The organism is Nocardia sp. NPDC005998 (assembly GCF_040614395.1).
In the GTDB taxonomy this organism is placed as follows: domain Bacteria; phylum Actinomycetota; class Actinomycetes; order Mycobacteriales; family Mycobacteriaceae; genus Nocardia.
The window spans coordinates 149,861-205,745 of the sequence record NZ_JBEXUI010000010.1; the positions used below are offsets into that span (position 1 = coordinate 149,861).

Here is a 55,885-nt window from a genome sequence, read left to right on the forward strand (position 1 = left end):
CCCCCCGATCCGCCGGTGCCGCCCACACCCCCAATGCCGACCGAGAAACCCGCCGCCGAGCCGCCCGCCCAACCTCACCCGAGGCCCGCGCGGTGGTCACAGTGCTCGGCTCCGCCATCCGCCCAGTCTCACCCCGCACTCGACTCGCGGCAACTACCCGGCCATCGCGGGAGTGTCATCGTCGCCGTCCGGGGCATGCAGGCGAGGTCAGGAGAAGGTCTTGTGCGGGACGCCCACGGTGAGGCCGCCATCGATGACGAATTCGGCGCCGGTCGAATATGAGGATTCGTCGCTGGCCAGGTAGGTCACCAGGGCGGAGACCTCGGCAGGGTCGGCGGCGCGGCCGAGTGGGATCTGCAGGAAATCTGCCGGGATGCCCTCGGTCATCGGGGTGCGGATCAGGCCGGGATGGATCGAGTTGACGCGAATTCCGTACTGCGCCAGCTCGAGTGCGGTGGATTTGGTCAGGCCGCGGACGGCGAATTTGGTGGCGGTGTAGCCGTGCAGACCCGGACTGCCGCGCATGCCCTCGACCGAGGAGATATTGATGACCGAACCGCCGCCCGCCTCGATCATCGCGGGCGTCGCGGCCTGCATGCCGAGGAAGGTGCCGGTGAGATTGATGTCGATGATCTTCTGCCACTCCGCCAATTCGAAGTCGACGAGCAGATTGCCATTGACGATGCCCGCATTGTTCACCAAGACGTTGAGCGAACCGAACCGTTGCACCGCCTCGGCGACCGCATCCTGCCACTGCTGCTTTTCGCGCACATCGAGGTGTACGTAGGCGGCGCTGTCGCCGATTTCCTTGGCGAGTGCGGCGCCCTCGTCATCGAGGATGTCGCCGAGCACCACCCGCGCGTCCTCGGCCACCAGCGCCCGCGCGTGCGCGGCGCCCATTCCGCGCGCCCCGCCACTGATCAACGCCACCTTGCCGGTCAACCGCCCCATCGCGGCCTCCTCTCGAATCCGTCGCACTACTGAAACACGTTACAGAGGATTCGCTGATCCGTTTCCGCATCGGTATCGGCCAGTGGGACACGGCACCAGCCTGAACAAGGTTCGCTTCCCGTCGCCGGTGCCCGCTGGTTCCCGCAGCCGCGGCCGGGCCGACATCGTGAGCATCGCGGAGGTTCCCGGCGGCCTGCACCAGGCAGACCGTCGAAGGCGACGGCGGCGATCAGGCCTGCCTGCATCGCCGAGTGCATCGTCCGGGCCTTGGTCTGAGTCCTGCCGGGTCCTGTGGCATCATCGATGTAGAACGCGTTCTAGTACTATCGCGGACTGCGCCGAGGAGGTCGACGATGACGAATCCGGATCCGGACGCGGTGGTGGCGATGCGACGGTTCTCCCGGCGTTCGGGAGTGCCCGACATTGCGCAGGTGCCCGGCGGACGGCTCATCGACCTGCCGGGCCGTGGCCGCACCTATGTCGTCGATATACCGGGACCCGAGGGCGCGCCGACCCTGATCCTGCTGCACGCCACCGCCTGCACGGGCTACCTCACCTGGTTCCCCGCGCTCGACGCGCTGGCCGAGCGCTACCGGGTGATCGTCTTCGACCAGCGTTGGCATGGCCGCGGCATCCGGTCGGCGCGGTTCTCGGTGCTGGACTGCGCGGACGATGTCGTCGCCATTGCCGATGCACTCGGCGTGAAGCGGGCCATATTGGCCGGATATTCCCTTGGCGGTGTCGTCGCATTGCTTGCCGCGCACCGGCATCCGGATCGGATGAGCGGTCTGGTGTTGTGCGCGACACCGTATCGATTCCAGGAAAAGCTGCGCGAGCGTGCCTTTCATCTGACATTCGGCGCATTGGCCGCAGCCATCGGTCCCTATTCGTACCGACGCGCCGAGGAGCATGCCGGACAACTGTCCGATATGCCGGAACACACCTGGGCACCGGGACAGCTGAATCGCTGGGCGCTCAATGAATTTCGCAGCAACAGCGGCTGGGCGATGACGCAGGTCATTGCCGAGGTCGGCCGATTCGATTCGACCGCTTGGCTTTCCACGCTGACCATGCCGACCGCCGTCGTGATCACGACGCGGGACCGGGCGATTCCGGTTTATCGGCAGTTGGAGATGGCGACCATGATTCCCGGGGCGAGCATTCATCTGGTCAAGGCCGGTCACGCATCCTGCGTGCTCGAGGCCGACCGCTTCGTGCCGGTACTGCTGGAGGCTTGCGCCGCTGTCGCCACAAGGCGGGCGAAGACTTCGAATGCGGCCCTGTTCGGCGGCGATGGCGAACAGGGCAGCGGTGTGGGTTAACCCAGATCGCGTGCCGCGGTCAGCAATTCATTGACGACGCCGGGGACCGCATCGGCGATCGTCTGCAGATCTGGCACCAGTTCCCTACAGGCGATGAAGCCGAAGTCCAGATCACCGTTATTGGACAGGACGGTGACCGTCAGTCCAGCGCCGTGGAAAACCGGCCCGAACGGATACATCGCCTCGACCTGGTGGCCGAGAAAGTACAGCGGCATCGGCGGGCCGGGAACATTCGACACCACCAGGTTGTGCACCACCGGGTGGCGCTCGGCCAGTTTCAACGACGAATACACCCGTGCGGCCAGCTGAAAAGTATTCGGCGGGGCGTACTGCGACCAGTCCATCAGGAAGTCCGCGCCGACCAGGGCGTGTTCCTCCTTGGCGTCGCGGTTGGCCTCGGCCACCTGCCGCAGCCGCTGCACCGGATCGGCGATATCGGTGCCGAGGTGCGAGAACAGTGAGGAGACCTTATTGATGCCCGCGGTGTGCCGGGAGGTGTCGTGCACCGAAACCGGCACCGAGGCGATCAGGGATTTGTCGGGCAGCTCATCGTGCTTCTCCAAGTAGGAGCGCAGTACGCCCGCGACGATGGTCAGCACCACATCGTTGACCTTCACCTCGAAGGCGGCCTTGATCTCCTTGATCGCGCCGAGATCGGCCTCGGTGAAGGCTACCGCGCGGTCCGGGCTGATCGCACCGTTGAAGGGGGTGCGCGGTGCGGTCAGCGGTAATGCCATGCCCGCCTGGTTGTTTCGCCGCCGCTGCGCGAAATTAGCAACCAGGCCAAGGGTTTTCGGCACCATGCCGACCAGACCGAGCTTGTTCGGCAGATTGGCCACCGCCTGGGCCGCCAACAGCACATCGCTCGGTTGGGGTTCGGGCCGCCATTCCTCGGCCGGTTCGGACTTGCTCAGGCCGGGTTCCAGATCGCACAGGTGCATCATCATGTTGGTGCCGGTGATGCCGTCGACGGCGGCGTGGTGGTACTTGCAGATGACCGCGACCTTGCCGTCTTCGAGCCCCTCCAGCACGTGCATCTGCCACAGCGGGCGACTGCGATCCATCGGCACACTCGCGATCTCGCTGACCAGGTCCGCAAGTTCCTGGCGTCCGACCGGGCGTGGCGTTTCGATGCGTCGAATGTGGTAGTCCAGATCGAAGTTCGGGTCTTCCACCCAGACCGGATGATCGAGATTGAACGGCACCTCATGAATCCGCCGCCGCATTTGCGGTATCAGCGGCAGTCGGCGGCCGAGTTCTGCTTTGAATGTTTCGAAGGTGTAGTGCGTGCCCCCTGCGGTGGGATCCAGGATCAGCAGCGCACACACGTGCAGGTGCTGGGTCCCGGTCTCGAGGTACAGGAAGCTGGCATCCAATCCGGTTAGTCGCTCCATAGCAAGAGACTACTAGAACGTGTTCTAGCCTACCTGGCGAACGAAGGGATATCGGTCACAGTGGAGTGCTCTATTGTCAAGTGGGGTACTGGCGTTGAACTCATTCGAGGTGCCATCGCTGTGTCAGTGCGTATCCGGGCAATGTGTGCGCCGACACAATTATCGGCTGCACATTTTGCAATCTACCCGCCATGACGATCCGTCCGGACTCGACCCACCGTACGACCCCCGTCGCCATTCCCGGCGGCACGCATGCCGCGCACAACCTCCCCTTGGGCGAGTGATCGCCATGCGTCCGTGCAGGCAAACGTCGAGAGTGCCTCTGCGCCAGCGCATTCTCGGCTGAATGTTGGAGTGGGATGCGGGGCGGGGGTGGAGGTGTGCTGGTGGGGTGGTGTGTGGACTGCTTCGCCTTGGTGGGTTGCGGGGGCTCGTGCTGATGGGGGAGTGGTGCCGTTTTGGGGGCGATCGGGTGGCGGTGGGGGCGGTGGCAGTTCGATCGGGGGGTCTTGGGGTGAAGAAGCCGCTCGGCTTATCGGCGGTCGGCTGTTGAAGGTGGGGCGGTCATGTGTGACGTGGGTCTGGTCGGATGAAGTGGAGACTGCTTTTACGTAGCTTGAACGGTGTTCAAGTTGGTTGCTATGGTGCGGTTATGGTGATCGAGATCGGGGCGCGGCGTCTGCTGGGCATATGTGTGTTACCAGAGGTTTCATATATGTGTATGATCATTGCTACGGCCATGCAGGAAGGTAGGCAACGTCGCGGTTTCGGCTCGTTGCGGGCCGTGGCGCGGCCGGTGAGATCGAGGAGTATCGATGAAGCTACTTCGTAGGGGACAGCAGCGGGCGGACGTCGATCCCGGCGAGGTTGCCCTCAATGCGCGCAATGTGCGATTCGACTGGGCGGATACTCCTTTGCATTGGATGCCCGCGGAACCCATTGCGTCGCATCTGATCAACGCGCTGAACCTGTTGCTGCCGGAGGGCGAGCGCATGTTCTGCGCCGCGTACTCCGAGGCGCTGCCGTATGTGAAGGACGAGAAGCTGCGTGCGGCCATGCTCGGCTTCATCGGCCAGGAGTCCATGCACGCCGAGACGCACGACAAGGTGCTGCACGAGGTGCTCGCTGCCAACGGTATCGATCCGGAACCGTATGTGCGGCAGGCGGAATACCTGTTCCGCAAGTCGCTCGGGCCCAAGGATGTCGACGGGGTGGCGCAGCGGCAGGTGATGGTGGAGCGGCTGGCGTTCATCGCCTGTCTGGAACACTTCTTCGCCTATCTCGGGGACTGGGTGCTCAATGCCGATCTGGAGAAGTTCGGCGCCGACCCCCGGGTGGCGGATCTGTTCCGCTGGCACGGTGCCGAGGAGGTCGAGCACCGGCACGTCGCGCACGATGTGGCCGTCTACTTCGGCGCGGGCTATATCCGCCGCGCGGCGATCATGACGATCGTCTTTCCGATCTTCATCACGCTCGTGGTTCGCGGCACCAAATTCATGGTGCATCGGGATCCCGCACTGCCCGACCTCGGCTATCCGCGATTGATCGCTCAGGTCTTCGGCTCGATGTGGCGCGGTGCGCTGCCCGGCGTGCCCTCGCTGCTGTGGAGCGCGCTGACGACATTCCAGCCCGGCTACAACCCGGAATCGGTCGGATCGACGGCACAGGCGGTGGCATACCTGGCCAAATCCCCTGCGGCACAGGCGGTTGCGTCTTGAATTGGCGGCCGATGCCGGAGCAGTTGCCCGCCGATCTGTTCGGTAGGCGTGATCAGGATCGGGCGGTCCGGGTGCTCGACGCGGTCGCCTCGGCGCGGCTGCGCTGGACCACCATCATCAACCGCCGCGATCTGTCGCCGCGGGCCGATGATCACCGGCTGCCGCTGGTGGTGACCGGACGCCGGATCGAGGCACATGATCAGGATGTGGTGAGTCTGCGGCTGGAATCGCCTGACGCGCAGGAACTTCCGCTGTGGCATCCCGGCGCGCACCTCGATCTGGAGCTGCCGTCGGGTCGATTGCGGCAGTATTCGCTGTGCGGCGATCCGGCCGATAGCCGTGCCTATCGTATTGCGGTGCGCCGCATCCCGGACGGTGGCGGTGGTTCGGTCGAGGTGCACGATGAGCTGCCGGTCGGTTCGCGGATCATGGTGCGCGGTCCGCGCAATGCCTTTCCGTTCGCCGTGCCCGGTCACGGATCACCCGCCACCCGTTTGCATTTCATTGCGGGGGGAATCGGGATCACCCCGATTCTGCCGATGGCGCGGCTGGCGATGCGACTCGGTATCGAGTGGTCGATGGTGTACACGGGGCGCAGCCGCGACACGATTCCGTTTCTCGACGAGATCGCGAGATTCGGGGAGCGGGCCACCGTGCGCACCGATGACGAATTCGGATTTCCCGATGCCGCGACCTTGCTCGCCGGTGTCACCGGCGATACCGCGGTGTACTGCTGCGGCCCGGTGCCGATGAATGCCGCCGTCGCCGCCGCGGTGCGCGAAATGCCCGGTGTGGAACTGCATTCCGAGCGCTTCTCGCCGCCACCGATCGTGGACGGTGTCCGTTTCGAGATCGAATTCGCCTCCACCGGTGCGGTTGTCGAGGTGCCCGCGGACAAGTCGGCGCTGGAAACCATTCTGGAGAGCCGCCCGGATCGGCCGTATTCCTGCCGCCAGGGCTTCTGCCGTACCTGCAAGGTGCGGGTGCTGTCCGGCGAACCCGAGCATCGCGAGACCGTCCTCACCGCCGCCGAGCACGAGGCGGGGGAGATGCTGGTCTGCGTATCACGGTCGCGGGGTGGGCGATTGGTGCTCGATCTGTGACCGAGCGTCAGCGAGTGAACCATCAGCACAGTGCGCCTTCGCGCACGACGGAGCCGAGCGTCAGCTGCGCGACACTGCCCGGCCGCAGCCGATAGTTGTACCGCACCACCTCCCCATAGTCGACAACCTATCCGACACCACCGACAAGAACCCTCGAAAGGAGGACGGCGCTTGCTCACCCTCGTGGACGAGGGAGTCACCGCGCCAAACGTCTGATGACGACTACCGATCTGGCTTCGGCCGAGACGCGGCGAACGGTGCGCAGCGGCGAATTCGATATCGCCGTCTTCGAATACGGGGATCAGAGCGCGGAAACCATTGTGTTGGTGCATGGCTGGCCCGACACCCATCACCTCTGGGATGCGGTGGTGCCGCTGCTGGCCGGACGCTTTCACGTCGTCACCTATGACACCCGAGGCCATGGGGAGTCCACCCGCACCCGGCGCGCCAAGGACTTCCGCCTGGAAGAGTTGGCCAGCGACTTCTTCGCCGTCGCCGACGCGGTCAGTCCGGATCGGCCGGTGCACGTACTCGCGCACGACTGGGGTTCGGTGCAGGTGTGGGAGGCGGTATGCGAACCGCAGGCCGCCGCGCGAGTTGCCTCGTTCACCTCGGTCTCCGGGCCGAATCTCGACCACCTCGCGAAGTGGTTGCGTGCCAGGCTGTCCCGGCCGACCCCGCGCAATCTGTGGCAGCCGCTCACGCAAGCGCTGTCGTCGGGGTACACGGTCTTCTCCATGACGCCCGGACTCGATCAGGTGTTCCGGGTGGTGGCGCACGAGAAGCGCTGGCAGCGCATCGTGTCGATCATGAACGACACCGCGCCGTCGAATATCGTTCTCGGCCCGACCTTCCGCCGCGACGCGGTCGAGGGTCTGCTCATCTACCGGGCCAATATCCTGCCGCGGCTGCTCGCTCCGCGCGAGCGCCACACCGAGGTACCGGTGCAGTTGATCGTCGCCGGGCGCGATGTCGCGGTGCGGCCCGCAGGCTATGACGACCAGCACAAATGGGTTTCGCGGCTGTGGCGGCGTGATGTGCCCGCCGGGCACTGGATGCCCTTCTCCCATCCAGAACTGCTGGCCACCGCGACCACCGAACTCATCGACGCCGTCAATGGCCGCGTGACGCCGCGTGCGCTGCGCCGCGCCGAAATCGGGCGCAGCCGACGGCCGTTCGAGGATCAGCTCATGGTGATCACCGGCGGCGGCAGCGGCATCGGTCGGGAAACGGCATTGGCGTTCGCCCGGCTCGGCGCGGAAATCGTGCTGTCGGATATCAATCTGGACGCGGCCAAGGAGACGGCCGAGCTGATCGGCGCGGAAAGCGGTGTGGCGCACGCCTATCAGCTCGATGTCGCGAATGCGGACGAGATGAACGCGCATGCGGCGGAGGTGCTCGCCGTGCACGGCGTGCCCGACATCCTGATCAACAATGCCGGAATCGGGCAGGCCGGTGGATTCTTCGATACGCCGTCGGCGGAGTTCGACCGGGTCATGCGGATCAATCTCGGCGGTGTGGTGAACGGCTGCCGGGCCTTCGGGTCCGCGATGGCCGAACGCGGACTCGGCGGGCATATCGTCAACCTGTCCAGCATGGCCGCCTACAGTCCGCAGCAGGGGTTCAGCGCCTACTCCACGAGTAAGTCGGCGGTGTTCATGTTCTCCGATTGCCTGCGTGCAGAACTGGCCGGGCGCGGCATCTCGGTGCACACCATCTGCCCGGGTCTTGTCCACACGAATATCGTTGCCACCACTACGTTCTCGGGTGTCAGTGCCGACGAGGAGAAGCGCAAGCGGGAGCGCTACGACAACCTGTATCGGATGCGCCGCTACACCCCGGGCAAGGTGGCCGAGCAGATCGTGCGCGCCGTCGAACGCGACCGTGACGTGGTGCCGGTGACGCCGGAAGCGTGGCTGCAATACCACTTCCAACGCCTCGCTCCCGGCATGGTCCGTTCCCTGGCGGCCCGGGTGAAGCTCGTCCGTTGAGGCACGCCGGTCGCTGACCGGGGCGACTAAGTCGACACCGGGAGCGACAGGGAAGCGAGCCCGACAGCGGCGCACTCGTCGTCCTGCTCCGGCATGCCGCCGCTGACCGCGATTGCGCCGACAACGGCATCGCCGCGCCGGATCAGCCGAGAACCTGCACCCGCCATGATGGGCGTTCCCGCCACCTGATCCATCTGTGCGAACAGTGCAGGCCAGGCCTGCTGAAGACGCACCAACTCGCCGCCGTCGCGATGGAACAATGCAACGCTGGACGCTTTTGCCGGGGCGATGCGAGCCGACAGCGGTGGCGCGCCGTCCATGCGATCGAGAATTTGTAGGTGCCCGCCGCCGTCGACAATCGCGACCGTGACCCGGGCGCCGAGTTCTGCGGCACGTTCTCGAACGTGGGCGCTGGCGGTCCGTGCCTCTTTCGAAGTGATGGACATCCCTCCACCTTTCATATTCCTTGGTACGACCAAGCTTGGCAGGGCCAAGAGTAATCGAATTCGTGGGAAAGACCAAGGGATTGGCTATACTTCATGCATGGAGCTGGAGGAGACACCCGCCCGCCTGCGCTGCAAACCGAGCTGGCTGATCAGTAAAACCGCGGCGCGGGCGCACCGGCTCATCGGCGAAGCGATGGGTGCAGTCGACGGGCGCGCCTACCACTTCGCGATCCTTGCCGCCCTCGACGAGTTCGGCCCGGACAGCCAGGTACGGATCGGCCAACGGTGTGGCATCGACCAGAGCGACATGCACGCCATGCTCAGGGAGCTGACCGCACAGGGGCACGTCGCGCGCACCGCGGACCCGGCCGACCGGCGCCGCAACCTGATCACCTTGACTCCCATGGGCCGGAGACGGCTCGAAAAGCTGGATACGACACTCGCCAAGGTTCAAGACAAGCTGCTGAACTCCTTGTCGGCTGGTGAGCGCGAGCAACTCACAGCGCTGCTCAGCCGCGCCCTCGACTAGGTCGTCGACGCTGGTCGCGCCGGAAATTGGTGCTATCTGTATCATCCGGCCCGACATTGTGCACACCAATATCATTGCCACCACTAGGTTTTCGGGCGTCAGTGCCGAGTTGAGCCGGAGCGATACGACAAGCTGTACCGGGCGCGGCGCTACGGGCCGGAGAAGGTGGCGGCGCAGATCGTGCGCGCGGTCGAGCGTGATCGCAGCATCGTTCCGGTTACGCCCGAGGCGCGGTTGCAGTACCAGTTCAACAAGTTCGCTCCGGCGATCGTGCGGTTCTTCGCCGCGCGGGTCGAGCTCACCTGAGTCGGATCACAAGGGCGTCCTGGCGAGTTCGGCTTCGATGGCCGCTACTCGCCCGGCACCGATTCCCCACGGATGCTCGACGCCGACAGCGCTGTCGAGATCCCAGAGCACACACTTCTCGCCGGGCTCGGCGACAATCGACCAGGCGACCACCGTGCGGCCGAGTTGTTCAGCCATGGAGCCATGCGAATTGCCCTGCGTCGATACGCCTTCCGGAAAATGATGGAGGAATCGGCCGTAGGCGGCGGTGCAGAATGCGGCATACATCTGGGTGCACAGGATGAAGCCGTGCCAAGCCTCGTCGACCGCATGTGACGGCATTCCGACTACCTGACCGTCACGCATCGCGGCGCCGCAGCAACGCAACCACTGCCGCAAACCGGTCTCCACCAACTCACGCGGTTGCCACGGGCTGGTCTTGAAGACCGCATCGGGGAACTCGAGTGCGGCTACCGCTTTGTCGACGGCATTGAGGTCGATCCGGCGGGCACGGTTTCCAGGACGCAAAAGCACCACGATTTACTGTACGGCGATCTGGGAATGCCGAGCGAAAGTACTGTGAAGATTGCTGCTTTTCCGCAGGCTCTGATGCAGGTGCGGGGATACCATTCGGGAATGCAGGTCTTTTTCGTTGTGCTGCTGGCGATTCTCGTGATCGGCGGTGGCGTCGCGGTGTTGATCGCGGTCCTGATCACGCGAGCGACGAGAAGGCCATTGCCGCCGGGTCGGCGCGGGTACCTCGGCCAGAACGACAGCTCGCCGTGGGCTTACGGGGCCGCAGGGTTCGAGTCGGGGAGCTCCGGTGGCTATGACCCCGGCAGTGGCGGGCATGGCCACGGTCATGGTCACGGCCATGACAGTGGCAGCGGCAGCAGTTGCGGCGAGGGCAGCAGTTGTAGTGGCGGTAGCAGTGGTTGCGGTGGTGGGGGCAGCAGCTGTGGTGGCGGGAGCAGTTGTGGCGGGGGAGGTTCCTGAATGACAGCACTGCTTCTGGTCGTCCTGATAACCGTCGTGATCATGGGCGGTGTCGCGGCCTTCGTAGCACTGGCGTCCAACTGGTCGAGTCGGCCCCATCGGGGAGCCGGGTGGCTCAGTGGGTCCAGTTCGTCATGGGCGGCGGGGGATACCGGTAGCAATGACTCGGGAAGCGGTAGCTGTGGCGATGGAGGCTCTTGTGGCGGCGGTAGTGGCAGTAACTGCGGTGGTGGCAGCAGTTGCGGAGGAGGCGGAAGCAGTTGCGGAGGAGGCGGAAGCAGTTGCGGCGGAGGCGGTTCCTGACTCGTGGTGCCGTCGCGCATCATGATCCGCTGTTCCAGAGCTACATCCATACTCGGGATCTGCGCGCTCTGTCCTGGCGGTGACCAAGTTCAGGGTGGAACTGGTGGCGGGCTCTCGCGTTCCAAGCCATGGGTTTCGCTGTGATCGTGCGCCCGGCTGCTGTTTTGGTGGGGGATCTCCATTGGGTTGGGCGGGTCTCAAATGGCGTGTGTGGTCGGTCGCCAGCCCGCCCTGCGATTGTTGGCGCGTCGGGCGAGCTCGATTCCCGGCTGAGCATATTTCCGCCCGTAGCGTAATCATCCCCGTACGGCTTGACCTCAACTCTGCTTCAGGTTCCAGGCTGGTCCCTGTCGGATCGAGCGAGAAATGTCGGAGGTTGTTATGCGCGCTGTGCACGCTGCGGAATTCGGTGGGCCCGAGGTGCTTTCGGTACGGGAGGTGCCCGGACTAGTGGCCGGGCCGGGGCAGGTGGTCGTCGATGTCGCCGCGGCCGATGTGATGTTCCTGGATGTTCAGCTTCGAAGCGGTTGGGGCACAGAGTTTTTCAAGATCGAACCGCCTTATGTGCCAGGCGGAGCAGTCGCCGGGGTGGTCGCTTCGGTGGGTGCGGATGTCGACCCGAGTTGGGTCGGCAAGCGCGTCACCACCCAGACCGCCGCCAGCGGCATCGGTGGTGGGCAGCCGATCGGCGGGTACGCGGAGCAGGCCCTTGCCAAGGCCGAGACCCTGGTGCCGGTGCCCGATGGGGTGAGTCTTTCGCAGGCGGTGGCACTCGCCCATGACGGCAAGATGGCGCTCGCCGTTTTCGATCGGGCCGCCATTCAGCCCGGCGAATGGGTGCTGATCACGGCGGCGGGCGGGGGATTGGGCACCCTGCTGATTCAACTCGCCCGCGCGGCCGGGGCAAATGTGGTGGCCGCGGCGCGCGGCAGCGCCAAACTCGAGCTCGCGTCGCGACTCGGCGCACATGCTGTCATCGATTACTCCGAGCCCGACTGGTCGGCGAAGGCGCGCGCCGCGACCGGAGGAAAGGGCGCGAACGTCGTATTGGACGGGGCGGGCGGCGCATTGGGCGCTGGCGCCATGGATGCTGCGGCAATTGGCGGTCGATTCATCGGATATGGAGCTGCCGCAGGACAATTCGCCGATTTCGATCGAGAAGCGGTGGCAGCACGCAACATTGGCGTGCTCGGTCTGTTCGACCTGACCGCAAACGGCGATATCGATTGGCACGCGTTGGCCGAACGTTCGCTCGCCGAGGCGGTGGCGGGACGGCTGGAAGTTGTTATCGGCCAATCCTTCCCGCTCGAACAGGCCGACCGCGCCCACGCCACGATCGAGTCTCGAACCGCCATCGGACGCACGGTTCTCACGGTCTGAACGACCCTCCGAGACAACATGTCTCACCAACAGTGCGACGCACCCTGGTTCGGCGCTAGGGTGCCCGCGTGGAAATACTGATTATCGTTGTTGTCATCTTCGCTGTCTTGGGTCTCGTCGCGTTCAGTGTGCAGTTGGCGAGTCGCCCGCCGCGCGACGAATTACGCTGGGACCGTGGTGATGTCGACGATGACTACGACCGCTGGGAGAGCGACTGAACTCAGCCGACCGGAGTTAGCACCACCACTGCGATCGGCCGCTTGGTCATCTTCTGATACGCGCTGTAGCGCCCCTGATTGACCTTGTCGACAATCGCCCAACGCCGCGCGTAGTTCGGATCGTCGGGCAGCGTAGCCCGCGCAACCACCGCCAGCTTGCGCCGCCCGACCTGAATCTCACACTCCGGCTTCGCCTTTACATTCGCCAACCAACCAGGTGGCCGCGGCGATCCGCCATTCGACGCGGTCACCAAATAATCCGCTCCATCCCGCCCGTAGGTCAGCGCCGAAGTCCGCGGCTGCCCCGTATTGCGCCCCACCGTCCGCAACAACAACGTCGGATTCCCGAACAGCAGCCGATGCCCCACCACCCCGCCGCTGTTCTCGTAAACCCACTGATGCACCTTCAGCACATTCGCGAACACACTCGCCACAACCGACCCTCCAGCCTGGTTCCGGGGTTACACCCCCACCCTAACCGCGCCACGCCCGCCCGCCCCGGCACCCCGCCGCCGCGTTCCGCGGTATCCGAGTGGTGTCCGACCCCACCCATTCGGTACCATCCCAACGCTGTCGGTATCCACCGCACACGGGGCGGTAGCTCAGTCGGTTAGAGCCGTGGACTCATAATCCATTGGTCGCGGGTTCGAGCCCCGCCCGCCCCACAAACCTCCTTCTATCAGCGGAAACGCTGATCGCGACAGTCGAGTTGATCCAGAACAACGCTCCGACAGCAATGTATTTCGCCGGTAGAATCTGGGCATGGGGATGGATCTGGATGACATCAGAGAGCTTGCAGAGGACTTCGCGACGGAGCTGCGTCGGAAGAGCCGGAGCAAGCAGACCATCGACGGCTACCTCACGCGGATCAGGTACTTCGCCAGTTTCCTCGAGCAGCGTGAGCTGCCGACCGCGGCGCCGGAGATCACCCGCGCTCACGTCGGCGGCTACATCGAGGATCTGCTCACGCGGCCCAATCAGCGCACTGGTGAGCCGCTGTCGCCCGAGTACGCACGCGGCCAGTACCGATCGCTGCAACAATTCTTCAAGTACCTCGCGGCGGAAGAGATCATCGAGGCGAATCCATTCGACAAGATGAGCCCGCCGGCGGTCCCCGATCAGCAAGTGCCAGTACCGAGCATGGATGCGGTGAAAGCTCTTCTCGCCGAGTGCGACGGTACCGATTTCAACGCGCGTCGCGACACCGCGATCATCCGGCTGTTCGCGGATACCGGGATGCGGTGCGGCGAACTCGCACCACTGGAGGTGAACTCGCTGGACTTCAATGAGAACACCGTGCTGGTGATCGGCAAGGGCTGCCGACCTCGGACGTGCCCGTTCGGCGACAAGACGCGGACGGCGCTACGGAGGTACCTCCGAGTCCGGGCGAAGCATTCAGGTGCGAAGAACGACAACCCTGCGCTGTGGCTCGGGTACAAGGGCCAGATGACGGATTCCGGAATCCGGCAGATGCTCGAGCGTCGGTGCGACGCCACCGGAATCGAGCGTTTGCATCCGCACCAGCTCCGACACTTCTTCGCGCACACATGGCTCGACAGCGGTGGCCAGGAACAAGACCTGATGATGCTCGCCGGGTGGCGGTCGCGGCAGATGCTCGCACGGTATGGAGCAGCCGTCGCGGACAGTCGGGCGAAGTCTGCGCACCGACGGGCACGGCTCGGAGACAAGCTGTAGGTGCATCGGCTGGAACGTCCGGTGGCACGCTTCGAGTCTGTCGGTCGGGCGTTACCGTTAGCGGTATGTCCGACGATCTCGTCGCCTGGGCGGCGCAGCTAGCGCAGGATCACCTCATCGGTCTGGCGCGACGATGGCAGCATGTGCAGGGAGTCGTGCAGCATGCCCAGCAGGCCGCGGGCATTGTGGACGACTCCGACTTGCTGCTTTCCGCGGCGTGGCTGCACGACATCGGTTACGCGCCGTCGATCTGCCGAACCGGGTTCCATCCCGTCGACGGGGCCGAGTTCCTGCGGCAGCAGGGTGCTTCATCGCGACTGTGTGCTCTCGTCGCCAATCATTCATGCGCTCGAGTAGAAGCGCGAAACCGCGACATCGAGATCGACTGGCCGGACGAGCAGACAGCCCTACGTGACGCCCTGTGGTGGGCGGATATGACGACGACCCCGACCGGAGAGACTACGGACGTGCGCAGTCGCGTTGCCGAGGTTCGCGAACGCTACGGCCCGGACCATGTTGTGTCCAGGTCGTTGGTGGATGCTGCACCCGAACTGATCGAGGCGGCCGAGCGCACCGAGAAGCTATTGCGCGGTTGATGAGGCCCCTGAATTTAGCTGTTACGTGAAATACGTTCCTGTGGTGGAACTTAGACCTCGTTCTATGCGAAGTGCGATCGAGGGATGTACGTTCAGAGACGAAATATTGTTCGGTGCAACCCATCTGACCTCCTTCGACTCCGAGCTAGTACGGAGGTGACCGCCGATAGGATCGGCGTGAAAGCAGATCGAGAACTCTTGGCGCACCTCTCCATCGTCATATGCGATGACGTGATCGGGATTCGAGAATATGCCGATAAGGTCTGTCACTCGGACATCGATTCCGGTCTCTTCTTTGACCTCTCGAATTAGTGCCTGCGTGATCGTCTCGCCAGCCTCCAGTCCGCCGCCAGGGATCGAATAGCGGTCGTTGTCGGTGCGGTGAATCATCAGGATTCGGCCCTGTGAATCACGTACAACTGCACTCACGGCTACTTTTATGCTGTTGGGCATGGGGGCATTGGGATCGTGAAAATAGTCGGTCCGACTCATGAACGATCACCTTTCAGGGGTCGCGTTCGACCACACATGCTCGAAGCTGGTCATGTATGTCTCGAACATGTCGCCTGCGGGCAGCTGTCGGAGATGAAGGGCCGGGGCGTGCGCACCCGGCAGTCCGTAAACGTGCATGTTGACGATCATCTCGTTGTCGAATCGGAACACTGAGTTGTACAGCGTCGTGTCGTGGTACCGCAGCTCGACGCCGTCGATTGCGGTCAGCGGTTCGATAAGCGCAAGCGCATTGTTGATACGCGAGGCAACGGTGCCCACCGCCAAGCGTTCTTCCGCGCTACGTTTGTCGGCCTCTGCTGCTGACGGCCGACCGAACAGCAGTCGTACTTTCAATCCGTTGCGGGTCTTCGTGCGTAGCGTCCGTGTGAATTCAGGCTCCTCGGCGAGAAACAGGCCCGCGAGAACCAGGACGTCGAGTTGCTCGGCTGTGCTCGACAGCAGTCGCTTCTACAAGTCGCTTGGAATTGCGCTGCGGTGTGTCAACACGGTAAGGGAAGACCGTCAGGACCTCTGACTGTGCAACCTCGATCTTCCGTTCCAGTGGAAGCGCCAGAACGGTCGCGACGCGGCATAGCGCTCGCCGAACAATCTGGTCGCATACCTGCTCGGCTGAACGGCGAGCAGGTATGCGACCGGTACCCTCCAGAGCCTCCAATCCGATCCACTCACATTGTCCGGCGGATTCATGACACTGCTGCAACAGCAGGTGGCCACTCTGTTGGCGCTATGTTGGAGGGCTTCCTATGACCATCGTCGGCCCAGTCGAACTGCGGCGGTGGCGGCCCCCACCGCCGCGGGGTTGTGAAAGCAACACGGCCGGAACCGAAATCGGTGGTCCGGAAAGTGGCCCAGTTCATGAAAGCAACTTTTGCGAACGAGACGTCATCAGCAAAGGTGGCTCTGTCGAACTCACAGCCGCCAGCGAAGGTAGTTTCGGTGAAGCCGGCCTTGCCGGCGAAGGTAGTTTCGATGAACCCGGCGTCGCCAGTGAATACAGCACGGCCAAAGTCGGCGATGTCGGTGAAGGTGGCCCTGTTGAAGCCGGCGTCGCTGAAGGTGGCTCCAGCGAACTCGGCATTGCTGGTGAAGGTGGCTTCGCCGAACTCGGCATCGCTGGTGAAGGTAGCCCCGCCGAATGCGGCAATGCTGGTGAAGGTGGCTTCGTCGAACCTGGCGTCATCAGCAAAAGTGACAACGTTGAACCCGGCGTTGTCGGTGAAGGTGGCCCTGGCGAACGAGGCGATACCAGTGAAGGTGGCTTCGTCGAACCTGGCGTCATCAGCAAAAGTGACAACGTTGAACCCCGCGCCGCCCGTGAAGGTGGCCTCTTCGAAATGGGCGGCGCCGGAGAACACGGCTCGACTGAAGTCGACGTTTTCGAGGTGGGCGGTGCGGAAGTCGAAATTGCTTGTCGACCAGCTGTATTCGGCCTCGGGTCGTAGATGGTCGGTGATGACTCGGACGATGGTCGCACGGACTTCACGGTCGTTCTGCCGGTACTCGAAATGGTCCTCGTTCTCTCCGGTATCTCCGGTCACCGTGCGCTTCTGCACGTGTCTGGTCTGGTGGTTGCCGCCGAGCTCGGGGCTGTAGGGCAGACGTAGATAGCCGCATAGGACGTCTATGCATTGCTGGCGGCGTAGTCCGTCGGATTCGTCGGCGACACCGGCCATTGCGTAGACCCCGGCGATGCGGACCGCGACGTCGGTTGCCCCGAGCTGGGCGGCCGCGGCGCCGAAGCGCTCGACGAAACGGCCCTGCTCGAGATCACGCTGTCGGCGGTAGGCGATCACCAACGCGACCACGCCACCAACCCCAGCAACGACGGTCAACGCGACACGGGTGACGTCGATCTCTGCAGCGGTCTTGGATGTGTCGACGGGGGTGATCCATCGCAGGAACCCGTAGGCGATGAAGGCCACTCCCAGCCCAGCGAGAAGGGCCACCGTGACCGCAGGGAACAACCGTACCCGGCTCGCGCGGCGGCCGAGCGCCGCGCGGGAGTCCTTACTCAACCGCGTGCGCAGCGCGGTCATCTTCGTACTTGCCTGTGCGCCAGAGGCGCTCACCCACCCGAGCATCACTCGATTCTGCTCGAAACCACGCCCTACCACCCGGTAGGCCGCACATCCCAAACGATCGTTTCCGATTTCGAGGACCGCCCACGGTTAGCTCGTCGCGCCGGAGTTGGTGCGATAGAGGTAGGCACGCCCCCTCGAAGCAGGCTGGTTCGAACGCGGCACGAGCGGGTCATTCCGGACTGGAGCCGGACCCTACACCTCCGGTGGCGTCTTCACGCGACAGGGCGCGCTCAGTGCGCGCAGCAAGTCAGGTGCGACAGTGGCGGTTTCGACCACGCGAGTTCCAGCGTGTGATCGGGTGGGGGCGCGGCTCGCGTGAGCGTCGTGGGCCGAGGTGGAACCACAACAGGAGGGTCGTCGGCTATCCGATATCGACCATTCGGCGAATATTCGCGACAACCTCGTTGAACTGGCTGGCCTCCGTCTCGCGGATCCACAGTTTGACCAGCACATGAGTGAGGACCTCCGGCGATCGTCCCAAGTGCTCGGCGAGCCCACCGAGCCAGTACTGGTGATCGAGATCGGTGGTCGAGTCCAGTGCTGCTTCGACGTCCCATGTGGAGCAGCCGAGTTCGTGGGCCAGCTGGCTAGGGGCACGGGCCGCCAGACCATGCAGCTCATCTTCCGGGGATCGCTGTCCAGGTAGGAAGAACAGCCGTCCCGCAGCGAAGTCCGGGATTCTGCTCGACCGTGCGTCACCGTCGAGGACCCCGACGAATCGGATCTTGGACGAGGACGCCATCACTCTGAGCCCCGCGATGACCTCCGACTGCCCACCGGCGGCCACCACGTCTAGTTCCCGCACCAGCGACGGATCGGTCTGCTCGCACACGAGCGTGAACACCGTTGCCGCGAACACATCCTCGACCAAGACCACGACGCGAACGGCGACTTCGATGCCGATGGCGTCGCGTACCTGGCGGAAATTGGTGGGCGCGGCAACCTGAATCCCGGTGGAAGTTCTCATGCACATCCGCAGGTTTGATACCGGGAATCGGGATAGGACTTGCGGGGAGTGCGTCGAGACGATGAGTTGGTTGTTGTGCCGCACAGCATTTCGGATCAGTTCATCGACGACAGCACGGTGAGCGCGGGGCGCGAGGAAGGATTCAGGTTCGTCGACGAGCCGTGGCTCGTACGTGTCGGCGGCAAGGTTGTTGTCTCCCAGCAGGTAGTGGGTCCATACCTCTCCCAAGCTCATCATGGCGGTGCCGATCTTCTCACCGTCGACCGAAACTGCAGCGAAGTCGAATGACGGCGACGTGTCATCGCGGCTGTGCCAGTAGCGATGCGCGGTAAACGATGCGTAGTTTCGGCCGATGATGTTTCTGACCCCACGGAGATCCTGGGCGGTGTATTCACACTGGGAGTGTTGGTCGTAGCTGTATTCGAATACGCGACCGCCGCGATTGAACTCTTGCCGGTACATGTCCAGTCGGAACAGCATGGCGGGGACGCACATGAAGTGCGGCGCGAACTCGGTCCGCAGGTCGGACTGCCACTCGCGGTAGTGGTGGCTGCCCGTCCATCCGACCTTGTTGTCGCTGGCGGAGTCGATCCTGCGACTGACCGGGTGGCCAGCTTGGAGCACGGTGACGTCGGCGACGAATTCGATCGCAGCGCCGAAATCTTCGAGGTCGTCGAGGCCCGGCTGCCCTAAGACGAAAGGCGCTAGCCCGAAGACATGGTCGAGTAACCGCAGCAGTAGTGTCTTGCCCGAGCCGTGCCGTCCGACTATGCCGGTTAGGCGGTCGAAGTGAATGGTTTGTGCGGCAAAGACATTGGATTCGAGGATCTCGATGGAGGAGATCTGGATGTCTGCCGGCTTGCGGAGCATGGTCTGGAGGCGTTTGAGACGCGGATCGGTTGAGTTCGAAGCCACGGACGTGAGGGTATGCGTCGTCTATCTACTCCGTTGCGCTGGATAGCGATCTGCTCGTCGACAACACGAGATATCCTGTGTGCCAGGACAAACCTCACTCGAATGTCGGCCTGGTGGGTGGTTTGCTCCACAGTAGGGTGGCGAGGGGTACGCCCCCGGGCACAGGGAGACCGCATTGGAGTTAGGCCCAAATGATGAGTGGCCGAGGCACACACATCCGCGCTGGCAAGAGACGCTTGTGTACGCACGGGCGCGCGGTTGGCGGCTGCAGGAGAATTCGAGCCACTCATTCGGCACCCTCCGGTGTGAACAGGGCATCTGCGAAGTAACGATCTTCTCTACCGGTAAGGGTGCCGAGAGCGTTGCGCTCAGTACGCGCCAGATGGTTGATCGCTGCGTACACGGATCCTCAACGCCCGACCTGTTGGTGGCGGTAGATGACCGGCTTGCAAAAGCTGAGAACTTGATCGCTGCTGCGGAGGCGATGTGCGCTAGAGACAGGGCCGAGGCGGCGGTGGCATTGCTTGAAGACGTGGATGCCTTGATGACCGGCGATGCGGTCTGGGATGACTTCAGTCGCCTAGTCGATGAGATTGAGATGCAGACGACGGTGATTCATGACGCGCTAGCACAGGCTGGTCCTGGTGCACCGACTACGCCAACGACGGCGGTTGACTCAGCTGCTCACCATGTTGGCTTGGCGCGCAAGGAACTGGCTGCGGGGCCGACACTCGCTCGCGAGGTCAAGGAGCGCAAGAGAAGGTGTGCGGACTTGGCTGAACGAATTCGTGATGTGCGGAAGGCTCTAAAGGGGTAGGGGTGTCCACCTGGACGTGTAATGATGGAGTGGAGTTGGCGATTGTCAACTAGATGGATCGACTGCAGGAGGGAGTGATACTGCATGTCTGTATCTGTGCGTTTGCAGGTCGTGGGCGTTGACTTGACGAGGGAGGCAACGCTCGAAGCGATCGCGAACTCCGATCTGGCGTCGGCGCTCTGGGCGAAGGTTGATGGTGTCCAGACTGTGACGGTGTACCCCGACACTGATGACGTTACGAGTGAGGTACTTCGGTTCGCGAGGCTGCTGACGTGCCGCATCCCATATGCTCGGGTTGTGCGTGTTCATCGCGACTTGGTCTCTGCTAGTGACATCGCGCATCGAACGGGCTTCTCGCGCGAGACGGTACGTAAATGGGCAAGCGGCTCGACTGAGCGCTCCTTTCCGGCGCCTTTTGGGGCAGTGGGTGAGGGTCCACGCACGTCGAAGATTTGGCTGTGGCCAGATGTTGCACAGTGGCTCGCTGCGACCTATGAGTTTCCTGTCGATGTGGACTGGCCGGATGAGTCAACGGTTGCTCATATTGAGGCATGCCTTCAGAAAGTGCCGGACTACGCGACTCAGGAGTGGCATGCCATCGAAGTGTCCTGGACGGCGGTAGAGGCACTGCGAAACATCGCGTTCCATACTCGCGTGGCGCCGTCGCGCATTCACGAGTTCAGCATGAAGCTGCAAGGAGCTACGAGTGAGCAAGACGAGGTCGTCAGTGCCTGACTCGGTGGAGGTCCCGCGTAAGCCTCTGGTGGTGCGTTCCGAGATACGTGATGTACTCGCAGTTCGACTCACAGCCGAAGTCCATGCTATCGAGCTGCCGGATGAAGTCAGCGTTTCGATCAGCGTCGACGAGCCGAAGTACACGTTCCGCCATGGGGAGGTACTCATCCGTGTCACACACGATGTTGACTTCGCCCTGCCTAGTTCCTCTGAGGACGATTCGTCGAGAGAAGATGTCAAGGTTGCGGAGATCCACGTCTCGCATGTCGCCGTGTCGGCGGTTGATGGTGACGCCCCAGACCCATCCGAAGTCGACCGTCTATTTCTAGAAAATATGATCTTTGTGATCCATCCGTATGCTCGCGCAGCTATACAAAGGCTTGCAGCGGAGGTTGGGTTGCCGCCTGTCACGTTGCCGTATATGCGTAGGCGTGGGTTTGTGGGTCCTCGCGATGCAGCCGTCGCCGCACACGATCGGAAGATCGAACGGATCTGATCTTGCCCAAAAGCGTGCCAAGATCGCTAGCTCAGCGTCCGTCAGCAATGTATTTTACAATTTTGCATGCTGCTGAGCAGCATATTGCCAGGTCAGGACACCGTTCGGAGTATTTGATCTCATAATCCATTGGTCGCGGGTTCGAGCCCCGCCCGCCCCACAAGCTCCCTGGTCAGCGAACCAGGACCTCGATCCGTGCAGGCTCGGGCAGCGCCCGTGGGCGCTCATCCGTATACCAGGCGTACTCGATTCCGCTGAGCCTGCCGTTCTCGACCCACAGGATGGCCTCACCGACAGGTGCCCCGTTCCGGTCCGTGACCGCTCCGCTGGCAAAGATTCCGTCCGTCGACCCGGACGCCGGCACCGCACTGGGCAGCACCGACAGGTCAACGCTGGGTGAACCGACACCCCAGGTCGCCACGACCTGCACGAACGGGATCTGCGACAGGAACTCGCCCGCACCGGCGGCACCGGACGACAGCAGCTTGGTGACGACGCCGGACTCGAGCTCGGTGAGCGCCCGCGGCTGAATCGGTGTAGTACTCATCGCATTCTCCTCGGTTCTCGCGCTGCGTCACGGAATGTACGCATGCAGCCTCCTCGAAGGTTGGTGCGGATCAACAGGTTAGACGCGAGTGGGGTATTGGTCGGTTCCCTGGTTCGGCATATTGCGTCAGTCACGCGATGGACGGTGTAGGAATGGGCAACTTCGACGTACAAGATCGATGGCTTGCGAGCCACGACACCCTCCATTCGGCAGCAGCACCGACCGCACGCACCCGATCAACCGGACCCCGGTTATCCCGCCAATATTCCTGAATGAGCCACTAGCACAGTGGTTTTAGCCTTGCATGCCACAGCTGAACTTCTTGCAGCAGATTGCGGAACGTGTAGCGTTGCCGACTGGCCGAGGTAATCGAGGAGGAGCAGATTCGTGCGTGTCCATCATCTGGATGGCTGGGGCCTCTTGCAGTAGAAGTCGGTTCCCGCATCTGGAACGCCGATCCTGCAGAGTCCGCCCCCCCGGCCGTCCCCGTTTTGCCGCTCGGCCATCCTGTTCTTCTGATCGTTCAGGCTGCCATGCCGGACATGCGCGCGTCCCAAGCCTTGCCTGATCAGGCGCTTTCCGTTGCGTCGCGGGCGCTATCCGCCGATTCGGCTCAATTCGCGGGAGCCACACGGAGTTTGGGATCGGCTCCGGGTGAGTGGAACGGAGTGAGTACGGTATCCGGGTACACGACTTTCGTACTGGTCCAACGGAAGTCCAATTCTTCATCGGTGGGGAACCACCAGGTCGCAGCCCGCAAGGGGTTCCCGCCACGAAGGAACAGATAGTAGGCCGTCGTCGGCTTGTCGTCGTTGTACGGGCCGGGCAAGTTCTGCCAGCACATTCCGGGGGTATTCGCGAGTTCGTTCAACTTTTCGGCTTTCATGCCCGGCGTAACGACCACCATGGTGTCCCACTCGTCTCGGAGACCGGCGGCTCGGGTGATTTCCACCATCTTGACCGGCACATCACCCGAAGCCGCATGCCTCGCGGCTGTCAGAAGACTGAAGCCACCGCTCGGTGCTGATCCACCCGACCGCACGTCGAACGAAGCACGACAGTCGGTATTCGCCGTCCCCCGATTATCAGCGGACCGGTCCGGCCCACATCCGGCAGCCAGCAGCACCTGTGCCAAACCGGCGGCGAGGGCCAGGGCTGCGATTCTCATCAGATGATCACTTGCTCCCGGGTAGCGGAATGCCGACGCTCGGAGCTGATTGTTGCGTTTTCCGTCGTTGGCATGACCTGGCATCGCCCGCTATTCGTTCTCGAATCGGCTCCAGCGAGCCAGGTCTTCAACGATCGGACCGGAGTCGGGTACGCGGAACCACCACCACCCGCGTCCGGTTGTGTCAATGTTCGCGACCGCTGCCATGCGCTTCCCTGAATCTTCGACCGTGATAGACGTGAATCTATCGTCTGCTTCAGAGACGTAACTATTCATCTTGGCGCCTAGTGGGGCAGGCAGGCTATTGATGGCACTTTCCAGGAGATCTCGGATAATGAAAGCGGCATTGAGATCGTATTCGTTCCAGACAGTGCGGTCCGACCAGGGCAGCGCTCTGTCTTGATCGATCTTCTCAACATGAGCGTCCCATGCGTCCGTCAGGCTGATCGCGTTGACTTCCTCGCCAGATCCCCACCTAACTGGGCTATTGTTGATATCGGCTATATCATCGTCGGAAAAATAAAGACGTGCACGATCTTCGGGCTTCGGCATCATCACCTCACGGCAGCTTCCAGGCAGTGGATTTCCAGGGCATTTCGTAGTTCACAACCACCTTGATTCCCTTGTAGACAAATTGCTCGGCCTGCTCCGCGGTACGTCCGTCGCCCATCGGTTCCGGTGTGCCATTGGTCAGGGCGTCATGTACTTCAGCGGCAGTTGGCCGTTTCGTCGCTGGATTCCCGTCCCCGGTATGGCCGTTGATGAATTCTTCTATCTCGGCTTGAGTGTAGGTCGCTGCGGGCGGACAGTCTCTTTGCGGCCGGGTCGGCTCACGGCCAGCTGACAGGTAGTGACGACTGGCGATCGGCCTCCGCCGAGGCATACTGGCTTCTCCCACGAAACGCTTTGCCCTGCACGGGAATCGAGTTGTACAGACACCGCGATAGGCGCTCGGACAACTCGACGAGGAGTGCGACGGGTCGCTGAAGGATCAGCTGTTGTGCATCGGGCTCACGGTGCGGCTTGCGCTGGTGGTGAAGTGCTGGCGGTAGCGCTCGGGGGTGGTGGAGAGGCGGCGGGTGAAGACTCGGTGGAGGGTTTCGCCGTGGCGGTAGCCGACCGCGCGGGCGATAGCGGTGATGGTGAGTTCGGTGGATTCCAGGAGGCGGCGGGCCGCTTCGATGCGGAGGTCTTCTACGAATGCGGCCGGGGTGGTTCCGGTTTCGATGCGGAAGGCGCGGGCGAAATGTCGTGCGCTCATGCCGGCGCGCTGAGCCAGCGCGGAGACTGCCAGGTCGTCGTCGAGGTGGTCGGGGAGCCACTGTTGGACGGCGCGGATGGCGGGGGTGCGGGCGGGCTGGGCGCGTAGTTGGGCGCTGACTTGGGCTTGGCCGCCGGCGCGGCGGGTGAAGACGACGAAGGCGCGGGCGATCTGCTGGGCCATTTCGCGGCCGTGATCGTCCTCGACGAGGGCCAGGGCGAGGTCGATGCCGGCGGAGACGCCCGCAGAGGTCCAGCGGTTGCGATCGTGGACGTAGATGCGGTCGGGCTCGACGGTGACGCGAGGGTAGGTGCGGGCCAGTCGATCGGTCGTACCCCAGTGGGTGGTGGCTCGGTAGCCGTCGAGCAGGCCGGCGGCGGCGAGCAGCAGCGCGCCGGAGCACACCGAGGTCACCCGGCGGGATTTGCGGGCCAGGGCGGGTAATTCGCGGACCACTTCCGCGGACACCGGCCCGGAGATCCAGCCGCCGACAACCATCAGGGTGTCGATCTCGTCAGCGGAGGTGGCCAGGTCATGCAGCGAGTGTTCGACCGCGATGGTCAGACCGCCGTCGGCCTTGATCGATCGGCCCTGGGGCGAGGCCGTCACGAGCTGGTACCTCGTCTTCTCGGCGACCGCGTTGACGAATCCGAAAACATCCATCGGCCCGGCCAATTCGACCAGCTGCATGCCCTCGTAGGCGACGAAAACGATGGTGCGCGGCGCGGGCATTCCGCCATCATCGCAGTCAGGGCGGGTGGCCGCCACGATCAGTGCGTGACCGTGACGGCAGTCGGGCTCCCGCATCGCCGCACGCGGCGGGAATATCGCCGCGCGCAATGGCACTCGGGAGTCCCGCCTGGGCACCCACATCAGCCGGCGCGCCCGACGCCGACCCTCTCGCCGCGCTCCGCGTGCTGGTCCAGGAACGGGATGATGACTGCGGCAAGACGATCCGAGAACTGGGCGTGCGGATAGTGTCCACCGTTGTCGACCATTACGACCCGGCCCACACCGTCCGGCATAGCGGCCACGATCGCATTCGCCTCGGCCTCGGGATCGGCGAAATCCGGGTCTGCCGAACCCATGATCACCAGCGCGGGGCAGCGGACGTCCGCCAACCGGGCGTGCGCGTCCGCAGGGGTGGTCTGTCCGGTTTTCATGAATTCCGCCCAGCGCTCGGGGTGCCGCAGGATGTTCTCGAGGCCGGCGAGGTATCGGTCGTAGTCGGCGGGTTTGGTCGGATAGGCAATGTCCAGATACCGCCGCCACCAGGGCAGCGAATTCATCATCGAGGTGAGGGCGAGGCGGACCAGGCCGCGGCGGTATCGGCGGCTGGTGAGCAGGGCTCCGGCGTGCAGGCTCTGGGTGCGGGTGAAGGGGGCGATCTCAACGATCGCGGTCACCAACTCCGGGGCCTGCGCTGCGGCGATCGTTGCCGAGCCGCCCGACAGCGAGTGTCCGACGATCACTGCCGGGCCGCCGAAGTGCCGGATGACCCCCAGCAGGTCCTCCGCTACATCGGTGCGGCTGATAGCAGCATTCCCGGTCACCGACGGCCAGTCGGGGCTCGATTCGCCGTGCCCGCGCATGTCCACGTTGACCACTCGATAGCCCGCGGCGGCCAGGGGGCCGACGAGGTGGCGGAAGTCGTGCCGCACAGTACCCATGCCGTGCGACAGCACCACGAGCGGTCCGTCACCGACCACATCGCAGGCGAGCTGTCCGTGTTCGAGCGTCACATACTCGGTCATTGTCGTTTCCTTCCAGCGGAATCATCCGGTGGCCGCGGCTGCGACCTGCTGGGAATTGAACGCCGGGAAATCGGCGCGGCCGATGCCGAAGGCCGGAAGGATCAGCCGCACGGCCGATTTCGTCAGATCCTGACAGTGCTACCGCGAAAACGACCGCAGTTTCGCCGGTCTATTGGCGGCGCCGCCGCTGTCTCGCATCGTCCATGTGCTCGACCCGCAGCATCCGCCCGATGTGGATGTGCGTCGGCACGTAGGGGTGCTGTCTCGTGAGGTTGAGACCACTGGCAGGCCGTTGCGGCAGCTCGCTGGTACGCGGCCGAGTGCGGCGCAGTTTCAGTCGGATACCACTTTTGTGGCCATACCCTGGATCAGCGGTCGGACAATCGGGGGCTCTCCCCGCCACGACGCTTCCTGTACGTCCTCGAGTTCCAGCCCGGACGCCCGGATCAGCTCGAGCGTGGCACGGTTGCAGTGGCAGCCCTCCGCGAATCGGCGCCACGGGCCGGCGAGGCGGTCTTGCCAATGGGCAAGTCGTGGCGACTCGGAACGTACGTGCTCGAGAAACAGCAGCTGGCCGCCGGGGCGCAACACGCGCTCGATCTCCCGCAACACCGGATCAGGGTCGTCGACAGTGCACAACACGAGTGTCGAGACGACCGTATCCACGGTTCCATCAGCGAACGGCAGTTGTTCCGCCGATGCGTCGAGCACGCGTGCCCGCCGTCGACTGCGATGCAGCCTCCGCGCCAACCGCGTGCGCATCGCGGCCTCCGGTTCGGTCAAGATCAGCTCGTCGAGGCCGTCGGGGTAGTACTCCAGGTTGAGGCCGGTACCGCTGCCGAGTTCGACAGTCCGCCCCCTCGCACGGCCGAGCAAATTTCGCCGACGAGCGGCCATACCCGCCCTCTCGCCCAGCCACAGCAGAGGGTCGTATAGCGCCGCGAACGCCCGGGCCCAGAGGTCCGAGCCCTGCACCGCTACCGCGCCGCTACTCACAGACTCAACGGTACGCCGATGGCGCATCCATCGCGTATGTCCAGCTCGTCGAGCAGGGCGGACAGCCGCCGGAGGTTCGGCAGGGCCGTGCAGCCGATAGCCGTAGATGAGGCGGGCATGCGGCCGGATCCGAGCTTCGACGTGCCGCAACGAGTGCTCCTGATCGATTGATCAGGAGCACTCGGTCTTTCAGGCGAAGCGCTGGATGAACTTCAGGCCGGTCTCGGCGACCTCGCGCCACCCACTGTCGATGGTCAGGGCATGTCCGCGGCCGGGGATCTCGACGAATTCGGTGACGTCGGAGTTCTTACGCTGCTGGTGGAAGGCGGCCTCGGAGATGACTCGGGGAACGGTGTGGTCCTTCTCGCCGGAGATGATCAGCAGGGGGCCGCGTGCGGGATTGTCGGTGTCCACCTTGGCCTCCGACCACGGGTTGAGGTTGGCGGCTGCGGCCTGGAAGAGCGGTGCGCCGGGAGCGGCGACGGCGAAGGTGTCGAACAGCTGCTCGGCTTCGTCTTTGCTGACGGCGTTGGCGAAGCTGTAGCGGAACTGCTCGAAGGTCAGCGGGACCGCGCGATGTCGGTTGGCCGGATTGGTCAGCACCGGTGCGGCGGCGCGCAGCGAGCTGATCGGCAGCGGCAGCACCCCACGGAAGGGGGCGGCGTCGATGGCCACCGAAGCGACCGACAGGCCGCGCCCTGCGATGATCTGGGTGAGCAGGCCGCCGAAGGAGTGTCCGATGACCGCGGGTTTGCGTTCCAGGCGTTCGATGATGGTGGCGACGTGGTCGGCGACCTGCCCGACGGTTTTGCCCGCGAACACTTCTGGATGTTCGTGGGCCTGTTCGACAGTTTCCGGATCGTCGGGCCAGTTCGCGGTGACCGGCGCGTACCCGGCGTCGGCGAACAGCGCGGCCCAACGATCCCAACTGCTGGCCAGTAGCCACAGGCCGTGGATGAATACGACCGGGGTGCGACCGCTGGTGTTGGCGGCGGCGATCTGGTCGAGGGTGTGGGCGTCGATGGTGGTCATAGGTGTTCCTTATCCACGAGCGGCTTGTTCGATGACGGCGGCGACGGCCACCGGTTGGGAGACGAGCGAGGCGTGCGAGGCCGCGATCTCACTGGTGTGCGCGTGCATGCGCTGGGCCATGAAGCGCTGTGATGCGGGCGGGATCACGCGGTCCTCGGCGGAGACGAGATACCAGCTGGGCGTGGTGGACCACGCAGTAGGCCCGGATAATTCGAGGTTGGCGGTCAGCGCAAGGGAGCGTTGGCCAGCGAGCATGATCATCCCTTTTTCTCGAGCAGCGCGAGCAGCTCGCGCTGCTCTCAGTATCATTGGGAGACGGTGTGTTTCACCGCTCATCGCCGGACAGGAACTCCCGAGTTCCGGACATGCGCTGGCTCGGCGGCCAGATCGGCGTCGAGGCGGACGGTCGTACGGAACCGCTGCTGGTACTTCTTGGGTGAGACCCCCAACCGCGTGACGAAGGCGCGGCGCATGGCCTCCGCGCTGCCGTATCCGGCCAGCAGGGCCACCTCGGTGACGGTGTGCCCGGCGTCGAGTTTGTCGCGCGCGTAGGCGAATCGGACCTCGGCCACGTATTCCGCAGGCGAGCTGTCCAGCTCCTCCCGGAACAGCCGCGACAGATGCCGAGGGCTGACACGTGCGTGCTCGGCGAGGGTCTGGACGGTATACGGGTAGGTAGGGTCGGTCCAGATCAGATCGGCGATCGACCGCACCAGCGAACTGCGCGGCGCAGGACCGGCGAGCGCGACAGAGAACTGGGATTGCCTGCCCGCGCGCTGCACATACACCAGCAGCGATTGCGCTACCCGACGTGCGATATCCGCGCCGTGATCCTCTTCCACGAGCGCCAGCGCCAGATCCAGACCGGCGGCCACCCCTGCCGAGGTGTAGACGTGGCCGTCCCGTACGAAGATCGCATCCGGGTCCACCTCGACCCGCGGGAATCGTTCGGCCAGGGTCCGCACGAACTTCCAGTGCGTGGTCGCTCGACGCCCGTCGAGCACACCCAGGTGCGCCAGCACGTATGCGCCACTACAGACCGACGTCAACCGCCGGGTATCGGAGGCCAATTGCCGGGCGGCCGCCAAGAGTTCGTCGGTCACGAACCGCTCCGGTGGCAGCTCACTGCCGGGAATCACCACCGTATCGAATCGGCCCGCCTCGGCAACGGCGCGGGTGACGCCCACCTGTGCACCGATCGAGGTGTGCACCGGTTGCCCGTCGACCGACAGCAACACCACCTCGTAGGCCGAGACGGTCTGATTCGCCTCGACAAAGACCTCCGCCGGACCGGCGAAGTCGAGCATCTTCACACCGTCGAACAACAGTATGCCGATGCGCCGTCGCCGCGACGACGGGACCGACTCCACCATGGGAGCGCACCGAACCGCCACTGGGACAACAGCTTCCGCGTTCACCACCCAATCCCTCCAGATGATCGGCCGCAATCGCGCGACGTGCGGGCCACTCTCCCTGATCCGTCACCGGATCTGTCTCGCAAGGTAGAGCCGCGACCGGTGCTCGGCGTCTCGACCGGACAACCTCTGCACAGCCGGAACAGTCTTGCCCGCGGATCCGCACATGCAGCACAGTCCGACCCTAGAATTCCGGGCAGGAGGTGCGAGGTGGTTGTCGTACTGGACACCGGGTCGCTTCCGGTCGCCGAACGGGTGGACGCCGTGCAGGATGCGGTGGCCAACACCGAGATACCCGCGATCAATCGGTTCGGTGCGCATCACGGCGAGTTGTGGCATCGGCTCAGCGTGTGGGATCTCGGCGCGGGAGTGCACGCCACCCGTGTCGAGGGCACTGGTCTGAGTGTCACCCGCGGACCGAAGCACATCCGCGCCGCCGCGCCCGAGCGAGTCGGACTGGGACTGCAGCTGGGCGCGCGCGGCAGGTTCTCGCACTGTGGCATGGACGCGATACTCGGGGTGGGCAAGCTGGGGCTGACCGACGGCACCAGCGCCTCGGACTACGCGTGCCGCGGTATCGGCGGCACCAAACTAGTGATCATCGATTACGAGCAGCTCGGACTGCGGGTCGACACCGTCCGGGCGGCGGTCACCAGACTCGAAGCAAGTCCGCTGTACGGATTGGTGATCGCCCATATCGCCGCGCTCGGTGAGGAAGGCGATATCCCCGCCGGTCCCGCGCAGCTCATGCTCGGCTCGGCGACCACCCAACTCGTGCGCGCGCTCATCACCACCGCTGCCGACGCACGACAGCAGCGCGATGACCTCCACGACACGCTGTACCTGCGCATGACGAATTTTGCGCAGCAGCACCTGGGCGACCCGACGCTCGATGCAGAGAAAATCGCTCGGGCACACCACATCTCGCTACGGCAGCTGTACAGCATCTGGGCCGCGCAGGGCGTATCGCCCCGACAGTGGATCATGACATCACGGCTCGAGGGCGCCCGCGCGGACCTCGCCCGTCACGGCACCACAGTGACCGTGAGCGCCGTCGCGCGCCAGTGGGGGTTCGTCAATGCCGCGCACTTCACACGCCGATTCCGTGCTGCGTTCGGAATTTCGCCACGCGAATGGCAGCGAACGCACAATCGGCCATGACGCCGCTCCGACAACCGATTTCGGCACTACAGCGGTGCAAGCGAGGCGCGCAAGACCTACACCGCCCTCGTGTGGGCTGGCCGTGGGCGCAGCGCAAGGGCGGAGTCGTCGGCGTGGTCGACACCGAACACGGCAGTGCCAGTAAGTATCGGGGTCTCAACAGCTGGCAGACGGTGTTGCAGCAGTCTGCGCTGGCCGACATTACAGGTTGACATTCCATGTCGAGTTGTAACATGCTTCGGGCGTTCGTGGTTCAGGAAGGTGACCGACGCCGATGACCGAGCATGCCCAAGCGGCGCTCCAGTTGGTTCGAGACAGCAGCCAGTTCAAGTGGTATGTGATTCCGCTGCTGCTCGTTGTGATCTACGTGTACGCCACCGAGGTCGAACGGCGGAATTGGAATGTGTTCTTCGCCGGGCTCGCACTGTGGGGTATGGACGGGTTCAACGAGATTTGGAACGCCGTGGTCTTCCATGCCACCGGTCGCGCACCGGTCTGGGGCGCGACGGGGCCGACCGCCTATCAGTTGCTGATCGGCCTCAATATCGAGATCTGTTTTATGTTCGCGATCATGGGTGTGGCCGCGGCGAAGATGTTGCCGCCCAAGCAGACCCGCATTCTCGGAGTGCCGAACAGGCCGGTGCTCATCGCGGTGAACTCGGCCGGTGCCGTGCTGGTTGAGGTGCTGCTCAACAAGATCGGTGTGCTCACCTGGGATTGGTCCTGGTGGCAGGCGAGCTTTCCGCTGCTCATCTTCTTGATCGGATATGTTCCGTTCTTCGTCGTCTGCTTCTGGGTGCACGACCTGGCCACGGTGCGCGCCAAAATACTTGCCGTAGCCGCGATCTTTGGTGTGGATGCCGCGGCGATCATCGTTTTCGGAGCACTGGGCTGGTTGTGAAGGTGCGCGCGAACAACAAGGCTGTTCTCGCCGCTGTTGCGGGACTGATAGTCGCGAGTCTCACGGCGAATCCTGGCGCGAGCGCCGATACCGGGAGTTGTGCGCTGCTCGGCACAGTGGGCACACCCGAAGTGACCGAGGACGACAGCAACGCCGGACTCGATGCGATGCCTGCTGCGGAGAACGCACCGCCCGCCGAGGTATACCTTCGCAGTTCCAGCGAATCGTTCAATCGCCGTTGGGCTTTCGCGGCTCGCGATGGTCACATCTATGTGAAAGAAGCCGCGGTGCGCGGCGGGTGGCGGCAGCTGCCGCTGCCCGGCTGCCTCGAGGGCCGAATCTCGGGCGTCTCCGCCGATGACGACGAGGTCATGGCCATTGATCGCGACGGCCGATTCTTCACCATGGACCACGCGCTGAGCGCACCGAAAGACTGGAACTGGAGCAGCCGCTACGGCAACCCGTTGTGGACCGGTCCGGGCAATGCGCTGCCTGCGGACACCCTCGACTGGAGTTGGTCGGTGCTGTCGCCGAATGCGGACCGGCACTGGCGTGACACCGCCGACAACGATCATTCCGTCGGCGGCGCGAAGGTCTCACATGTCTTCGCGCTGACCGACGGTGGCCGCCGGATCCGCTACATCGACCCATGGCTGCCCGCCGACCACAGCTACGAAATGGCCACCCCGGCCCGCGGACGGTTCCGGGCTGTCACGCTGTCCACAAGCGGATCAACAACATTGGTGGTCAACCGCTTCGGCGACCTGTACACCCGGCTGTACGACTTCGACATCTCCGGCGCGGACAAGGTCTTCTTCCGCTACTCCTACGACGATCAGCGGGGGCTGCCCCCGGCCGCGGACATGTTGTCCGAACGCGTCGACACCCATTACGCCGCGATCCAGCTACCGGCTCCCGAGTGGGTGCGCCAACCCAAGATCCCCGGCGACATCACCGACCGCGTCTCCGTGCACAAAACCGGCATCGGATCGGACGCACGGGAACTACGCGTCGAGGGAGTCAGCGGCAATCGCACGGGCTATTGGACGAAAATGCTGACCGCCGCCGCGTGGACCTTCATCCCCACCGATCAGCCGCTGACCGGGCATCGGCTCGACAATATCGCCGCGGACCGAAGTATCGACGAGTCCGCCTCGCCCGCAGGCGATTCGTATGGGGGAACGTCGGTTGCCGGTTGGACCGCCCATATCGAATCCTTCGACGTCGCGGTCACTCCTACCCCGCTGCGGCTGAGTTTCACCGACGGCTCACACCTGGATCTCGTTCTGCACACCGTCGACGGGTTGCGGCAGTCACCGCAGCAATCGGGAATCAGCACTCAGCCGAGGCATTTCGACGGCACCATCGAAGTTCCTGAGCAGATACTGAATTCGCTTGCCGCCGAGCCTGATTCGGTGCGCGAATTCCTGACGGCCACACTCGGTGCACGCCGATTCACCGACACCGCCGTTGAGGTCACCACCAGTGAGTTCCGAATCAGCGAAATCGGGCTCACCATGGCCCGCCAGTGACGCACGCATGGCGCGCGGCGGCCGCGCGGGCAGATCACACACCGACGTCGCCGTAACGCAGCAGGCCCAGCGGATCACGGGCGATCGTCTGACGTCGTATCAGCAGGCCAGAATCGCGGAGCCACGCAGACTACGCCTACGACCGTGTCGGGCTTCGAGGGATCGTTGACATTTCGGTTTCGCTGGTTGTACTGGATCGGTACTCGTTGCCAACCTGGTTGTTGTCGGTCCAGCCGCCTCCTGAGCAATAGTGGGCAATCAGGATCAAGATCGGCAGCCGATCGCGAGAATTGAGTCATGTCGACAGGGGTTGTCTCAACGTTGGTTACGGGTCTGCTGCCGCTACTCGGCGCGGGGCTCGGCGCATCGGCAACGCTTATGGTGCAACGGAGTTCGGCGCGTGCAGCGAAGCTCAAGTTCCTCGCGGAGAGTCGCCTTGCCCGCAGAGAGGAGGTGAAGTCAGCGATCATCGACTACCTCGAGGTGGCACAGCGACTGCAGGGAGAACTCGATATCCGAGAGCATGGAGGTACCCCAGCCGAACTGAAGCGACTGATCGAAAGCGTGTGGCTAGCAGAGAAGCGGGTCGAGATCATCTGCTCGGACGCTTTGCGAGACAGGGTAGTTGCCCATGCGCGGGGATTACACGACGTCGTTCGGGACCCGGTGGCCTACCCCGATTGGTGGGCTCATTGTTCGTCGCTCCAAAGCGACCTCCTCGCAGAAGCGAAGGCAGAGCTGATACCGAAGCACGATTGGTGAATGCCTTCAGCAGACACCACCAGCCGGCGGAACACGTTGGTCCGTGACGCCACTTTTCGCCGATACCGGGTCGGCGAGATCCAGCGCGGGGCTGAGCATTCCGGAGGACCTCACCGGCAAGCTGTCGAATCAGGGCAGCCAGTTTGGATGGTCCGCAACGTGGTTCGTCAGCGGCATGGCCTGATTCGACGAGTACTGCTGCGGGACAACGATATTCGTTCAACGGTACGGTTGCGGCCCGGGCATGCGACGGGGCGGTGGGGTGGGTGGTGGGGTCGGCTCGTGCTGGACGAGGGGGATCGGCCGTCGGAGGTCGACCATGATCGCCACGGGGAAGGTGTGTTTGCTCTCCATGACCGGTCCGAGTTCCGGTGTGGCGATCGAGACCGTCACGGTGCAGTCGCCAGGACCCAGTGCCGCCAGCATGCCATCGCGAACGGTTGCCGCGAGGGGCTGGAGCAGCATTGCGATGGTGAGTTCGAGTTCGAATTCACCCACTCGAATTCCATCGGCGGTGACCTCGAGGCGAGGGCTGTAGCTCTGGGTCACTTCGTGTTCGAACAATTCGACCTGTTCGACTCCGCCGGAGCGGGTTCGCATTGCCGCGGTGTGCAGCCGGTCGTAGCGGCGCCACCCCGCGACCGCGACCCCGCCGATATCGACCTGGAGCAGTCCGTCGACCACCTTGGCGACCTCGCGCAGTGCCGCCGACCGCAAGATCGCGGTAGCGACCGGCGCGCGCCGCAGCGCCAGATCCTCGACACCGCTGTCGTGTAGGTGCTCGGCCAACTCGGTCTCGACCATCTCACGTGCGGCGTGTCCGAACAGCACCGCACGAGCCGTGATCGATAGTGGACTCGTCATCGCGAAACCTCCCTGACGTATAGCTGCGGCTCACCGACGCTCAGCCGAATGTGCACGGCCGGAGCGGTCGGATGGGTGAACTCGCGTAGATGGATCGACGGGCTCGGATTCCCGACCACCTGCACGTGCACCTGCGGCGTGCGCGGATCACGGTTGTGCTCGCGTGGGGCATCGACCGGGTGCCTGCGCCGCTGACGCAGTACGAGCGCCGCCACCCCGACGGCGAGTAGGAATGCGCCGATGCCGAGCAGATCGCGGATGTGGCTGTTCGGCTGAGGATCATCGCGCGATGGGGCCGCGATCGACCCTTTCGTGGTGGACGTTTCCGGGACAGATGGCTGTGTGGTGGTCGTGGTAATCGGCTCGGTGGTCGTGGTCGTGGTCGTGGTCGTGGTCGTGGTCGTGGTTCTGACGGGCCGCGCGGTTATCGCGACCTTCCGGTCAGCCGATGCCTCGCCGCAGGCGGCGCGGATCGAATACGAGTTGGGTTCGACCTGATCGGACACGGCGAGTTGAGTTTTGAACGAACCCTGCTGAACCTTCGCAGGCGTTCCCGAATCAGACCAACTCGGAAAGATCTGGACGTCGAAACAGGGCCAGTGATCGCCTTGCACGGTGATCTGTGTGCCACGTTCGGCGGTGGATGGCACGTCGAAAGTGGGATCGAAATGCTCACACGAATCCCCCGACGATGCGGAGGTCGTTGGGCACGACCCCGACTTTGTGGTTGTAGAGATCGGTGTGGTTGTCGAGCTTGGCGCGGTTGTAGAGACCGGTGCGGTAGTCGAGCTTGGCGCGGTTGTCGAGCTTGGCGCGGTTGTCGAGATCGGTGCGGTTGTAGAGATCGGCGCCGTTGTCGAGATCGGTGCCGTTGTCGAGCTCTGCGCGGTCGGCCAGTCCGGTGTGGTTGTCGAGCTTGGCGTGGTTGGCCAGTCCGGTGTGGTTGTCGAGATCGGCGTGGTAGGCCAGCCTGGCGTGGTTGTCGAGATCGGCGTGGTAGGCCAGCCTGGCGCGGTTGTCGAGACCGGCGTGGTAGGCCAGCCTGGCGCGGTTGTCGAGACCGGCGTGGTAGGCCACTCCGGCGCGTTTGGTGTAGGCGCCGACACTGCGATCGGCACCGTTACCGCACCGAACACCCCCGCCGCGGCCACCGCGACTAGGAACGCTCCCGCCCCGCTTCCCATGGCTACCTTCCCGAAACACGGATCATCGAGGATCGGTCCGTACTTCGGAATCGAGTCTTCGCTGATCCCGCCCCACCGACGTGAGTAACTGACTACCTGTTTCGCGAGGGATACAGGCATCGGCACACCTGATTCAGCCGCACAGCAACCTATGAGCGCCCCGAAAACAGCGGCATCCGCGACCAGCCGCGTTCACGAACCGCGCGCAGTCGCGACTGTGCCCAGGCAAGGCGATAGATGCCGTGTGAGTGGCCGATGATCGGAATGGTGAGTGCGATGTGAGCGAGGTGCCGGACAGGCTCTTAGTGGCTCCTTCGGTGTCGAGCACCGCGATGGGCGGTCGATTTATGGATCAACCAGTCGTGCACGGCCGGTGTGCCGAGACCGAAGCAGTCGATCGCGACAACCGCCATCTCGCGTGCACTGTTATCCAGCGATGGTCTTCTTGTGACTTTCCAGCTCGCGGCGCAGGATCTTGCCGCTCGGATTGCGTGGAATCTGTTCGAGCGCAATGAATTCCTTGGGCACCTTGTAGCGTTCGAGTCGTTCGCGGATATGCGTTTTGAGTTCCTCGGCGGTCGGTGGGGTGCGACCGGCGGTGGTGACGAAGTAGGCGCGCAGCGCCTGGCCGAATTCGGGGTGCGGAGCGCCGATTACGACGACGTCGGTGACGGCGGCGTGCTCGGCGATGACATCCTCGACCTCCTTGGGGTAGATGTTCTCGCCGCCGGAGACGATCATGTCGTCGTCGCGGCCGTCGACGTAGATCCGGCCTCGGGCGTCGAGATGTCCCATATCCCCGGTGTTCACGTAGCCGTCGACCACTTCCTTCGTGGGGGTCGTCGACCTTCCGTCGGCTACATAACCGTGGTAGCCGAGTCCGCCGCGCACGAAGATGCTGCCGGTCTCACCGACCGCGGCGGGTGTGCGGTCCGCGCGCAGGATGCGCACCGAGACGCCGATGGCGGGACGTCCCGCGGTCTTCGGTGATTCGGCCAGATCCTCGGTGGTGGCGATCGAGACCACACCCGCCTCGGTGGAGCCGTAACCGTTCACCAGGATCGGACCGAAGGCAGCGATGAACCGGCTGATCGTCGCGGGCGCGATCGGCGCCGCTCCGGTGACCGCCAAACGCAGTGAGCCGGTACGGAATTCGCGACGCCGCTGCTCCGGTATCGCCACCAGGCGCTGCACCATCACCGGTACCCCGACGAACACCGTTGCGTGATGGCGTTGCACATCGGCGAGTGCCTGCTCGGCGTCGAAGCGCGGGCGCGTGATCACCGTCGTGCCGAGGGCCAGCGCGCCCATCATGATGGCCAGTCCGAAACCGTGAAAGAACGGTGGGGCCATCACTATCACGTCGCGGGAGTTGAATCGGGTCGCCGCCATCGCGGTGGCTACCATCTCCAGCACCGTGCGCTGGCGCAGCGGCCGGGAGACGCCTTTGGCGAGTCCGGTGGTGCCCGAGGTGAGCAGGGTGATCTGCACCGGATGCCGCACCGGCGGTGGGGCCGGATGTGACTGCCGGGCAAGGGAATCCAGCGATAGCGGCGCCTCGGTGTCCTGCCAGGCCCGTACCCGGGTACCCGGAAATCCGGAGGCGTCGATCGCTTCGTCGTACTCCTGGTCGTGGACCAGGATATCGGGACGGTGCCGCTCGAGAATCTGCGCGAGCTGGGCTCGCGGTAGATCGGTATTGAGAAAGACGAGTTCGCAACCGAGTTGGGCGCCGACCGCCGACGCCTCGATGAAGCCACGGTGGTTGCGGCACAGAATGGCCATCGTCTGCGCGCCCGGATGGCGGGCGTGCAGTGCCGCGGCGACTGCTTCGGCACGACGCTGCAATTGGCGGTAGGTGATCACACCGCGCTCATCGATGACGGCCGGGCGATCGCCGTAGCGGGCCGCCGATATGGCCATGATGGTGGCGATCGACGGCCCGAATCGCCGGACCGCATCGGTGATCCGGACCGCCGTGGTGATGCCGACCGGGTGCAACGCACCCGAAGTCGCCAGTGGGACAACGGCATTCCGCCATTGGAAGCCGGTGTGGTTACCCGACATTGTCGTCTCCCTTCTCGACGCTGGCCAGCGAGGCCGCGGTATCGCCGAGGAAGCGGTAGGTGAAAGTGGTCAGCAGTTCGATCGGGGTGCGCAGCAATGGCACCAGCACTGCGAGTGGCCAGCCATAGGCCGGGGTCAGTGTGCGCGGCTTCTTGACGATCGCCTTGGCGATGACACGCCCCGCCTGGCGGGCGGACTGCCCGGGTAGTGCGGAAATCCAGCCGCTGGGTGCGCTCATTCGGGTGAACATCGAACCGGCGTAGAAGGTCGTCAGCGTAACGCCGTCCGGGCGCGCCTCCATGCCGACCGCACGCATCCAGATATCGAAGGCCGCCTTCGATGACACATAGAACCCCCACTTCGGCGCGACCGGAAACATGACGGCCACGGTGGAGACGTTGACGATATGGCCGGATCCGCGTTCCCGCATGCTCGGCAGCAGCGCCAGCGTCAGCCGCATCGGTCCGAGGTAGTTCGCCGAAGTTGTGGTGTTCAGGTCCTTGGGGCGGTCATAGGACAGGTGGATCGACCGCCGCAGCGATTTACCCGCGTTGTGCACGAGGTAGTCGATGTGGCCGAACTGAGTCAGCACCTCCTCGGCGAAGGATTTGATGGAATCCTCGGATGCCAGGTCCAGCGGGATGGCGATGGCGCTACCGCCCGCGGCCTTGATCTCGGTGACGATGGTCTGCAGCTGCTCCGCCGACCGCGCGCCGAGGACGACGGTGGCGCCCGCGTCGCCGAGCATTCGGGCGGTGGCTTCGCCGAGACCGTAGGAGGCGCCGGTCACCACCGCGATCTTGCCAGCGACCTCGCGGCGCAACCGGTCGGGGTTGCGCAGGCCGCGCGGGCCGATCAGCCAGGCGACGCCCCGCCCTATCGGTCCGGCCGCCAGCCAGTTGTTCGGTCCATTGTCGAGAGATGTGCTCACTCGGAATGCTCCGTCTTCGTCATGGGTTGGGCGTGCTCGAGCAGCGCATTGATCGCGCGGGAGGAAAGTGGGGTGCCGGGATCGAGCGTCAGGACCGACTGTCCGGTGGTGTACAGGCTCGCGACCAGTAGTTCGCGCAATTGCACTCGACTGATGTCGCGGGTTCGCAGCCAATCGGCAACAGCGCCTTCGACGAAGGCCATCCAACCTGCCATGGCGGTGCGCGCGAGTGCGGTACCGGCACCGGCGGTAAGTTCCTGCATCATCGCCGTGACGAAGCGATCGATGTGTCGATGGTGCATTGCACGCAGCTCTTCGTCGGTCACCTGTGTCGATAGCGCGAGCGGTGAGCCCTCCCTGGCTTCGGCCTGATCGATGTAGAGGTCGAGACCGCGAATGAGCCGGGGAACGGCCGGACCGCGCAGCGCTTGGAGTTGGTTCCAGAAGTCGCTGTAGACGGCATCGGCCGCGGCGAGATAGAGGCCGCGTTTACCACCGAAGTGGTAGTTGATCAGGCCTATCGCGGTGCCTGCCCGCTGCGCGATCTCGGTGGTCGATACCTCGTCGAAACGCTTCGAGCCGAACACTTCGATTGCGGCATCCAGCAGGGCGGTGCGTGATTCGTCGCTACGGGAGGTTCCGCGACGCTTTGAACGCTTTTCAATATCGGTGGGCAGCCGCTCGCTTGGTTGAACAGTTTTCAACTCGGTGGCTTCGGACGTGGCGAGCAGGGTGGGTAATAGCCTCGCGACCGGACCGGTCGAGATCGTCGGATCGATCGTCCGTTGGATACTCAGCCCCAAACCCATGCTGAACACCGCCTGTGCGGTACCGGCCAAGAAGTCGGACGAGTCGCTGCCGGTCACACCGGCCAGCAGATCCGCGATCGCTGATCGCACCGCGGCCAGGTTCGCCGCGATCTGGTCGCGCAGCCGGGGATCGGTACGGCTGGTCAGCGTCAGTTCGAACTCGAGCTGGGTGAACCCGACATCGTCGATGCGCTTGCGTGCCCATTGCGTCAGTGCGGCGATGCGGTCCTCGGCCGAACCCCGCAGCTCGGCCACGGCGGTGATCTCCGCGAGTGCCTCGGTGTGGATCAGCTCGAGAACTTCCTGGCACAGCTCGTTCTTATTGCGGAAGTTGGAGTAGACCGCGCCCTTGGAGTAGCCCGCCGCCTCGGCGACCCGTGCCAGCGAGGTATTCGCCATGCCGTCGGCGATGAACAGATCGCGGGCGGTTCGGGCCAGGTCGGCGCGTGTTCGCGCCTGGCTTTCCGGTCGCGTCATCCTTGACATGGATTCAAGATACCATTGGTATCTGGATTCTGATAGTCTGCACAACACAACTCCGGCAATCTCGATCAAGAGGTGCAACGATGCGACTCTCGACGATCCCGAACCCGTTGAGCCTGCGTGGATCAGCGCGCAAGCACAAGCAGTTCTACCGCTCGCCGTCGTCGATCGATGGCGAGCCCGGTGGCCTGCTTCGGGCCGAGCCCGTCCGGGTGAAATTGCTGCCGGGTGTGCAGCTGCGGGTGCGGGCTTGGCGAGTGCTGTATCGCAGCAGCTCGGCAAATGGGGCGCCGATCGTGGTGTCCGGGACCGTGCTCGTGCCGCACGGGACGTACCAGGGGCCGCGGCCGTTGATCGGCTATGCCATCGGCACTCAGGGACATGCGCAGCGCTGTGCGCCTTCGCTGCAGCTCGCGGCCGGTCTGGAATACGAAACCCCGCTGATCACAAGGATATTGCGGCGCGGCTGGGCGGTCGCGCTGACGGACTACCCCGGACTCGGAACCGGCGGCGGTCACCCCTATATCGTGGGCCGCGCCCTCGGTCCCGCGGTCCTCGATTCGATGCGTGCCGCGCGCAATCTCGCCGATACGGGACTTGCCGAGGATGGCCCTGCCGCGCTGTTCGGATACTCCGAGGGAGGCACCGCCGCCGCGTGGGCCGCGCAGTTGCAGCCCACCTACGCGCCTGACATTCCGCTGGTCGCGGCCGCGGTGGGCGGTGTGTGCGCCGACCTCGAATACAGCGCCGACTTCCTGACCGGCGGCCGCTTCGCCTGGTTGCAGGCGTATGCGGCGGCCGGTCTCGATATCGCCTATCCCGAGCTGAGGCTGGCCCGCTACCTCAACGATCACGGCCATCGCATGTACCCGAAGCTGATCGACACCCACATCGTCGGCCAGCTAATCGCCCGCATGCCATACAAATTCGACCGGGCGCGCTATGTCGTCACCGATCCGCTCACCGACCCCGGCTGGCTGGCTCGGATGCGCGAGAACCGGCTCGGTGCACTGGCACCGGCCGCGCCGGTGCTGCTCACCCATGGCGCCGCCGATCAGGCGGTCGGCTACGAGCAGGCAATTCAGTTGCATGATGACTGGTCGCGCCTCGGCGTCGATGTGACCTTCCGCGGCTATCGCGGACTCGAACACCTCACCGCCGCGGTCGCGCACATCCGCACCGCGCTGCCGTGGCTCAGCGCGCACCTAGCCGACCATCGCGCGAACGACACAGGGACGCCCCCGATTACGGGCTTCGAAACCGCATGACGATGGGGCATGTGGGGGTGCCAGCGTGCCGGCTCCGCTGATTCGGCAGGCAGCCGAGGAGGCTATGCCTGGCGAGGATCTGTCCGTTTGGCTGCGGAGCCGCCAGTCATAGCCAGATGATATGTGGAATCGGTATCGCACCCGCGGTCCCGGCCGAGTTCGTTGTGTTCTCCATGACGTAGACGATGGCGCGACAGTACGTGCGGGTCTCGTGGCGAGGTCTGCGTAGCGCCCCGACAGGCAAGGAGTTTCCATGGCTATCGGCGACACCATGAGTGGATCCACCTTCGTTATCGATCTGGGAATGTTCCCGGTGGAAACGGTTCAGCAGATCAGTGAGCTGCAGTCGGCGCCCGTGCGCGGTGGTGAGATCACGATCATTCGCGGGTTGGACCGGAGCAGGGTGTTCACCGACTGGATCCACACAACCTTTACCAAGGGTGCCGCGGATGACGCTCGCCAGGACATCACGGTGACGGTGATGGACCCGAACAAGAATCCGGTCAAGCGGATTCGCTTATCGCGCGCATGGGCGTCGGATTGGCATGGACAGTCGCGGCAGGGCGGAGCGGACGAGTTGGCGACCGAAGCGGTGACGATCACCTACGAGGGCGTCGAGGTCGAGAACGCCTGAGTTTCGTCGTGAGCAGCTGACGGGGGTCGAGGTGCGCACTGACGCACCACCCTCGCCAGCTCGATCCCAGCAGGCTATGTAGTGGGCGCACCGCCGGAGTATTGGCGGCACAGCCGCTGCACCGCATATATGCTCGACCCCCACATCGCAGCAGACGATGATACGGCCCGACAGAACCGTCCATCCCCGGTCTAGGCCAAGGCAAGCCAGACCCGCAGCGCTCCGATAGACGAGCACCCGTTGCGAACGGCGGCAGCCAAGTCCTGTCCCCGCTCATATCCGACAATGCTGCGACCTGGCCACAGCCGGGCGACCGTGGTCGAACACTCGGCCCACGCGTCCTGAGCCGCAATACCATGCACGCACCAGCTCAACCCGCTCGATCACGAATCACATCGTGACAGACCCGCGTGAGCCCCGGCGCCGCCACCGACCCGACCCGAGCTGACTGCTGTCGAAATTCACGAACAACCGCCGTCAGAGACGGGATCTGGCCCAATTTTCGTGATGTCACGTCTGTGTTGTTCACTCGCTCAACAAGATTCGCAACTATCAAGGGCCCGTTAGCAATTCATGATGAGTCAATCACGCAATCCATGCCAGATCCAGCATTTTGGAGAGTCACCGACAGGGCGGCGGTGAGCCGCCAAGACCTCCACCGATGGTCGCGATCGGGTGATGGTACTCATGGTCCCTTCGAGGTGCTCATGGCGGGGAAAACACTGAATGCCGCTGGCGCTCAGGCGTAGTGGCTTGGGCTGTCCGGATGCGGGTGCGTGCGCCTTTGCCGGCGGGCGGTCAGTGTTCCGGGCGGCCGAACCAGCGGGTCGCGGCTTGTTGGAACGCTTCGGGATCGGGGCCATGGTCGTCCGCCCAGGCCACGATGCCGTCGGGCCGGATCAGTACGGCGCCGAGACCGAGGTTGTCGTGTACCGGGCCGGCCGCGTAATGGATCCGGCCTTGCCAACCCTGGGCTGCGTCCCGGAGTGCGTGGTCGGTGCTGAAGTCGAGCGCGACGCCGTGTCCTTGCTGTAGGAGGTCACCGAGGCGAGTGTCGTCGTCGAAGCGAAAGTCAGGGGCGGTGTGGCCGGCGCGGGGCTGTCGGCTGCCCAGGTCGTAGCGGTGGGCCAGTCCCGATGTTTTCCGGTACACGTGGGTGGTTCCGTCTGGGGTGCTCATCAGGTCGCGGACCAGCCGCTGCAGGGCGGGGGCATTGGGGCCCGGTTGCATGGTTGCGACCTGGGCCCGGGACCAGTCGAGAACAGACGCGCCGATGGGGTGGCGCTCGCTGGTGTAGGTGTCGAGCAGTCCGTCGGGCGCGTAGCCGTGCACGGTTGCCGCAAGCTTCCACCCGAGATTCATCGCGTCGCCGATGCCGAGGTTGAGTCCTTGGCCGCCGAGTGGGGAGTGGATGTGGGCGGCGTCGCCGGCGAGCAGGACGCGGCCGTTGCGGTAGGTCGTGACCTGCATGGCGCGGTCGGTGAAGCTGGAGGCGAGGTGGACCTCGGTCAGTGTCACCTCGGTGCCGGAGACCCGGCGCAGGACCGCTTGGAGGTGTTCGCGGGTCAGCGGCTGTGAGCGGTCGAATGTGGCGCCGTCGAAGTCCATCATGCCCAGGTGTCCTTCGAAGGGCGTGCGCAGGTACATACCGGTCGGTGTCAGGTTGAACCCGAGGCGCAACTGTTGCGGGTCGGCGAAGGTGACTTGTGCGACGTAGCCGGTGAACAGCGGCTCGGTGCCGACGAACTCGAAGCCTGCGAGCCGGCGTACCGCGCTGCGGCCGCCGTCGCATCCTACGAGCCACCGCGCCCGGTACTCGTGCCCGCCCGCTGTCGCGACAACGGCGTCGTCGTCCTGGGTCACTGCTGTGACGGGAACACCCCGGATGATCTGCGCACCGAGCGCGGCGGCCCGCTCCGCCAGCACCGTCGTGACCGCCTCGAGGCTGGTCATGATCGGTTCCATCGCCGGACTGGGCAGCCGGTGCGGGAGGGCGTCGGTTTCGATGTTGGTCGCGTCGAGCGTTATTCCCGCGAAGTGGCTCACATTCCGGGGAGGTGGGGTCTGGTCGGCATCGGGGGCGGCGCCGACCGCTGCCGCATCGACACCGGAAGCTTTCAGCAGTGCGTCCAGCATGCCGCGACGGTAGAACGCTTCGACGGAACCGGGGGTCAACCCGCGCAGCCCGAGTGGGAGTGTTTTCAACGGCGAGTCCGGGTCCAGGTCCTGCTCGAGTACCAGGACAGGACAACCGGCCAGCGCGAGTTCGCCGGCCAAGAACAGGCCGATCGGGCCGGCGCCCGCGATTATGACGTCATGCATGAAGAAATTCCTTCTGATTGTCGCTGACCCGATCGGATTCGACGGGTCAGCGCAGGTTGGTGATGCCGTCGAGGACGGCGGCGATGCCGGTGAGGAACTGTTCGCGGTCATCGTGCTCACGCATCTGGCCGGCGATCACGTGCATGAACGGGTAGTCGTCGGGATCGAGTTCCTGCCACGCGGTCGACACCGCGCCGAGGAAGTCGCCGCGGTCGGCCTGGGGGTCGATACCCGAGGTATCACCGTCCACACGGGCGTGCTGGCCTACGGCACCGAGGATGTAGTGCACCAGCGTCGAAGTCGCGTCGAACCACGCGGCTCGCGGCACACCCAGTGCCCCCACCTGCCGGCCGAACCGCTCGAAGATCCCCACCGTCACCGGCCCGCACGGATTGCGGGTGATCTGCAGGGCCAAGCGCGTGGCAAGCCACTGATGTTCGGCGATCGCGTCGAACAGGCCCAGCGCCACGGCGCGGATCTCGTCCCCCGCAGTAGTCCGGGTCCCGGCGGGCTCGGTGTCCAGCACAGTGCCGATGACTGTTTCGGTCGCGGCATCCAGCAACTCGTCTCGGGCGCCTACCTGGTAGTAGATCGCCCCGGTTCCGGTGGCCAGGCGCTCGGTCAGAGCCCGGACCGTCAGCGCGCTCTCGCCGCCGCCGTCGAGCAGCTCAATAGCGGTAGCGATGATCTGCTCACGGGAGAGCACCTGGTTGCGCCGCTGTGCCCGGCGCGCTCGTGTTGCCATGGCCCGATTCTGCCAGCATTTTTGGAGCATCGCACTAATTTGGATCAATGAACTAATTAAGGTATGTTTTCCACATGCCAGATACCCACTCCGGGGTCACCGCACGGGCCGCTGCGGCATCGCCGAAGCATCCCGGACCCCTGGTCATGCTTGTGCGAGTGCATGCGCGGCCGGATCAGATCGACGTAGCGCAACGGGCGCTGGAGAAGATCGCCGGTCCAACTCGCGCCAACCCCGACTGCCTGGAATTCCGTATCTTCCAGGACCGAGACGATCCGCAGTCGTTCACTCTTCTGGAACACTGGGTCAGCCTCGAGGCCAATATCGAACACGGCAAACGTGACTACATGGCCGAGTACATCGCCACGAAGGACCTGATCTTCGACGCATTCCGCGGCGAGTTCGTCCAGGAGATCTGCCCACCGGGTGCTGGTTCCTTTGCCGAAGCGCAATGAAACGCGACCGCGACTCGATCGCATCGGTCCGAGGCCAGAGCACCCCGCGACATCTTCAATGATCAAGTGGTAACGGCACCAGTCTCGCCAGCTGTCTTCGGCGGATTACGTAGCCCGCGAGCGCGATTCGCACTGGATGGCTTGATTGTTCGCCACCCGGATGAAGCCGTCCGCGAAACACTCAGTGACGCAACGGGATCGGCTACATTACATTCTTGTCGCGATCTGGCCGCGCAGGCGCTGGACCGCGTCGTCCATATGCTCGACCAGTAGGGTTCGCGCTCGGCGTACCGGGCCGGAGCCGATCGCGTCGCGCAATTCGACGTGCTCTTGGGCCTGCTCGCGCAGGTCTGGATAGGTTGTCTGCAAGGCGCCCAGGCACATGTGGGTCTCGATGAGCAGGGTGCGGGCGGCGCGGACGAGGCGTGGACTGCCCGCGCTCTCGACAAGGGCTTCGTGGAAGGCTTGGTCGGCGTCGGAAACTCCTGCGGCGTCGCCGGTTTCGGCGCATGCGCGCATGATGGTCACGCTGGGTTCGAGGGCGGTGTGGGCGATATCGCGGCGGCCGTCGAGGATCAGTGCGAGCGCGCCGCCTTCGATGGCGGTTCTGGCTCGGTAGATATCGACGACGTCGTCGATGGTGAGTTCGATGACGAAGATGCCGCGGTTGCGGATGCTGTAGAGCAGGCCCTCGGTGAGCAGTCGCTGCATGGCCTCGCGCACCGGACCGCGCGATACCCCGAATCGCGTTGCGAGATCGGCTTCCCCGAGTTGCGCACCGGGCGCGAGATTGCCGCGCATGATCGCCTCGCGCAGCCGGTCGGCGATCATTTCCGCCGTCGACTGCCGGTTCACCGGCTCGAAATCAACGACCGACATAGGTGTGCCTTTCCGAGAAGAGGGAGCCGAGCGCCGCAGCTGTCGGCACTTCGCCGATGAGTCGCAGACCCTCCCAGATGGTGACCTGATTGGCGGTCAACACGGTCTTGCCGAGCGCGGCCTCGAGCTCCGGGAGTACCGCGATGGTGTGCATGGCGGTGTCGGGAATCAGCAGGGCCTGTGCGTCCGGGTGATCGTTGGCGAGCGTCAGTTCGCGCACCTGCGCGGTGGTCAGTGTGCCGACCTCGGCGGCGGTGTCGATTCCTGCGCTCGACTGGGCGACCACCTCGATTCCGGCGTCGGCCAGGAAGTCGACGAACAGTCGCGCGACATCGTCCGGATAGCTCGCGGCGACCGCGACGCGCCGCACGCCGAGCGCCCGCGCGGCCCCGACGAAGGCGAGGCTGGTGCTTGATGCCGGTACCCCCGCTGCTGCGGCCAGCGCCCGCACCTGATCGCGTGCGCCCTGCGGCCCGTACACGAAGCTGCCCGAGGTGCAGGCCCACACGACCGCCGCGGGCCGCTCGGGCGCGAGCAATTCGGCCCCGTGGCGCAGCTTGTCTGGGCTGCCCAGATCGAGCAGTTCCGCAATGGCGTGCAGATCGGTGCCGTAGATATGGGCCACCGGCAGTCGCGCGCCGAGGACCGCGGCGGCCAGCGGGTAGTCGTCCTCGGCCGCGTGGTCGGGATAGATGAAGCCGACGGTGGGTGCCTGCATGCCTGTTCTTCCGTTCAGAAAACGTTGAGTAGCCACTTTCCCGGACCCATCATCGGCAGTTTCATCCGGCCCAGGCAGGCCCACATGGTGAGCTGATTGGCGGTGAGTACGGGTTTGCCGAGTGCCTGTTCGAGCGGCTCGATGACGTCGTAGGTCGGCAGGTTGGTGCAGCTGACGAAGATGGCCTGGGCGCGCGGATCGTCCGCGCCGACAATGCGTTCGGCGATGGTGCGGTAGTTCACCTTCCAGATGCCGCCGCCCAATCCGAGGTGGTCGGACCGGATGACCGTGCAGCCTGCCTCGGCGAGGAAGTCGTGCAGTTTGCCGGTGAGGATTTCGTCGTAGGGGGTGAGCACCGAAACCCTGCTGATATCCAGATGCCGAATCGCCTCGACGAGCGCGCCGGAGGTAGTGACGGCCTCCTGTGCTCCGGCGCGACAGATGGTGTCGCGCAATGACTTCTCGTAGGCAAGACCTCTGATGAAACTGCCCGAAGTGCACAGGTAGGCAACAACTTCCGGCTCCACGTGCAGTACGTCGCGGGTCGCGGCCGTCAGATGCACCGGGTTGGAGACCAGTTCGGCCATCGCCAGCGAAACCGGGACGGGTTCATAGGGGGTGCGGGCCAGATGCAGGCTGACGTCCAACGGAGCCCAGCGCCAGAGCTCACGTTCGAGTGCGAGGTCGAACGGTGCGATGATCCCGATACCCCGTTGTGCTACGGGCCCTTCGATATCGGGAAAGCCGAGTTCCAATGCGGCCCCTCTCGCGCTCAGCCGTTAGACCTCCGAGAACGATCGGATTGTTGACAATCATACGATGCGATTTTAGTGTGTCAATGTGGAACAGGGCCCGATTGTCACCGTCCTGCACAGTGACAGTGTGCCCGACGCGGACCTCATGGCCACCGTGGCCGAACGAGCCGAAGTGCGCTACACGCAGGCATCCGGACTCGCCGACGCGCTGCGCGGCGCCGAGGTGCTATTCGTCTACGACTTCCTGACTCGCGCGGTTCCCGGCGCCTGGCATGCGGCCGACCGGCTGCGCTGGCTACACATGGGTTCGACCGGGGTGGATCCGGTGATGTTCCCCGAACTGCGGGAAAGCGCGGTCGTGGTCACCAATACCCGCGGCGTATTCGACACTGCCATAGCGGAATACGTGCTGGGGCAGATCCTCGGTTTCGCCAAGGATCTGTCCGGATCGCTGCGGCTGCAGCAACGGCAGCAATGGCGGCATCGCGAATCCGAACGCATCGCAGGTGCCACCGTCTTGATCGTCGGCACCGGTTCGATCGGCCGATCCATCGCGCGATTGCTGCGTGCCGCCGGTATGCATGTGCGGGCGGTGGGTCGGCGTGCGCGGACCACCGACCCGGATTTCGGGGCGGTGAGCACCGACCTGCACGCGGAACTTCCCATTGCCGACTACGTCGTCGCGGTCGCACCGTTGACGCCGCGGACCCGGGAAATGTTCGACGCCAAGGCATTCGCGGCGATGAAACCGCATGCCAGGTTTGTCAATGTCGGCCGTGGGGAACTCGTTGTGACCGACGACCTCGTCGCCGCGCTCAGTTCCGGATCGATCGCCGGGGCGGCACTCGACGTGGTGGATCCGGAGCCGCTACCGGCGCGGCATCCGCTCTGGGATCTGCCGAATGTGCTTATCACTCCGCATAATTCGGGTGATTTCAGCGGCTGGCGAACCGAGGTGGTCACCGCATTCACCGCCAACTTCGACAATTGGATCGCCGGTCGGCCGTTGGACAACGTGGTCGATAAAGCGCTGGGGTACGTGCCCGGCTGAAGGAGCCAATGCCATGAGTTCCCCCCGTATCAACAGCAGCACCCGACCGGCCGAGATGACCGCCGTCGAGTTGGTCTCGGCCTACGCGGCCGGCACCCTCTCGCCGGTCGAGGCGACCGAGGCGGTCCTCGACGCGATCGCGGCGCGTGACGGCGAGCTGAATGCCTTCTGCCTGGTCGATCCCGATCGTGCACTGGTACAGGCCAAAGATTCACAGGCGCGCTGGAATTCGGGCTACGCCCGCGGGCTGCTCGACGGTGTGCCGATCTCGATCAAGGACATCTTCCTGACCGAGGGCTGGCCCACCCGACGCGGCAGCACCTCGGTCGATCCGCGGGGGCCATGGCAGGTGGACAGCCCGGTCGTGGCCCGGCTGCGCGAGGACGGCATGGTCTTCCTCGGAAAGACGACAACGCCCGAAATCGCCTGGAAGGCGGTCACCGACAGCCCGCTGACCGGTATCACCCGCAACCCCGCCGATCCGGCGACTACCTCGGGTGGCTCCTCGGGTGGCAGTGCGGCCGCGGTGGCGGCGGGCCTGGGGCCGGTTTCGGTTGGCACCGATGGCGGCGGCAGCATTCGCATTCCGGCCGCGTTCTGCGGCATTGTCGGCTTCAAGCCGACGCACGGCCGGGTGCCGCTGTACCCGGCGAGTCCGTTCGGTCTGCTCGCGCATGCGGGGCCGATGACCAGGACGGTCGAGGATGCGGCACTGCTGATGGACATTCTGTCGCTGCCCGATCCGCGCGATCCGACCGCGCTGCCGCCCACGGTGACTACCTTCCGCGGCCAGATGTCGCGCGAGGTGCGCGGGCTCACCGTCGCCTATTCGCCGACCCTTGGTTATGCCCAGGTCGATCCGGAGGTCGCCGCGGTGGTGGATGCGGCGGTGCGGCGATTGGCCGAAGCCGAGCTACGGGTCGTCGAGACGGATCCGGACTTCGCGGATCCGCGCGAGGCGTTCGAGGTGCTATGGGCCGCCGGTGCGGCCACCATGCTGGCCAAGTTCCCGGACGGTGCGCGCGAACAGGTGGACCAGGGGCTGCGCGCGGTCTGGGAGCGCGGCGAATCCATCAGTGCCGTCGACTATCTCGATGCCCGCGATGTCGCCGCCCGACTCGGCATCGCCATGGGCGCGTTCCACAGCACCTACGATGTGCTGATCACGCCGACGATGCCGATCACCGCATTCGAGGCGGGCCACGACGTCCCGCCGGGCAGCGGCCTGGACAGTTGGCCGCAGTGGACGCCGTTCACCTATCCGTTCAATATGACCCAGCAACCCGCGATCAGCATTCCTGCGGGCACCACCGCCGCGGGGCTGCCGGTCGGACTGCAGATCGTCGGCCCGCGCCATTCCGACGATCTGGTCCTGGCTGTCGCCCGGTACGCCGAGTACGTCCTGGGGTCGTAGCCGTCAGGCGCGGGCGAATGCCAGGGTTTCGCCTTGGACGCCGTGCAGCCAGAGGGCGTTGCAGGCGTCCGCGATATCGGTCAGCCCCGTCTCGATGGTGGCGAAGACATTTCCGGGCACCCAGCCGAGGTCGCCATTGATGAGCAGATTGTTGCGGCCGTAGAACAGCGCGAGATCGGTGGCGCCCTGCTCGTGGTGCGCCGTCGTGCCCGGCTCGTAGCCGTAGGCCGGGTTGCCGATCTCCCACGGTTCGAAATCGAATAGGCAGACATCGCCCGGAATGGGTGTGACGGTGGGGTTTTCCCGATGTGGTGCCGCGGCGATCCGTGGCACCAGCGTGTACACCTCATTGCGGGCGTACTTGGCGTGGAACGCGTCGCCCTCCCGCGGCAGGGCATCCCAGACCGCGGCGCAGGTCTGTGGCGCCTCGGCGTCGAGCAGTCGGGCGCGGCAGCTCACGCCCGCCTTGGTCAGTGTGATGGTGATGTAGCGGGGCATCGGTGTGGTCTCCTGGTCATCCGGGGAGTTCGGCGAGAACGGTGGACCAGATCGCGAGCGCATCGTCGATCTGAGTATCGGTCACGATCAGCGGCGGAATCATTCGCACCACATTCATATGCGCACCGCAGGTAAGCAGCAGCAGGCCCTTGTCGACCGCGAGCCGCTGCGCCGCTGCGGCCGTCGCGGCATCGGGTTCGCCTGTCGCGGTGGTGAATTCGGCGGCGCAGAGCAGTCCGAGGCCGCGTACATCGCCGATCGCCTTGGTGGCGCTGGCGCGCATTCCGGCCAGCAGCTGCGCACCGCGTGCGGCGGCGTTGTCCACCAAATGCTCCGATTCGATCACCTCGAGTGTGGCGATCGCCGCCGCACAGGACACCGCATTGCCGCCGTAGGTTCCGCCCTGGGATCCCGGCCACGCCTTGCTCATCAGCTCCCGTGACGCCGCGATGCCGGATAGCGGGAATCCGCTGGCCAGGCCCTTCGCAATGGTGATGACATCGGGGCGGACGCCGAAGTGCTGATGTCCGAAGAACTTTCCGGTCCGGCCGAAACCGGTCTGGATCTCGTCGAAGACGAGCAGGATGCCGTGCCGGTCCGCGCGCTCGCGCAGTCCGCGGAAGAACGTGCTGTTGCCCGGGACGTATCCGCCCTCGCCGAGCATCGGCTCGACCACGAACGCGGCGGTATCGGCGGGGGAGGTGACGGTGGCGAAGAGGTAGTCCAGTTCGCGCAGCGCGAAGGCGGTGGCCTCGGCCTCGGTCCAGCCGTAGCGGAACGCGGTCGGGAACGGTGCGACGTGCACACCGGACATGAGCGGACTGAATCCGGCGGAGAAGCGGGTGCCCGAGGTCGTCATGGTCGCGGCCGCGACGGTGCGCCCGTGGAATCCGCCGTGGAAGACAATGAGATTCGGTCGTCCGGTCGCCTGACGGACCAGGCGCAGCGCGGCCTCGACCGCCTCGCTGCCCGAGTTGGCGAAGAACAGCGTATCCAGGCCCTCCGGCAGTACGGTCGCCAGCCGCTCGGTGAGTTCGAGCAGCGGACGGTGCATGACGGTGGTGTATTGGCCGTGGATCAGGCTGGCCACCTGTGCCTGGGCCGCCGCGACCACATGGGGGTGGCAGTGTCCGGTGCTGGTCACGCCGATACCCGCGGTGAAGTCGAGATAGCGGCGGCCGTCGGTGCCGTAGAGATAGCAGCCCGATCCGTGGTCGACGACTACCGGGGTGGCCTGCTTGAGAACGGGGGATAGCTCGGTCATGGTGATCCGCCTCCCGGGGCGTGCATCCGCTGATGTCTATTGTCGGATTGTTGACAATATGCATAACATGAGCGCGGGGGTCGCAGCAATGGCCAGAGGCTGCGTCATGACGGAAAAGGAGCCCGCGCCATGCTCATCCAGACCACCCTGACCGCGGCCGAACGCGCCGCGATCGATACGGTGCCGACGGGTCTGTTCATCGATGGACGGTGGCGCGCCGCGTCGGGCACGCTGCCGGTGACCGATCCGGCGACTGGGCAGTTGCTCTGTGCGGTGGCCGATGCCGATCCGGATGCCGGGATGGACGCCCTGGCCGCGGCCGATCGGGCGCAGGCGGACTGGGCGCGGACGTCGCCGAGGCAGCGCAGCGACATCCTCATGCGCGCGCACCGGGCGCTGCTCGCCGATACCGAACGCCTCGCGCTGATCATGACGCTGGAAATGGGTAAGCCATTGGCCGAGGCGCGCGGTGAGATCGCCTATGCGGCAGAGTTTTTCCGCTGGTTCGCCGAGGAGGCGGTACGCCTCGACGGCGGGTATATGCCCGCCCCGGCGGGCGATTCGCGCTTCCTGGTGACCAGACAGCCGGTCGGTCCCAGCCTGCTCATCACGCCGTGGAACTTCCCGCTGGCCATGGGCACCCGCAAGATCGGTCCCGCACTGGCCGCCGGATGCACCTGTGTGGTGAAACCCGCTGAGCAGACGCCACTTTCGATGCTGGCGCTGGCCGACATCCTGGACCAGGCCGGTGTGCCCGCCGGTGTCGTCAATGTGATCACCACCGCCGACCCGGGGGCGGTGATGACACCGCTGATTCTGGACAGCCGTTCGCGCAAGCTGTCGTTCACCGGTTCCACCGCCGTCGGCAAGCTGCTGCTCGAACACTGCGCGCGGACGGTCATGCGCACGTCGATGGAACTCGGTGGCAATGCGCCGTTCATCGTGTTCGACGACGCGGATCTCGACGAGGCCGTCGCGGGCGCGCTCGCCGCGAAGATGCGCAATATCGGGCAGGCGTGCACCGCGGCGAATCGAATCTTCGTGCAGCGCAGCATCGCTGACGAATTCGCCGCCCGGCTCACCGACCGGGTGGCGGCGCTGCCGATGGGGCGGGGAACCGAGTCGGGAGTCGTCGTCGGTCCGCTGATCGATGCCGACGCGGTGGCGAAGGTGGTGCGTTTGGTCGCCGATGCCGTCCGCCGCGGCGCCACGGTGCGCATCGGCGGTGCGCCGCCGGACGGGCCGGGGAACTTCTATCCCGCGACGGTATTGACCGGTGTGCCGGATGACGCCGAGATGTGCCGGACCGAAATCTTCGGACCGGTAGCGGCGATCGGCACCTTCGATACCGAGGCCGAGGTCATCGCGCGGGCCAACAACACACCGTATGGATTGGTGGGCTATGTCTTCACCGAGAATCTGCGGCGCGGACTGCGGGTGTGCGAGGCGCTGGAAACCGGCATGGTCGGGCTGAATCAGGGGGTCGTATCGAATCCCGCAGCGCCATTCGGCGGTGTGAAGGAATCGGGGTTGGGCCGGGAGGGCGGACTGATCGGAATCGATGAATTCCTGGAGACCAAGTACATCGGAGTGCGGTTGTGACGGCGGGATCGCTGCGGGACGACGGTGGGCGCTATCGCATCGCGACCATTCCCGGTGACGGCATCGGCGTCGATGTCACCGCCGAGGCCGTCGGGGTGCTCGACGCGGTGCTGCCGGGTATCGAATGGACCGAATTCGACTGGTCCTGTGCGAACTACCTGCGCACCGGAACGATGATGCCCGCGGATGCGCCCGAGCAACTGGCCGGATTCGACGCGATTCTGCTCGGTGCGGTCGGCTTTCCCGGTGTGCCCGACCATATTTCGCTGTGGGGGTTGCTCATTCCGCTGCGTCGAGCGTTCGGCCAGTACGTCAACCTGCGTCCGGTGCGGCTGCTGCCCGGCACCGAATCGGCCTTGCGCGGCCGCAGCCCGGAGGATCTGGACATTCTGATCGTGCGCGAGAACTCCGAGGGCGAATACTCCGCGATCGGGGGCATGCACCATCCGGGTCGCCGGGACGAATTCGTAAGGCAGGAAGCCATTTTCACGCGGGTCGGCTGTGAACGGATCATTCGCTACGCCTTCGAACGCGCCGCCGAGCGCGACGGCCAATTGTGCTCGGCCACCAAATCGAATGGTCTACTGCATTCGATGCCATACTGGGACAGCATATTCGAGCGAATCGCCGCCGAGTTTCCGCAGGTGGTGACCAGGCAGATGCATGTCGACGCGCTGGCCGCCGAAATCGTGCTGCATCCGGATCGGCTCGATGTGATCGTCGGGTCGAATCTGTTCGGCGATATCCTGTCCGATCTCGCCGCCGCCGTGACCGGTGGGCTCGGCCTCGCGCCATCGGGCAATATCAATCCCGAGCGGACGGCGCCGTCGATGTTCGAGGCGGTGCACGGCAGCGCGCCCGATATTGCCGGGCAGGGCATCGCGAATCCGGTTGCGCAGATCCTTGCCGGGGCAATGCTGCTGGAGCATTTGGGTGAGCACAGCGCCGCCGCCGCGGTGGATCGCGCGGTCTGTGATGTGTTGCGCGAAGGTAGCATTCGCACACCGGATCTCGGGGGCACCGCGACGACCAACGAGTTCGGCAGTTTGATCGCGCGCCGTGCGGCGGAATTGGTGAAGACCGGTTCGGTGCTGGCGGAACCCTAGATCTGTATGGTTCTGTCCTGGTGTACGGCAATAGTTTTCGGAAATAACCGGCCTGAATCAAGTAGAACTTCACCAGATTCGTCATGTGACCGCAAAGAAGTCGACCGGACGATCGCAAAGTTCATTCGCAACCATGGATCGACTCGCGTGTCTGCGGAAGGACGGGTCATGAGGATCGAATTCGGGGGTGCGCGCGGTCGGTTGCGTCGCGCCATGGCGGCAGCGGTGGCCGCGGCCAGCCTGGTGGTGGTAGCGGGCTGTGGTCTGGGCGGCGACGATGCGGCGGCGGTGACCTATGAGGACGCGAAATCGTCCGGCAAGATCAAGGTCGGCTTCGCCAATGAGGCGCCGTGGGCCTTCCTCGGCGCGGACGGTCAGCTGACCGGATATGCGCCGACCGTCGCCCGCGCGGTATTGCAGAAGCTCGGTATCAATGAAATCGAGGGTGTGGTCACCGATTTCGATGGACTGATCGACGGCGTCCGGGCGAAGAACTACGCATTCGTCGCAGCCGGGATGTTCATCAATCCGAAGCGGTGCCAGAGCTCGGCGTTCGCCACGCCCGACTATCAGGTGGGTTCGGCATTCCTGGTGCCGGCGGGCAATCCGCGCAATATCAGCCGCTTCGAGGACATCACGCGGGAGAACGTCCGGATCGCCACCCTCGGTGGTGCCGTCGAGAACGGTTATGCCCAAACCTCGGGCGTGCCAACGCAACTCGTCGAGCCGATGGCCAAACAGGACGACATCCTGCGTGCGGTGCGCAATAAGGATGTGTACGGCGCGGCGATGCTCGACGTCACCGCCTCCTGGCTGGTGAAGAACAATCCGGACGCCGGACTGCAGGTCGGCCCGT

59 protein-coding genes, 1 tRNA gene and 1 pseudogene (2 of these 61 cut by a window edge) are annotated in these 55,885 nt (G+C 64.7%); 29 read left to right on the plus strand and 32 right to left on the minus strand.

The window, feature by feature from the left end:
• Both ABZ293_RS16680 and ABZ293_RS16685 read right to left on the minus strand, forming a co-directional pair.
• Window positions 1-118 carry the 5' end (the start) of a DUF2252 domain-containing protein gene (locus ABZ293_RS16680; RefSeq protein ID WP_355181408.1) on the minus strand. The gene continues 1,241 nt to the left of window position 1, outside the view, so 118 of the gene's 1,359 nt are visible here — the first part of the coding sequence; it begins with the start codon at window positions 116-118; its stop codon lies beyond the left edge, outside the window.
• A gap of 89 nt (window positions 119-207) precedes the next feature.
• Window positions 208-951, minus strand: a complete 744-nt coding sequence (locus tag ABZ293_RS16685; protein WP_355181410.1) for a glucose 1-dehydrogenase — start codon at window positions 949-951, stop codon at window positions 208-210.
• Window positions 952-1,304: 353 nt separating this feature from the next.
• Between ABZ293_RS16685 and ABZ293_RS16690 the strand changes: the two genes are divergently transcribed.
• Window positions 1,305-2,273: an alpha/beta hydrolase gene (locus ABZ293_RS16690; RefSeq protein ID WP_355181412.1), complete on the plus strand. Its 969-nt coding sequence runs from the start codon at window positions 1,305-1,307 to the stop codon at window positions 2,271-2,273.
• Here ABZ293_RS16690 and ABZ293_RS16695 read toward each other — a convergent pair.
• Entirely contained in the window at window positions 2,270-3,667 is a 1,398-nt protein-coding gene (locus ABZ293_RS16695) for a wax ester/triacylglycerol synthase family O-acyltransferase (RefSeq protein WP_355181414.1), read from the minus strand. The two genes, ABZ293_RS16690 and ABZ293_RS16695, sit on opposite strands and share 4 nt — an antisense overlap.
• An 815-nt stretch (window positions 3,668-4,482) precedes the next feature.
• Here ABZ293_RS16695 and ABZ293_RS16700 point away from each other — a divergent pair.
• The 3 genes from ABZ293_RS16700 to ABZ293_RS16710 all read left to right on the plus strand — a co-directional run bounded on the left by ABZ293_RS16700 (window position 4,483) and on the right by ABZ293_RS16710 (window position 8,479).
• Window positions 4,483-5,385, plus strand: a complete 903-nt coding sequence (locus tag ABZ293_RS16700) for a metal-dependent hydrolase (protein ID WP_355181416.1) — start codon at window positions 4,483-4,485, stop codon at window positions 5,383-5,385.
• Window positions 5,386-5,396: 11 nt separating this feature from the next.
• On the plus strand, window positions 5,397-6,488 hold the full coding sequence (locus tag ABZ293_RS16705; RefSeq protein ID WP_355181418.1) for a PDR/VanB family oxidoreductase: 1,092 nt from the start codon (window positions 5,397-5,399) through the stop codon (window positions 6,486-6,488).
• Between the two features lie 215 nt (window positions 6,489-6,703).
• Window positions 6,704-8,479, plus strand: a complete 1,776-nt coding sequence (locus tag ABZ293_RS16710) for an SDR family oxidoreductase (protein WP_355181420.1) — start codon at window positions 6,704-6,706, stop codon at window positions 8,477-8,479.
• Between the two features lie 26 nt (window positions 8,480-8,505).
• Here ABZ293_RS16710 and ABZ293_RS16715 read toward each other — a convergent pair whose 3' ends face one another.
• Complete coding sequence (locus tag ABZ293_RS16715; RefSeq protein ID WP_355181422.1) at window positions 8,506-8,925, minus strand: heme-binding protein; 420 nt, start codon at window positions 8,923-8,925, stop codon at window positions 8,506-8,508.
• A gap of 97 nt (window positions 8,926-9,022) precedes the next feature.
• Between ABZ293_RS16715 and ABZ293_RS16720 the strand changes: the two genes are divergently transcribed.
• Window positions 9,023-9,454 (plus strand): MarR family winged helix-turn-helix transcriptional regulator, encoded by a 432-nt coding sequence (locus tag ABZ293_RS16720; protein WP_355181424.1) that lies wholly within the window; start codon window positions 9,023-9,025, stop codon window positions 9,452-9,454.
• Between the two features lie 165 nt (window positions 9,455-9,619).
• Window positions 9,620-9,760, plus strand: a complete 141-nt coding sequence (locus ABZ293_RS16725; RefSeq protein WP_355181426.1) for a hypothetical protein — start codon at window positions 9,620-9,622, stop codon at window positions 9,758-9,760.
• 6 nt (window positions 9,761-9,766) lie between these two features.
• Here the strand turns inward: ABZ293_RS16725 and ABZ293_RS16730 are convergent, their stop codons facing one another.
• Entirely contained in the window at window positions 9,767-10,273 is a 507-nt protein-coding gene (locus ABZ293_RS16730; RefSeq protein WP_355181428.1) for a hypothetical protein, read from the minus strand.
• Window positions 10,274-11,419: 1,146 nt separating this feature from the next.
• Here ABZ293_RS16730 and ABZ293_RS16735 point away from each other — a divergent pair.
• Both ABZ293_RS16735 and ABZ293_RS16740 read left to right on the plus strand, forming a co-directional pair.
• On the plus strand, window positions 11,420-12,418 hold the full coding sequence (locus ABZ293_RS16735) for a zinc-binding dehydrogenase (protein ID WP_355181430.1): 999 nt from the start codon (window positions 11,420-11,422) through the stop codon (window positions 12,416-12,418).
• Window positions 12,419-12,486: 68 nt separating this feature from the next.
• On the plus strand, window positions 12,487-12,636 hold the full coding sequence (locus ABZ293_RS16740; protein ID WP_355181432.1) for a hypothetical protein: 150 nt from the start codon (window positions 12,487-12,489) through the stop codon (window positions 12,634-12,636).
• A gap of 2 nt (window positions 12,637-12,638) precedes the next feature.
• Here the strand turns inward: ABZ293_RS16740 and ABZ293_RS16745 are convergent, their stop codons facing one another.
• Window positions 12,639-13,070, minus strand: a complete 432-nt coding sequence (locus ABZ293_RS16745; RefSeq protein ID WP_355181434.1) for a nitroreductase family deazaflavin-dependent oxidoreductase — start codon at window positions 13,068-13,070, stop codon at window positions 12,639-12,641.
• A 157-nt stretch (window positions 13,071-13,227) separates the two neighbouring features.
• On the opposite strand from ABZ293_RS16745, the gene ABZ293_RS16750 reads away from it, so the two are divergent.
• The 3 genes from ABZ293_RS16750 (at window position 13,228) to ABZ293_RS16760 (ending at window position 14,927) form a co-directional block, all read left to right on the plus strand.
• A tRNA-Ile gene (locus ABZ293_RS16750) sits at window positions 13,228-13,301 on the plus strand.
• 97 nt (window positions 13,302-13,398) lie between these two features.
• Window positions 13,399-14,331, plus strand: a complete 933-nt coding sequence (locus ABZ293_RS16755; protein ID WP_355181436.1) for a tyrosine-type recombinase/integrase — start codon at window positions 13,399-13,401, stop codon at window positions 14,329-14,331.
• A gap of 65 nt (window positions 14,332-14,396) precedes the next feature.
• Window positions 14,397-14,927, plus strand: coding sequence for an HD domain-containing protein (locus tag ABZ293_RS16760; protein ID WP_355181438.1), 531 nt, complete (start codon window positions 14,397-14,399; stop codon window positions 14,925-14,927).
• 21 nt (window positions 14,928-14,948) lie between these two features.
• Here the strand turns inward: ABZ293_RS16760 and ABZ293_RS16765 are convergent, their stop codons facing one another.
• The 4 genes from ABZ293_RS16765 to ABZ293_RS16780 all read right to left on the minus strand — a co-directional run bounded on the left by ABZ293_RS16765 (window position 14,949) and on the right by ABZ293_RS16780 (window position 19,403).
• Complete coding sequence (locus tag ABZ293_RS16765; RefSeq protein WP_355181440.1) at window positions 14,949-15,419, minus strand: NUDIX domain-containing protein; 471 nt, start codon at window positions 15,417-15,419, stop codon at window positions 14,949-14,951.
• 6 nt (window positions 15,420-15,425) lie between these two features.
• A complete protein-coding gene (locus ABZ293_RS16770; protein ID WP_355181442.1) occupies window positions 15,426-15,704 on the minus strand; it encodes a hypothetical protein in 279 nt (92 codons plus the stop codon).
• 419 nt (window positions 15,705-16,123) lie between these two features.
• On the minus strand, window positions 16,124-17,476 hold the full coding sequence (locus ABZ293_RS16775; protein WP_355181444.1) for a pentapeptide repeat-containing protein: 1,353 nt from the start codon (window positions 17,474-17,476) through the stop codon (window positions 16,124-16,126).
• Window positions 17,477-17,882: 406 nt separating this feature from the next.
• Window positions 17,883-19,403 carry an AAA family ATPase gene (locus ABZ293_RS16780; protein ID WP_355181446.1) on the minus strand — a complete coding sequence of 507 codons (1,521 nt, stop codon included), beginning with the start codon at window positions 19,401-19,403 and terminating at the stop codon, window positions 17,883-17,885.
• Between the two features lie 238 nt (window positions 19,404-19,641).
• On the opposite strand from ABZ293_RS16780, the gene ABZ293_RS16785 reads away from it, so the two are divergent.
• The 3 genes from ABZ293_RS16785 to ABZ293_RS16795 all read left to right on the plus strand — a co-directional run bounded on the left by ABZ293_RS16785 (window position 19,642) and on the right by ABZ293_RS16795 (window position 21,451).
• Window positions 19,642-20,220 (plus strand): hypothetical protein, encoded by a 579-nt coding sequence (locus tag ABZ293_RS16785; RefSeq protein ID WP_355181448.1) that lies wholly within the window; start codon window positions 19,642-19,644, stop codon window positions 20,218-20,220.
• Window positions 20,221-20,304: 84 nt separating this feature from the next.
• Window positions 20,305-20,955 (plus strand): hypothetical protein, encoded by a 651-nt coding sequence (locus ABZ293_RS16790; protein WP_355181450.1) that lies wholly within the window; start codon window positions 20,305-20,307, stop codon window positions 20,953-20,955.
• Window positions 20,927-21,451, plus strand: a complete 525-nt coding sequence (locus tag ABZ293_RS16795; protein ID WP_355181452.1) for a hypothetical protein — start codon at window positions 20,927-20,929, stop codon at window positions 21,449-21,451. Before ABZ293_RS16790 ends, ABZ293_RS16795 begins: the two co-directional genes overlap by 29 nt.
• A 172-nt stretch (window positions 21,452-21,623) precedes the next feature.
• Here the strand turns inward: ABZ293_RS16795 and ABZ293_RS16800 are convergent, their stop codons facing one another.
• From ABZ293_RS16800 to ABZ293_RS16845, 10 genes and pseudogenes are all read right to left on the minus strand, one after another.
• Window positions 21,624-21,998, minus strand: coding sequence for a hypothetical protein (locus ABZ293_RS16800; RefSeq protein WP_355181454.1), 375 nt, complete (start codon window positions 21,996-21,998; stop codon window positions 21,624-21,626).
• A gap of 613 nt (window positions 21,999-22,611) precedes the next feature.
• On the minus strand, window positions 22,612-23,166 hold the full coding sequence (locus tag ABZ293_RS16805) for a hypothetical protein (protein ID WP_355181456.1): 555 nt from the start codon (window positions 23,164-23,166) through the stop codon (window positions 22,612-22,614).
• 90 nt (window positions 23,167-23,256) lie between these two features.
• Window positions 23,257-23,724 (minus strand): hypothetical protein, encoded by a 468-nt coding sequence (locus tag ABZ293_RS16810; RefSeq protein WP_355181458.1) that lies wholly within the window; start codon window positions 23,722-23,724, stop codon window positions 23,257-23,259.
• 1 nt (window position 23,725) lies between these two features.
• On the minus strand, window positions 23,726-24,049 hold the full coding sequence (locus ABZ293_RS16815; RefSeq protein ID WP_355181460.1) for a hypothetical protein: 324 nt from the start codon (window positions 24,047-24,049) through the stop codon (window positions 23,726-23,728).
• 108 nt (window positions 24,050-24,157) lie between these two features.
• Window positions 24,158-25,294: a helix-turn-helix domain-containing protein gene (locus ABZ293_RS16820; protein WP_355181462.1), complete on the minus strand. Its 1,137-nt coding sequence runs from the start codon at window positions 25,292-25,294 to the stop codon at window positions 24,158-24,160.
• A 5-nt stretch (window positions 25,295-25,299) separates the two neighbouring features.
• Window positions 25,300-26,181, minus strand: a complete 882-nt coding sequence (locus ABZ293_RS16825; RefSeq protein WP_355181464.1) for an alpha/beta hydrolase — start codon at window positions 26,179-26,181, stop codon at window positions 25,300-25,302.
• 333 nt (window positions 26,182-26,514) lie between these two features.
• Window positions 26,515-27,177: a class I SAM-dependent methyltransferase gene (locus tag ABZ293_RS16830; protein WP_355181466.1), complete on the minus strand. Its 663-nt coding sequence runs from the start codon at window positions 27,175-27,177 to the stop codon at window positions 26,515-26,517.
• 189 nt (window positions 27,178-27,366) lie between these two features.
• The gene (locus ABZ293_RS16835; RefSeq protein WP_355181468.1) at window positions 27,367-28,209 is read right to left on the minus strand and encodes an alpha/beta hydrolase; all 843 of its coding nucleotides are present in this window, start codon (window positions 28,207-28,209) and stop codon (window positions 27,367-27,369) included.
• 9 nt (window positions 28,210-28,218) lie between these two features.
• Window positions 28,219-28,464 (minus strand): annotated as a pseudogene (locus ABZ293_RS16840) (alpha/beta hydrolase); the annotation flags it as partial.
• A 77-nt stretch (window positions 28,465-28,541) separates the two neighbouring features.
• Entirely contained in the window at window positions 28,542-29,582 is a 1,041-nt protein-coding gene (locus ABZ293_RS16845; protein WP_355181470.1) for a DJ-1/PfpI family protein, read from the minus strand.
• Between the two features lie 252 nt (window positions 29,583-29,834).
• Between ABZ293_RS16845 and ABZ293_RS16850 the strand changes: the two genes are divergently transcribed.
• From ABZ293_RS16850 to ABZ293_RS16870, 5 genes are all read left to right on the plus strand, one after another.
• Window positions 29,835-30,785: a helix-turn-helix transcriptional regulator gene (locus ABZ293_RS16850; RefSeq protein WP_355181472.1), complete on the plus strand. Its 951-nt coding sequence runs from the start codon at window positions 29,835-29,837 to the stop codon at window positions 30,783-30,785.
• A 71-nt stretch (window positions 30,786-30,856) separates the two neighbouring features.
• Window positions 30,857-30,997, plus strand: coding sequence for a hypothetical protein (locus tag ABZ293_RS16855; protein WP_355181474.1), 141 nt, complete (start codon window positions 30,857-30,859; stop codon window positions 30,995-30,997).
• A gap of 62 nt (window positions 30,998-31,059) precedes the next feature.
• Window positions 31,060-31,686 (plus strand): hypothetical protein, encoded by a 627-nt coding sequence (locus ABZ293_RS16860; protein WP_355181476.1) that lies wholly within the window; start codon window positions 31,060-31,062, stop codon window positions 31,684-31,686.
• Window positions 31,687-31,688: 2 nt separating this feature from the next.
• Entirely contained in the window at window positions 31,689-33,218 is a 1,530-nt protein-coding gene (locus ABZ293_RS16865) for a hypothetical protein (RefSeq protein WP_355181478.1), read from the plus strand.
• Window positions 33,219-33,515: 297 nt separating this feature from the next.
• Window positions 33,516-33,980 carry a hypothetical protein gene (locus tag ABZ293_RS16870; protein ID WP_355181480.1) on the plus strand — a complete coding sequence of 155 codons (465 nt, stop codon included), beginning with the start codon at window positions 33,516-33,518 and terminating at the stop codon, window positions 33,978-33,980.
• A 219-nt stretch (window positions 33,981-34,199) separates the two neighbouring features.
• Here ABZ293_RS16870 and ABZ293_RS16875 read toward each other — a convergent pair whose 3' ends face one another.
• Window positions 34,200-34,844, minus strand: coding sequence for a hypothetical protein (locus ABZ293_RS16875; RefSeq protein ID WP_355181482.1), 645 nt, complete (start codon window positions 34,842-34,844; stop codon window positions 34,200-34,202).
• A gap of 89 nt (window positions 34,845-34,933) precedes the next feature.
• On the opposite strand from ABZ293_RS16875, the gene ABZ293_RS16880 reads away from it, so the two are divergent.
• The gene (locus tag ABZ293_RS16880) at window positions 34,934-35,074 is read left to right on the plus strand and encodes a hypothetical protein (RefSeq protein WP_355181484.1); all 141 of its coding nucleotides are present in this window, start codon (window positions 34,934-34,936) and stop codon (window positions 35,072-35,074) included.
• 85 nt (window positions 35,075-35,159) lie between these two features.
• A complete protein-coding gene (locus ABZ293_RS16885; protein WP_355181486.1) occupies window positions 35,160-35,342 on the plus strand; it encodes a hypothetical protein in 183 nt (60 codons plus the stop codon).
• Window positions 35,343-35,516: 174 nt separating this feature from the next.
• Here ABZ293_RS16885 and ABZ293_RS16890 read toward each other — a convergent pair whose 3' ends face one another.
• The 4 genes from ABZ293_RS16890 to ABZ293_RS16905 form a co-directional block, all read right to left on the minus strand.
• Window positions 35,517-35,921, minus strand: a complete 405-nt coding sequence (locus ABZ293_RS16890) for a hypothetical protein (protein ID WP_355181487.1) — start codon at window positions 35,919-35,921, stop codon at window positions 35,517-35,519.
• Between the two features lie 533 nt (window positions 35,922-36,454).
• A complete protein-coding gene (locus ABZ293_RS16895) occupies window positions 36,455-37,951 on the minus strand; it encodes an AMP-binding protein (protein WP_355181567.1) in 1,497 nt (498 codons plus the stop codon).
• A gap of 133 nt (window positions 37,952-38,084) precedes the next feature.
• Window positions 38,085-39,026 (minus strand): SDR family NAD(P)-dependent oxidoreductase, encoded by a 942-nt coding sequence (locus ABZ293_RS16900; protein WP_355181489.1) that lies wholly within the window; start codon window positions 39,024-39,026, stop codon window positions 38,085-38,087.
• Window positions 39,023-40,321 carry a TetR/AcrR family transcriptional regulator gene (locus ABZ293_RS16905; protein ID WP_355181491.1) on the minus strand — a complete coding sequence of 433 codons (1,299 nt, stop codon included), beginning with the start codon at window positions 40,319-40,321 and terminating at the stop codon, window positions 39,023-39,025. The genes ABZ293_RS16900 and ABZ293_RS16905 overlap by 4 nt, the downstream gene beginning before the upstream one ends.
• Before the next feature lie 80 nt (window positions 40,322-40,401).
• On the opposite strand from ABZ293_RS16905, the gene ABZ293_RS16910 reads away from it, so the two are divergent.
• Both ABZ293_RS16910 and ABZ293_RS16915 read left to right on the plus strand, forming a co-directional pair.
• Window positions 40,402-41,586, plus strand: coding sequence for a lipase family protein (locus tag ABZ293_RS16910; RefSeq protein ID WP_355181493.1), 1,185 nt, complete (start codon window positions 40,402-40,404; stop codon window positions 41,584-41,586).
• Window positions 41,587-41,839: 253 nt separating this feature from the next.
• Window positions 41,840-42,220 carry a phage tail protein gene (locus ABZ293_RS16915; protein ID WP_355181495.1) on the plus strand — a complete coding sequence of 127 codons (381 nt, stop codon included), beginning with the start codon at window positions 41,840-41,842 and terminating at the stop codon, window positions 42,218-42,220.
• Window positions 42,221-43,018: 798 nt separating this feature from the next.
• Here the strand turns inward: ABZ293_RS16915 and ABZ293_RS16920 are convergent.
• Entirely contained in the window at window positions 43,019-44,542 is a 1,524-nt protein-coding gene (locus ABZ293_RS16920) for an FAD-dependent oxidoreductase (protein ID WP_355181497.1), read from the minus strand.
• 46 nt (window positions 44,543-44,588) lie between these two features.
• Window positions 44,589-45,287: a TetR/AcrR family transcriptional regulator C-terminal domain-containing protein gene (locus ABZ293_RS16925; protein ID WP_355181499.1), complete on the minus strand. Its 699-nt coding sequence runs from the start codon at window positions 45,285-45,287 to the stop codon at window positions 44,589-44,591.
• Window positions 45,288-45,361: 74 nt separating this feature from the next.
• Between ABZ293_RS16925 and ABZ293_RS16930 the strand changes: the two genes are divergently transcribed.
• Window positions 45,362-45,742, plus strand: a complete 381-nt coding sequence (locus ABZ293_RS16930; protein WP_355181501.1) for a putative quinol monooxygenase — start codon at window positions 45,362-45,364, stop codon at window positions 45,740-45,742.
• Window positions 45,743-45,949: 207 nt separating this feature from the next.
• Here ABZ293_RS16930 and ABZ293_RS16935 read toward each other — a convergent pair whose 3' ends face one another.
• From ABZ293_RS16935 to ABZ293_RS16945, 3 genes are read right to left on the minus strand one after another with little or no spacing between them, the layout of a single operon-like run.
• Entirely contained in the window at window positions 45,950-46,621 is a 672-nt protein-coding gene (locus tag ABZ293_RS16935) for a GntR family transcriptional regulator (RefSeq protein WP_355181503.1), read from the minus strand.
• A complete protein-coding gene (locus tag ABZ293_RS16940; protein ID WP_355181505.1) occupies window positions 46,608-47,339 on the minus strand; it encodes a maleate cis-trans isomerase in 732 nt (243 codons plus the stop codon). The genes ABZ293_RS16935 and ABZ293_RS16940 overlap by 14 nt, the downstream gene beginning before the upstream one ends.
• Before the next feature lie 14 nt (window positions 47,340-47,353).
• Window positions 47,354-48,094, minus strand: a complete 741-nt coding sequence (locus ABZ293_RS16945) for an Asp/Glu/hydantoin racemase (protein ID WP_354953770.1) — start codon at window positions 48,092-48,094, stop codon at window positions 47,354-47,356.
• A gap of 85 nt (window positions 48,095-48,179) precedes the next feature.
• On the opposite strand from ABZ293_RS16945, the gene ABZ293_RS16950 reads away from it, so the two are divergent.
• Both ABZ293_RS16950 and ABZ293_RS16955 read left to right on the plus strand, forming a co-directional pair.
• Entirely contained in the window at window positions 48,180-49,145 is a 966-nt protein-coding gene (locus tag ABZ293_RS16950; protein WP_355181507.1) for a D-2-hydroxyacid dehydrogenase, read from the plus strand.
• A gap of 28 nt (window positions 49,146-49,173) precedes the next feature.
• Window positions 49,174-50,559 carry an amidase gene (locus ABZ293_RS16955; RefSeq protein ID WP_355181569.1) on the plus strand — a complete coding sequence of 462 codons (1,386 nt, stop codon included), beginning with the start codon at window positions 49,174-49,176 and terminating at the stop codon, window positions 50,557-50,559.
• A gap of 3 nt (window positions 50,560-50,562) precedes the next feature.
• Here the strand turns inward: ABZ293_RS16955 and ABZ293_RS16960 are convergent, their stop codons facing one another.
• Both ABZ293_RS16960 and ABZ293_RS16965 read right to left on the minus strand, forming a co-directional pair.
• Entirely contained in the window at window positions 50,563-51,057 is a 495-nt protein-coding gene (locus tag ABZ293_RS16960) for a DUF3830 family protein (protein ID WP_355181509.1), read from the minus strand.
• 16 nt (window positions 51,058-51,073) lie between these two features.
• Window positions 51,074-52,321 (minus strand): aminotransferase class III-fold pyridoxal phosphate-dependent enzyme, encoded by a 1,248-nt coding sequence (locus tag ABZ293_RS16965; protein ID WP_355181511.1) that lies wholly within the window; start codon window positions 52,319-52,321, stop codon window positions 51,074-51,076.
• Window positions 52,322-52,450: 129 nt separating this feature from the next.
• Between ABZ293_RS16965 and ABZ293_RS16970 the strand changes: the two genes are divergently transcribed.
• The 3 genes from ABZ293_RS16970 to ehuB form a co-directional block, all read left to right on the plus strand.
• Window positions 52,451-53,923, plus strand: coding sequence for an NAD-dependent succinate-semialdehyde dehydrogenase (locus tag ABZ293_RS16970; protein WP_355181513.1), 1,473 nt, complete (start codon window positions 52,451-52,453; stop codon window positions 53,921-53,923).
• Window positions 53,920-55,029 (plus strand): tartrate dehydrogenase, encoded by a 1,110-nt coding sequence (locus ABZ293_RS16975; RefSeq protein WP_355181515.1) that lies wholly within the window; start codon window positions 53,920-53,922, stop codon window positions 55,027-55,029. Before ABZ293_RS16970 ends, ABZ293_RS16975 begins: the two co-directional genes overlap by 4 nt.
• 168 nt (window positions 55,030-55,197) lie before the next feature.
• A protein-coding gene (ehuB, locus tag ABZ293_RS16980; protein WP_355181517.1) for an ectoine/hydroxyectoine ABC transporter substrate-binding protein EhuB crosses the window boundary here: on the plus strand, window positions 55,198-55,885 show its 5' portion. The gene runs 200 nt beyond the window's last position; 688 of the gene's 888 nt are visible here — the first part of the coding sequence; it begins with the start codon at window positions 55,198-55,200; its stop codon lies beyond the right edge, outside the window.

Bases quoted from the DNA above. Each gene is read 5' to 3' on its own strand.
- ABZ293_RS16685 (WP_355181410.1), bottom strand. From the start codon at position 951: ATGGGGCGGTTGACCGGCAAGGTGGCGTTGATCAGTGGCGGGGCGCGC.
- ABZ293_RS16690 (WP_355181412.1), top strand. From the start codon at position 1,305: ATGACGAATCCGGATCCGGACGCGGTGGTGGCGATGCGACGGTTCTCC.
- ABZ293_RS16695 (WP_355181414.1), bottom strand. From the start codon at position 3,667: ATGGAGCGACTAACCGGATTGGATGCCAGCTTCCTGTACCTCGAGACC.
- ABZ293_RS16700 (WP_355181416.1), top strand. From the start codon at position 4,483: ATGAAGCTACTTCGTAGGGGACAGCAGCGGGCGGACGTCGATCCCGGC.
- ABZ293_RS16705 (WP_355181418.1), top strand. From the start codon at position 5,397: ATGCCGGAGCAGTTGCCCGCCGATCTGTTCGGTAGGCGTGATCAGGAT.
- ABZ293_RS16710 (WP_355181420.1), top strand. From the start codon at position 6,704: ATGACGACTACCGATCTGGCTTCGGCCGAGACGCGGCGAACGGTGCGC.
- ABZ293_RS16715 (WP_355181422.1), bottom strand. From the start codon at position 8,925: ATGTCCATCACTTCGAAAGAGGCACGGACCGCCAGCGCCCACGTTCGA.
- ABZ293_RS16720 (WP_355181424.1), top strand. From the start codon at position 9,023: ATGGAGCTGGAGGAGACACCCGCCCGCCTGCGCTGCAAACCGAGCTGG.
- ABZ293_RS16735 (WP_355181430.1), top strand. From the start codon at position 11,420: ATGCGCGCTGTGCACGCTGCGGAATTCGGTGGGCCCGAGGTGCTTTCG.
- ABZ293_RS16755 (WP_355181436.1), top strand. From the start codon at position 13,399: ATGGGGATGGATCTGGATGACATCAGAGAGCTTGCAGAGGACTTCGCG.
- ABZ293_RS16760 (WP_355181438.1), top strand. From the start codon at position 14,397: ATGTCCGACGATCTCGTCGCCTGGGCGGCGCAGCTAGCGCAGGATCAC.
- ABZ293_RS16765 (WP_355181440.1), bottom strand. From the start codon at position 15,419: ATGAGTCGGACCGACTATTTTCACGATCCCAATGCCCCCATGCCCAAC.
- ABZ293_RS16775 (WP_355181444.1), bottom strand. From the start codon at position 17,476: ATGACCGCGCTGCGCACGCGGTTGAGTAAGGACTCCCGCGCGGCGCTC.
- ABZ293_RS16790 (WP_355181450.1), top strand. From the start codon at position 20,305: ATGTCTGTATCTGTGCGTTTGCAGGTCGTGGGCGTTGACTTGACGAGG.
- ABZ293_RS16800 (WP_355181454.1), bottom strand. From the start codon at position 21,998: ATGAGTACTACACCGATTCAGCCGCGGGCGCTCACCGAGCTCGAGTCC.
- ABZ293_RS16805 (WP_355181456.1), bottom strand. From the start codon at position 23,166: ATGAGAATCGCAGCCCTGGCCCTCGCCGCCGGTTTGGCACAGGTGCTG.
- ABZ293_RS16815 (WP_355181460.1), bottom strand. From the start codon at position 24,049: ATGCCTCGGCGGAGGCCGATCGCCAGTCGTCACTACCTGTCAGCTGGC.
- ABZ293_RS16825 (WP_355181464.1), bottom strand. From the start codon at position 26,181: ATGACCGAGTATGTGACGCTCGAACACGGACAGCTCGCCTGCGATGTG.
- ABZ293_RS16835 (WP_355181468.1), bottom strand. From the start codon at position 28,209: ATGACCACCATCGACGCCCACACCCTCGACCAGATCGCCGCCGCCAAC.
- ABZ293_RS16845 (WP_355181470.1), bottom strand. From the start codon at position 29,582: ATGGTGGAGTCGGTCCCGTCGTCGCGGCGACGGCGCATCGGCATACTG.
- ABZ293_RS16860 (WP_355181476.1), top strand. From the start codon at position 31,060: ATGACCGAGCATGCCCAAGCGGCGCTCCAGTTGGTTCGAGACAGCAGC.
- ABZ293_RS16870 (WP_355181480.1), top strand. From the start codon at position 33,516: ATGTCGACAGGGGTTGTCTCAACGTTGGTTACGGGTCTGCTGCCGCTA.
- ABZ293_RS16875 (WP_355181482.1), bottom strand. From the start codon at position 34,844: ATGACGAGTCCACTATCGATCACGGCTCGTGCGGTGCTGTTCGGACAC.
- ABZ293_RS16880 (WP_355181484.1), top strand. From the start codon at position 34,934: ATGGATCGACGGGCTCGGATTCCCGACCACCTGCACGTGCACCTGCGG.
- ABZ293_RS16895 (WP_355181567.1), bottom strand. From the start codon at position 37,951: ATGGCCATATCGGCGGCCCGCTACGGCGATCGCCCGGCCGTCATCGAT.
- ABZ293_RS16905 (WP_355181491.1), bottom strand. From the start codon at position 40,321: ATGTCAAGGATGACGCGACCGGAAAGCCAGGCGCGAACACGCGCCGAC.
- ABZ293_RS16910 (WP_355181493.1), top strand. From the start codon at position 40,402: ATGCGACTCTCGACGATCCCGAACCCGTTGAGCCTGCGTGGATCAGCG.
- ABZ293_RS16915 (WP_355181495.1), top strand. From the start codon at position 41,840: ATGGCTATCGGCGACACCATGAGTGGATCCACCTTCGTTATCGATCTG.
- ABZ293_RS16920 (WP_355181497.1), bottom strand. From the start codon at position 44,542: ATGCATGACGTCATAATCGCGGGCGCCGGCCCGATCGGCCTGTTCTTG.
- ABZ293_RS16925 (WP_355181499.1), bottom strand. From the start codon at position 45,287: ATGGCAACACGAGCGCGCCGGGCACAGCGGCGCAACCAGGTGCTCTCC.
- ABZ293_RS16930 (WP_355181501.1), top strand. From the start codon at position 45,362: ATGCCAGATACCCACTCCGGGGTCACCGCACGGGCCGCTGCGGCATCG.
- ABZ293_RS16935 (WP_355181503.1), bottom strand. From the start codon at position 46,621: ATGTCGGTCGTTGATTTCGAGCCGGTGAACCGGCAGTCGACGGCGGAA.
- ABZ293_RS16940 (WP_355181505.1), bottom strand. From the start codon at position 47,339: ATGCAGGCACCCACCGTCGGCTTCATCTATCCCGACCACGCGGCCGAG.
- ABZ293_RS16960 (WP_355181509.1), bottom strand. From the start codon at position 51,057: ATGCCCCGCTACATCACCATCACACTGACCAAGGCGGGCGTGAGCTGC.
- ABZ293_RS16965 (WP_355181511.1), bottom strand. From the start codon at position 52,321: ATGACCGAGCTATCCCCCGTTCTCAAGCAGGCCACCCCGGTAGTCGTC.
- ABZ293_RS16970 (WP_355181513.1), top strand. From the start codon at position 52,451: ATGCTCATCCAGACCACCCTGACCGCGGCCGAACGCGCCGCGATCGAT.